Origin of the sequence: Chthonobacter albigriseus (assembly GCF_013839445.1) — a bacterium.
Lineage (GTDB): Bacteria > Pseudomonadota > Alphaproteobacteria > Rhizobiales > Pleomorphomonadaceae > Chthonobacter > Chthonobacter albigriseus.
This window is the reverse complement of the sequence record NZ_JACDIT010000001.1, coordinates 112,598-167,910: the sequence shown is the minus strand read 5'-3', so window position 1 is coordinate 167,910 and position 55,313 is coordinate 112,598. Positions and strand designations below refer to the sequence as shown.

Here is a 55,313-nt window from a genome sequence, read left to right as displayed (position 1 = left end):
AGCCCGCCGCTGGGCGAAGACCCTGCTTCTCGTGGTGCTCGGCTTCGTCCTGATCGTCAGCGTCTGGACGCCGCTCCAGTACGAGCGGATCGCCGCCCGCTGGTTCACCTGGCCGAACATTCTTTATCTCTCGCCGGTCCCGGTGCTGACGGCGCTCCTGGCCGCGGCAGTCTGGACGACGCTGGAGAAGGAGCGCCCCTTCGCGCCCTTCGCCGGCTCGGTCGGGCTGTTCGTCCTCTCCTTCTTTGGATTGGCCGTGTCCCAGTTCCCCTACCTCGTCCCGGATCAGCTGACCGTCTTCGACGCTGCGGCGGCGCCCGAGAGCCAGATGTTTCTGCTGGTCGGCACGCTCGCGCTGCTGCCGGTGATTCTGGGCTACACGATCTTTGTCTACTGGACCTTCCGCGGCCGGGTCCGGCCCGGGGAGGGCTATCACTGAGACGGGCTCGTGGCGGCTACTCGGCCGCTTCCGCCGGTTCGCCGAGGAGTTCGCGGACCGGCGCGAAGGAGCGCCGGTGAAGCGGGCAGGGGCCATGCGCCTTCAACAGGCGTTTGTGCTCCGGTGTGCCGTAACCCATGTGCCGCTCGAAGCCATAGGCGTCGAACCGGTTGGCGTAGGCGGCCATCATGCGATCCCGCGTCACCTTGGCGACGATCGAAGCGGCAGCGATCGCCGCGACGCAACCGTCCCCCTTGACGATCGCGGCACCCTGGAAGCCCCTTGCCCTGACCTCCGCCGGCACGTCCCGGCCATCGACAAGCACGCCGACCGGACGGACCGGCAGATGCACGAGCGCGCGCGTCATCGCCCACAAGGTGGCCGCGCGAATGTTCATGAGATCGATGCGCGCCGCGGACGCGCTGGCCACCGACACGTGGTGGTCGCGGCAGATGATGGCGAACAGTCGCTCACGGGTGGCCGCATCGAGTTCCTTGGAATCGGTGAGGCCGTCCGGCAGATCCGCGTCGGTGAGCACGACCGCCGCTGTGACGACAGGACCCGCCAGCGGTCCGCGGCCCGCCTCGTCGACGCCCGCCACGAGGCCCCGCCAGCGCCGGCCATAGGCCTCTTCGGCCCGCCGATCGCAACGACCGATCACCAGGTCGGGAAAGAGATCCTCGGAAAGCGAATCGGAAGCGTCCATGGCCTCCGAGCAATGCCAGCTTTCCCGGGCCCGGAAAACCCTGCGCCGTCGCCGGACTGACTATTGGGCGGCATCGGTAAGCAGGTCGCCGTCTTCCAGGTCGCTCTCGCCGTCGGCTGAATCCGCCTCCGTCTCGCCGAGCAGGCCAAGGTCCCCGATCAGGTCGGCCGTCGGCAAGGAGGGGAGCGTCTCCACCCGCCGGAGCTTGCGCTGGATCGCCCGTTCGCGGATGCCCGCCTGGTCGATCGTGTTCGTCGCTTCCTGGAGCTTCTTCTTCACCTTCTCCAGAACGGGGCCAAACTTGCCGAACTCCGTCTTCACCGCCCCGAGCACTTGCCAGACCTCGCTGGAACGCTCCTGGATCGCCAGCGTGCGGAAACCCATCTGCAGGCTCGAGAGAAGGGCTGTCAGCGTGGTCGGCCCGGCGATGACGATCCGGTGCTGCCGCTGCAACTCGTCGACCAGTCCGGCGCGCCGGATCACCTCGGCGAACAGCCCCTCCGTCGGCAGGAACAGGATCGCGAAATCGGTGGTGCGCGGCGGATGCACGTATTTCGTGGAGATGTCCCGCGCCTGCTGCCGGATCCGGGCTTCCAAGCCGCGCGAGGCAGCCTCCACGCCCGCGGGATCGCCGATCTCGGACGCCGCCTGCAGGCGCTCGAAGTCCTCCACGGGAAACTTCGCGTCGATCGGGAGCAACACCTCCATCCCGTCCCCGGAGCCCGGCAGACGGACCGCATACTCCACGCGCTCGGACCCGATGTCCGCGGTCACCACGTTGGCCGTGTACTGGTGGGGAGCCAGGATCTGCTCCAGGAGAGCGCCGAGTTGAACCTCGCCCCAGGTACCCCGCACCTTGACGTTGGTGAGCACGCGCTTGAGATCGCCCACGCCCGTCGCCAGGCTCTGCACTTCGCCCAAGCCCTTGTGCACGGCCTCCAGCCGTTCGCTGACGATCTGGAAGGACGCACCGAGCCGCTGCTCAAGCGTGCCCTGCAGCTTCTCGTCGACGGTCACGCGCATCTGGTCGAGCTTCTCGCCGTTCTCCTTGCGCAGGTTCGCGAGTTGGCCCTCGACGGTCTGCCGCAACGCCTCGCCTCGATCCGCGCCATCCGCCATCAGCTTGGTCAGACGGTCGCCGAAATCCTGCTGCTGCGCGCGATGCAGTTCCACCATCTGCCGGGTCTGCAACCGGATCACGTCGGCGAACCGCTCCAGGCTGCGGTTGACCACGTCGCCCTGGTCCGTCTGCTGTCGCGCCGTCTCCCCGGCCTGCCGCAGCAGCGCGTCGCCAAGGGCCGTCAGCCGCCCGCCAACCTCTTCGCGAAGCCGCCGCGCATTTTCCTCCGCTTCCTGACGCCCCCGCGCGAACTCGTCTCGCACCAGGCGGTCCAGCCGCTCCTGCGTTTCGGCCACCCGTGCCGCGCCCGACGCCGACCGCCCCGCGGCGACGAAGGCCAGAAAGGCGAACAGCGCCGCCATGCCGGCGAGCAGCACCGCGATCCACTGCGGGTCCTGAAGATAGGCCGTCACGCGAGGTCCCCTCGTTGCTGGACCGGCCGATCCGGGTCGCCGTCCAGTCCCGGCTCAGAACAGGTTGAGCTGCACACCCCCGTTCGCCGGCTTGGCGAACAGCTCCGTCGTCAGTTTGGCCTTGTTCCGGTTAAGGCCCAGTCGCTTGGCCGCCATTTCGAAGCGTCGGCCGATCTGCCAGGCGTAGGGCCCGGTCCCCCGCATCCGCTTGCCCCACTCCGCGTCGTAGTCCTTGCCGCCGCGCATCGACCTGAGCACGTTCATGACGTGCCGGTAGCGGTCGGGAAATTCCCGCAAGAGAAAGTCCCGGAAGAGCTCCGAAACCTCCAGCGGCAGCCGCAGCAGCACGTAGCCGGCTTCCCGCGCGCCGTGGGCAGCCGCGGCGTCGAGAATCCGTTCGATCTCGAAGTCCGTCACCGCCGGCACGATCGGCGCGGCCATCACGCCGGTCGGGATCCCCGCATCCGAAAGCGCCTTGATCGCTTCCAGCCGCCTGTGCGGCGCCGAAGCCCGCGGCTCCATCGCCCGGGCGATCTTGCGGTCCAGCGTCGTCACCGAGATCGCCACCTTCGCAAGACCCTTCTCCGCCATGGGCGCGAGGATGTCGATGTCGCGGGTCACCAGCGCCGATTTCGTGACGATCGCCACCGGGTGGTTCGTCTTGGCCAGAACCTCCAGGATCGATCGGGTGATCCGATATTCCTTCTCGATCGGCTGGTAGGGATCCGTGTTGGTGCCGATCGCGATCGTCCGGGGCTGATACGACGGTGCGCCGAGTTCCCGCTCCAGAAGCTCCGCGGCGTTCGGCTTGACGAACAGCCGGCTCTCGAAATCGAGCCCGGGGGAGAGGCCCATGTAGGCGTGTGTCGGGCGTGCGAAGCAGTAGACGCAGCCGTGCTCGCACCCCCGATACGGATTGATCGACCGGTCGAAGGAGATGTCGGGGCTTTCGTTGCGGGTGATGATCGTGCGCGCCCGCTCCGGCGTCACCGTCGTCTGGAACGGCGGCAACTCGTCCGAGGAGCCCCAGCCGTCGTCGAAGGCGACCTTCGCCTCCGCCTCGAACCGCCCGGACGGGTTTAGGCCGGCCCCGCGGCCGCGCCGGCGGTCCTTGGGAACCGCGTGATCGCCAAGCCCGTCCGCGTGAACGGTGGCGTCCACGGCGACAGCGGCTGGGGATGAGGCAACGGATCTCGCGTTCATGGTTTGATCTTAGCGCAACAAGAGAACAAGGCAAGAACGAACAACCGTCCTGCCGCGATCTCCCCAGACATTCGTCCTCGCGCTTTTGTCAATGATCCGCTAGAAAGCTGGGATGCTCACGGTCGTCATTGCCACGGAAAACGACGAGGAACGGCTGGCCTTCACGTTGGCGGCCCTCGTGCCGGCGGCCGCCGAAGGCTGCGTGCGCGAGGTGATCGTCGTCGACGCAGGTTCCACGGACGCAACATCGGCGATCGCGGACGCCACCGGATGCGTCTTCATCGAAGCCAAAGGCCCCGTGGGGGAGCGCCTTCGCCGCGGCGCGGAGGCCGCCACGCGAGGCGAATGGCTTCTCTTCCTGCCGCCGGGCGCGATCCTGGAAGCGCGCTGGGAGGCGGAAGCCGGCGCTTTCGTGGAACGGGCGGCTCGGTCGGGACGGGCGGACGCCTGCGCTGCCGTGTTCAGCTACGGCCTCGACGACATGGGCCTCCTCGCCAGGCTGAAGGAGGTATGGGTCGCGACCGCCACGTCCGTGACGGGGCTTCCCCATCCAGCCCAGGGACTTCTGATCTCGCGCGGCTTCTACCGCCGCATCGGCGGCTTCCGGCCGCTCGCCGCCCTGGAGGACGTGGACATCTATCGCCGCATCGGCCGGTTCCGGATCGTCCGCCTCCGCGCCCGCGCGACCGGCGGCGCGGACCGATGGCCTTCGCATGCCGCCAGCCGGACCCGCCGCGCCGTGTCGCGGCTTCTGGCGGCGTGCCGCGTGCCGCCGCGCTACCTGGTCCGCCTGCACGGCTGACGTCTCTCAGGTGCCGACCGTCCTGGCCGCGCCGCGTCGCAGGTGCTCGTCGAGTCGCGGCATGATCTCCACGAAGTTGCAGGGCATGTGCCGGTAGTCGAGCTGCGCGGCGAGGATGCCGTCCCATGCGTCCTTGCAGGCGCCCGGCGATCCCGGCAGCACGAACACGTAGGTCGCGTTGAGCACGCCACCCGTCGCGCGGGACTGGATCGTCGACGTCCCTATCTTGTCGTAGGAGATCCGGTGGAAGAGGGCGGAGAAGCCATCCATCCGCTTCTCGAAGATCGGCTCGAGCGCCTCCGGCGTCACGTCGCGGCCGGTGAAGCCGGTGCCGCCGGTGGTGATCACCACGTCGACCTCCGGATCGCGCGTCAGGCGGGTCACCACGTCGCGGATCCTGTCGATGTCGTCGGTGACGATCTCCCGCGCCTTCAGAACGTGCCCCGAGGCTTCAAGGCGCTCCACCAGCGTGCGGCCGGACTTGTCGTCGGCCAGCGACCGCGTATCGGACACCGTCACCACGGCGATTCCGACGGGCACGAACGGGCGGCTCTCGTCGATTCGGTTGAGGGACATGGGAACTCCTCGCAGGCGGCGCGCCGGCCGCTCCGTCTATATCGCCGCGGCGGTTACCGGCGGCAAGCGGCACAATCGAACAGGCCATCGTCTTCCAGGCTGCTGGAATGACGCTTTTGCCGATCTGATCGGTTCAGTTCGGCTTCCCACATCTCGCTTCCCAGGCCCGCGGTTGCTATGCAGGGACAAAATGGCGCACTCGGGGAGGAGAAGCCGTGAGCGAGAAGCGACTGGTCGGATCGGAGCTCGAAGAGGCGGCCCTCTTTTTCCACAAGGAGCCCAAGCCCGGAAAGCTTGAGATCCGTGCCACCAAACCGCTCGGCAACCAGCGCGACCTCGCGCTTGCCTATTCGCCGGGCGTCGCCGCGCCGTGCCTGGCGATCGCTGCCGATCCGGGCCTGGCGGCCGACTACACCAGCCGCCAGAACCTGGTGGCCGTGGTGTCCAACGGCACCGCCGTGCTCGGGCTCGGCAACATCGGGCCGCTCGCCTCCAAGCCGGTGATGGAGGGCAAGGCGGTCCTCTTCAAGAAGTTCGCAGACATCGACGTCTTCGACATCGAGATCGACGCCACCACGGTGGAACGGGTGGTGGACGTCGTCTCGGCCCTGGAGCCCACCTTCGGCGGAATCAATCTGGAGGACATCAAGGCGCCCGAGTGCTTCGAGATCGAGGCGCAGCTCCGCGCCCGCATGAAGATTCCGGTGTTCCACGATGACCAGCATGGAACCGCGATCATCGTGGCCGCGGCGGTGCTGAACGCCATGGAGCTGGCCGGAAAGGCGTTCGGCTCGATCAAGGTGGTGGCCTCCGGCGCGGGCGCCGCGGCGCTCGCCTGCCTGAACCTGCTGGTCTCGCTAGGCGTGAAGCGCGAGAACGTCTGGGTGACCGACCTGGAAGGCGTCGTCCACGTCGGCCGCGAGGCCCTGATGGACCGTTGGAAGGCAGTCTACGCGCAACCGACCGACGCCCGGCAACTCGCCGAGGTGATCGACGGCGCCGACGTCTTCCTCGGCCTTTCCGCCGCCGGCGTGCTGAAGCCGGAGATGGTCGCCCGGATGGGCGAGCGCCCGCTGATCCTGGCCCTTGCCAACCCCAACCCGGAGATCACGCCCGAGGAGGCGCTCGCCGTCCGTCCCGACGCGGTGATGTGCACCGGCCGGTCCGACTATCCCAACCAGGTCAACAACGTCCTCTGCTTCCCCTACATTTTCCGCGGGGCGCTCGACGTCGGCGCCACCACGATCAACGAGGAGATGAAGCACGCCGCGGTCCGCGCCATCGCGGCGCTCGCCAAGGAGGAGCCAAGCGATGTCGCCGCGCGCGCCTACGGCGGCGTCAGCGAGACCTTCGGCCCGCACTACCTGATCCCGTCGCCGTTCGACAACCGCCTCATCCTGCGCATCGCGCCGGCCGTTGCTCGTGCCGCCATGGAGAGCGGCGTCGCCGCCCGTCCGATCACGGACTTCGCGCAGTACCTCGACAAGCTGCATCGCTTCGTCTTCCGCTCCGGCCTCGTCATGAAGCCGATCATCGCGGCGGCGAAGGGCTCCGGCATGCGCGTCATCTACGCCGACGGCGAGGACGAGCGGGTGCTGCGGGCCGCCCAGGTGGTGCTGGAGGACGGACTTTGCGTTCCAATCCTGATCGGCCGCCCGTCGGTGATCGAGGCGCGGTGCCAGCGATTCGGCCTGAAGATCCGTCCCGGCAGGGACTTCGCGACCATCAATCCCGAGGACGATCCGCGCTATCGCGACTACGTGGACCTCTATTTCGACCTGGTCGGGCGCAAGGGCGTGACCCCCGACGCGGCGCGCACCGTGGTGCGCACCAACGCCACCGTCATCGCCGCCCTCGCCGTCATGCGCGGCGATGCGGACGCGCTCCTCACCGGCCTGGAAGGCCGGTTCGTCAAGCACCTCCGCGACATCCGCAACATCATCGGGCTCGCCGACGGCGTCACCGACTATTCCACGCTGTCCCTGCTCATCTCCAACCGTGGGGCGACCTTCCTCACCGACACCTACGTGACCGAGGAGCCGACGGCGCTGGAATTGGCGGAAATGACGAGACTCGCCGCCGAGCAGGTCCGCCGCTTCGGCATGACGCCGCGGGCGGCGCTGCTCTCGCACTCCAACTTCGGCTCGGCGGACTGCCCGACCTCGCTGCGCATGCGGGAGGCGCTGGCGATCCTTCGCCGCGAAGCGCCGGACCTGGAGGTCGACGGCGAGATGCACGGGGACGCGGCGCTCTCCCAGGCTGTTCGCGACCGGGTAATGCCCAAGTCGACGCTGACGGGCGAGGCGAACCTGCTGGTGTTCCCGACGCTGGATGCGGCGAACATCACGCTGGAGGTGATGAAGGTCACCAGCGAGGCGCTTCACGTCGGGCCCATCCTGCTCGGTGCGGCCCGTCCCGCGCACGTGCTGACGCCGAGCGTCACCAGCCGCGGCGTCGTCAACATGAGCGCCTTCGCCGCCGTTTGCGCGGCAGAGGGACGATGACGGAGAGGTGAACCGCTAGGCTCCGCCGAGTGCGGCCTTGATGGCCAGCATATCCCGCCATGCCAGCCGCTTTTCGCTCGGATTGCGGAGCAGGTAGGCGGGATGGAAGGTCGGCAGAGCATTGATCCGACGCCGCCCGGTGTCGAATTCCATCCACCGGCCGCGCAGCTTGCGGATGCCCGTTCGCGCCGCCTCGCCGCCCAACAACGCTTTCGCCGGCTGCCCGCCGAGGAACACCAGCACGTCCGGGTCCACCAGTTCGATCTGCCGCAGGATGAAGGGGCGGCAGATCGCCACCTCCTGGTCGCTCGGCTCGCGGTTCCCGGGTGGCCGCCAGAACACCACGTTGGCGATGTAGGCGTCCGCCTCGCGGGTCATGCCGAGGGCGGCCAGCATCTTGTCGAGCAGCTTGCCCGAGCGGCCGACGAAAGGCTTGCCCTCGATATCCTCGTCGCGCCCGGGCGCTTCTCCCACGAACATCAGCCGGGCGGCGGGGTTGCCGTCGCCGAACACCATGTTCTTGGCCGTCCGCTTGAGGTTGCATCCGTCGAAGCGGGCGAGGATCGCCTGCAGCGCTTCCAGCGTCTCCGCCGATCGCGCCGCCTCCCGCGCCGCCATCACCGCATCCGAGCCGGGCACGGTCATCCCGCTTTCGGCAAGCCCTCGGGAAGCCGGCGCGGGCGCAGCCGCAGCCCTGCCATCCCGCCCACCCGGAGGGAAGGCGAGCGAAGGGGGCACTGGACGTCCCGTCGAGGCCGCCGGATTGGCTTGGAGCTGTTTGCGCCTGTCCCGTTCCGTCGCGCTCTCCGCGAACCGGTCGACCGGCGCATCGTCGAGAACGGCATCCACACCCATGGCGGCATACCAGTCCAGCAGCGCTTCGAGCGCCGCAGCCGTGCTGAAGGAGGAGGGCAGGGACGGGTCCATGGCGCGTTATAGCCTGCAAGCCGCCATCATGGGAGAGCGATGAAGCCTGTCGCGGACGTCCGACGTGTCGGACGGGTACCCGGCATGACTGCGACTGATCGGCCGATGAGAAAAGATGACCTTTTGTCAGCCTTTGCGTTGCACACCTCGATCGCTAGAGTGCGCCCCGATCTGATTGCTCCACGCTGCGGAGCGTTTGCCGAACGCGCGTGGACCGCCGGAAGGAAATGAGCATGGACGCCGTGGATCTGCCGGAACGCGACGCGATGGAGTTCGACGTGGTGATCGTCGGGGCAGGGCCGGCGGGTCTTTCCGCCGCCATCCGCCTGAAGCAGATCGCCGCCGAGGAGGGCCGGGAGATCTCCGTGGTCGTCCTGGAGAAGGGCTCCGAGGTCGGCGCGCATATCCTCTCCGGAGCGGTGGTCGATCCGATCGGTCTCGACAAGCTGCTGCCCGACTGGCGGAGTGAGCCGGACACCCCATTCAAGACCCCGGTGACCGACGACCGCTTCTACCTGCTGGGGCCGGCGGCAGCCGTTCGCCTGCCCAACTTCGCCATGCCCAAGCTGATGGACAACCACGGCAACTTCATCGTCTCCCTCGGCAACGTCTGCCGCTGGCTGGCGCAGAAGGCCGAGGCTCTCGGTGTGGAGATCTATCCCGGCTTCGCCGCGTCCGAGGTGCTCTACGACGACGACGGCAAGGTGATCGGCGTCGCGACCGGCGACATGGGCGTCCACAAGGACGGTACGCCCGGGCCGAACTTCCAGCGCGGCATGGCCCTCTACGCCAAGTACACCCTGATCGGCGAAGGCGTCCGCGGCTCGCTGGCGAAGCAACTGATCGCGCGCTACCGCCTGGACGAAGGCCGCGAGCCGCCCAAGTTCGGCATCGGCCTGAAGGAGCTCTGGCAGATCGACCCGGCCAAGCACAAGCCGGGTCTCGTCCAGCACGCCTTCGGCTGGCCGCTCGGCTGGGGCACCGGCGGCGGGTCGTTCCTCTACCACCTCGAGGACAACCAGGTCGCCGTCGGCTTCGTCGTCCACCTCAACTACGACAACCCCTACTTGTCGCCTTTCGAGGAGTTCCAGCGGTTCAAGACGCATCCGGTGATCCGCGAAACGTTCGAAGGTGGCAAGCGGATCTCCTACGGCGCCCGGGCGATCACCGAGGGCGGCTGGCAGTCGGTGCCCAAGCTGGTCTTCCCCGGCGGCGCCCTGATCGGCTGTTCGGCGGGCTTCGTCAACGTGCCGCGCATCAAGGGCAGCCACAACGCGATGCTCTCCGGCATCCAGGCGGCCGACGCCGTCGGCGAGGCGCTGAAGGCCGAGCGCGCACACGACGAGCTCATAGCCTACGAGGCGGGCTGGCGCGCCTCCGAGATCGGCCAGGATCTCTTCAAGGTGCGCAACGTCAAGCCGCTGTGGTCCAAGCTGGGCACGCTGGTCGGCATCCCGCTCGGCGCGCTCGACATGTGGATGAACGAAAAGCTCGGCGTCTCCCTGTTCGGAACGTTGAAGCACGGCAAGCCGGACCACGTCGCCACGCATCCCGCCAAGACGCACAAGCCGATCGCCTATCCCAAGCCCGACGGCAAGATCTCCTTCGACCGCCTCTCCTCGGTGTTCCTGTCGAACACCAACCACGAGGAGGACCAGCCGTCGCACCTGAAGGTGAAGGATCCGAGCCTGCAGCGCATCTCCGAGCTCGGCACCTTCGCCGGCCCGTCCCAGCGCTACTGCCCGGCCGGCGTCTACGAGTGGGTGACCGAGAACACCGATGTGCCGAAGTTCGTGATCAACGCGCAGAACTGCGTCCACTGCAAGACGTGCGACATCAAGGATCCGAACCAGAACATCGTCTGGACCACCCCGGAAGGCTCCGGCGGCCCCAACTACCCGAACATGTGAGCGCAGGACTCAGCGGACAGCCAGATCGACCGTCACCGGCAGGTGGTCGGACCCGAGGTCGGGCCCGACGGCATGGCGCAGCGCCACCAGTTTCGGCGAAACCACGATGTGGTCCACCGCGGCGCCGACGAAGGTGGGCATGTCCAACTCGCGGAAATAGCGCGTCGCCGCCGGCCAGATCCAGCTGCTGGTGACCTGCAGCCCCGTCTTGTCCAGGAAGCCCCGGAAGAACGGCGACCAGATCGGCGTGTTCCAGTCGCCGCCGACCACGACCGTTTTGTCCGCGGGTTCGGCGGCCACGAGATCACCGATCGCGGTCAGGAACGCGTTCCGCTGCCGCCACCACGGCTCGATCCGCGGTGTCGGCGCGTGTAGGCCGTAGACCACAAGGGCGCCGCCCACCGCCTCCGCCCCCGGTCGGCCGGCCACCGACACCTCCATCCGGATCGCCTTCAGGCCGTCGATGCTGCCGTTGCTGAAGTCGTAGACGTTCTTCGGCGGTGCGGTGAACGGCAACCGGCTCAGCACCATGACGTCGCCGCTCCCGCCGAGGTCCGAATAGGGGTAAGCCTCCCAGGTCCGCAGCTTGGCCCAACTCGGGCGGACCTCCTGCAGGATGATCACGTCCGGCTGCACGCTCTCCACATAGGCCCGGAATTCGGCGGTGTCGGTGTTCGACAAAAGCACGTTGAACGTCATCACCCGCACCAGTGGGCGCGGCTCTCCGGAACCTGTGTTTCCGGGCGACGCCGTCACGATGGCCGATCCGATCAACCCGGCCACCAGGACGAGCGCGATTGTCGGCCTTTGCCGGATCGCCGCCAGCACGATCAGCACCAGCAGCGCTGCAGCGATCGGCGGCGTCGCGAAGGTCAGGAGGTCGACCTCCCAGACCGTCGGGGCCAGGGTCTCGATCGTGTAGGCTGTGGCGGCGGCAAGCGCGATCAGCAGGATGAGGATCATTCAGGCCCTGATTCGGAAGCGTCGGCCGGCAGGAACGCTCCGGCTTGGAAAAGGCGACCGCCTTCTCTTGAAGCACGATCCGGGCCGAAAAGAGATGACGCCGCGGGAGTTCTCCACGCAGATCATAGCCTCTGCTGCCGCTTCAACCATCCGTGAAGGCGCGCGGCGTTGACGCGGCCTCATATGCGCCCGACACTTTTCCAGCACGGGGAGGGCGCCTGCCGCCGCGTGAGTGTGTCGTCTGCGGCGACCGGCGTTCCAGACCTCGACGTGTTCGGGAGGAGCGCATGACTGCGGCGAAGGTTTCCACGCTTGTCGGCTTCCTGCTCTCTTGGATGGCGGCCGCGTTGCCGGCGGCTGCGCAGGACCAGGCCGTCGACCTGGAACTGGTCCTTGCCGTCGACGTCTCCGGCTCGATGGACACCGACGAACAGGCGCTGCAGCGATCCGGCTACATCGAGGCGCTGCGCTCCAAGGACGTGATGGACGCCATCCGCACCGGCCTGCACGGGCGGATCGCCGTCACCTACCTGGAATGGGCCGGCCCGGCCTCGCAGCGCGTCGTGGTGCCCTGGACCGTTCTCGACGGCCCTCTCGCCGCGGAAAGCTTCGCCGCCACCCTGGCCGCCGCACCGCTCGGCACCATGCGCGGCACGTCGATCTCCGGCGGTCTCGCCACCGCCGCGGCGCTCTTCTCCGGCAACGGCTTCAACGGCTACCGCCGCGTCATCGACATCTCCGGCGACGGCCCCAACAACATGGGCGATCCGGTCCTGGACACCCGCGACGCCGTGCTCTCGCTCGGCATCATCATCAACGGGCTTCCGATCATGCTGAAGCCGGGCGCTCGCGGCTACGGCACCATCGACGACCTCGACGACTACTACGCCAACTGCGTGATCGGCGGCGCCGGCGCTTTCCTGGTCCCGGTCAACGACCGCGCCCAGTGGGTCGAGGCGATCCGGCGCAAGATGATCCTGGAGATCGCCGACACCTCCGACGGAACCGCCTACCTCGCCGAACCGATAGCCGACACCGGCTACGACTGCCTCGTCGGGGAAAAGCAGCGGCGGATGTGGGTCGATCCGTAACGGATGGATCAGCCCTCGATCCGGGAGAAGTCCGCCACCTCGTGGCACGCGTCCCGGATGGCGGTGAGCAGCGCCAGGCGGTTGGCGCGCAGGCGCTCGTCCTCCGCGTTGACCATGACCGCGTCGAAGAACGCGTCGACCGGCACGCGGAGGGCGGCGAGCGCCTTCATGGCCGAGCCGAAGTCCTCGCGCACGATCGCGGCCGCGGCTTCGGTCCGCGCGGCCTGCACGGTGGCCCAGAGCGCGCCCTCGGTCGCCTCGGTGAAGAGATCGGCATCGACGCTCGCCGCGATCGTGGTGCCCTTCTTCTCCTCGGCCTTCAGGATGTTCGCCGCGCGCCGGTAGCCCGCGAGCAGGTTCCGCCCATCCTCCGACGACAGCAGCGCCCCCAGCGCCTCCACCCGCTTGACGATCAGCAGCAGGTCGTCCTGGTTCCCGAGCGCGAACACCGCATCGACGAGATCATGCCGCGCGCCTTGCTCGCGGAGCTGGACTTTCAAGCGGTCGGCGAAGAAGGAGAGGAGGTCAGTGCTGAGGTGCTGCCAGTTTGCACTGCTCGTAGTCAGTCTCTTATGTCCTCCATTAAGGATCCAAGCCGCCTTGATCACCGGAATAAAGGTCAGTTTTGCAGAATTCTCCAGCACCAGCCGGATCACACCCAGCGCAGCCCGCCGGAGGGCATACGGGTCCTTGCTGCCCGTTGGCTTCTCGTCGATGGCCCAAAAGCCCACCAGCGTGTCCAGCTTGTCGGCCAGCGCCACGGCGATGCTGACCGGCTCCGTCGGCACCCGGTCGCCCGGGCCTTGCGGCTTGTAGTGCTCCTCGATCGCGGCGGCGACGGCCGGATCCTCGCCGTGCCGGGTCGCGTAGTAGCGGCCCATCAGGCCCTGCAGCTCCGGGAACTCGCCCACCATGCCGGTGACGAGATCGGCCTTGGCGAGTTCCGCCGCCCGCTCGGCCTTGTCCGGATCGGCGCCGACCAGCGGCGCGATCTCCCGCGCCAGCGCCTTGATCCGCTCCACCCGCTCGCGCTGCGTGCCGAGCTTCTCGTGGAAGGTGATGCTGTCCAGCTTCGGCAGCCGGTCCTGAAGCTTCACCGCGAGATCCTGGTCCCAGAAGAACTTGGCGTCCGACAGCCGCGCCCGGATCACCCGCTCGTTGCCGGCGACGATGGTCTTGCCGCCGTCGCTCGCCACCATGTTGGAGGTGAGCAGGAAGCGGTTGGCGAGCTTGCCGGTGGCCGGGTCCTTCAGCACGAAGCATTTCTGGTTCGCGCGGATGGTGGCGCGGATCACCTCGTCCGGCACGTCGAGGAAGGCCTCGTCGAAACTGCCCATCAGCACCACCGGCCATTCCACCAGCCCGGCGACCTCGTTGAGCAGCCCCTCGTCCTCCACCAGCTCCAGCCCCGCGGCGAAGGCGAGGTCCTTGGCGTCGTGCAGGATGATGTCGCGCCGGCGCGCCGGGTCGAGCACCACCTTCGCCTTCTCGAGGCTCGCCAGGTAGTCCTCGAAGCGGCGGACGCGGATCGGTTCCGGCGCCAGGAACCGGTGCCCGTAGGTGGTGTTGCCCGAGCGGATGCCGTCCACCTCTAACTCCACCACCACCGGTTCCTCGGTCTCCGGCCCGAAAGTGCAGAGGATGGAGTGCAGCGGGCGCACCCAGCGCAGCGAACCGCTGCCCCACTTCATGCTCTTCGGCCAGGGGAAGCTGCGCACCACCTTGGGCACCAGATCCGCGATGATCTCCTCCGCGGCCCGGCCCGGACGCACCGTTTCCGCCACGTAGAAGCGGCCCTTCTTGGGATCCTCCACGATCTTCGCCTCGGCGACGGAGGAAAGGCCGGCGCTCTTCAGGAAGCCCTGGATCGCCCCGTCCGGCGCATCCACGCGCGGCCCCTTCTTCTCTTCACGCAGGTCCGGCGAGCGGGCCGTGACCCCGTGCACCGTCAGCGCCAGCCGCCGCGGCGTGGCGAACGCCTTCGCGCCTTCGTAGGTGAGGCCCGCGTCCACGAGACCGCCCGTGATCATCGCCTTCAAATCGTCGGAGGCTTTCGCCTGCATCCGGGCGGGGATCTCTTCGGAAAACAGTTCGATGAGAAGATCGGGCATCGGGGGAGGGCTCTCCGGGGGATTTCGACGTGTGATTAGTAGGTTCCACGCCCGTTGTCACCCCGCCGCAGGAGCCGCGCGCGCCAAACGAAAGGCCGGGCGGTTCGGGCCCGCCCGGCCTGTCGAAAACGCAAAGCTTTGAAAGCCGCGCGGTCGTCAGTTCGACGGCAACAGCACGCTGTCGATCACGTGGATCACGCCGTTGTCGGCCGCGATGTCAGCCGTCACCACGTTCGCCCCGTCGATCGTCACGCCGGACGCGCTCTTCTCCACGCGCAGGGTGCGGTCCCCGCCGGCCTTGATCGTGCGGACGTGGATCGCCCGGCCCGGCAGCATGTTGGATTCCAGGTTGCGGCCGACCACGTGATAGGAGAGCACGGCGACCAGCTGGTCCTTGTTCTCCGGCTTTAGCAGGTTCTCCACGGTACCGGCCGGCAGCTTGGCGAAGGCCTCGTCCGTCGGCGCGAACACCGTGAGCGGACCGGGGCTCGCCAGCGCGTCGGCAAGGCCGGCTGCTTGCGCGGCCGCAAGAAGAGTGTTGAACGTTCCGGCGGACTTTGCCGTCTCGACAATATTCGCCGCGGATGCGGTTCCGGCAGAAAAAGCAAAAGCGAGCGCGCTCGCAAGTATTGCCTTGCGCATGATCTGTCTCCCATGTTGTGTTCTGGAGGCGGCGCGGCTGAGCGCCATCTGCAAAACCACTTACGGGCAGTATAGACAGGTGGATCTGCGGATCACGGACTGATGGCGTGATCGTGATCTTAGGCTTGACCGGAAGTCGGTATCAGGCGCCGCCGGCGGCCGTCTTCAGCCAGGCTTCTCCGCAGGCCTTCGCCAACTCGCGGACGCGCAGGATATAGCTCTGCCGCTCCGTGACGGAAATCACGCCGCGCGCATCCAGCAGATTGAAGCGGTGGCTCGCCTTGATGCACTGGTCGTAGGCCGGCAGCACCATGCCGTGCCGGCCATTGCCCTTTCCTTCGCCCGCCGCGAGCAGCGCCCGGCACTCCTTCTCCGCGTCCTCGAAATGCCGCTTCAGCATCTCCGGGTCGGCGTATTCGAAGTTGTGGCGGGAGTATTCCTCCTCGGCCTGATGAAAGACGTCGCCGTAGGTGACCTTCTCCGCCCCGTCCCGGCCGTTGAAGTTCAACTCGTAGCCGTTGTCGACGCCCTGCAGGTACATCGCAAGGCGCTCCAGGCCGTAGGTCAGTTCCCCCGACACCGGCGAACACTCGATGCCGGCGACCTGCTGGAAATAGGTGAACTGGCTCACCTCCATCCCGTCGCACCAGCACTCCCAGCCGAGGCCCCAGGCACCCAGCGTCGGGCTTTCCCAATCGTCCTCCACGAAGCGGATGTCGTGCAGCTTGGGATCGATGCCGATGGCGTAGAGGCTCTCCAGGTAGAGCTCCTGAAGGTTCTCCGGCGATGGCTTCAGGATCACCTGGAACTGGTAGTAGTGCTGGAAGCGGTTGGGGTTCTCGCCGTAGCGCCCGTCAGTCGGCCGGCGCGACGGCTGGACGTAGGCCGCGTTCCAGGACTTCGGCCCGAGCGACCGCAAGGTCGTCGCCGGATGGAAGGTGCCGGCACCCACTTCCATGTCGTAGGGCTGCAGGATCACGCATCCGCGTTCCGCCCAGAACCGCTGCAAGGTCAGGATCAGCCCCTGGAAGGAGCGGCGCGGGTCGTTCGGATCGAGCGCGGAGGCGGTCATGGACGGTCCGTGGAATTCGCGGGGGGAAAGGCGCGCGCAACGTAGGCACGCCGCCGGGACCGGTCAAGCGGGGGAGGGGCGGAATCAAAAAGGCCGGCCACAAGCCGACCTTTCCGCTCCTTGCCCGAGACGGTTCGCGCTTCGCGACAGCTCGAGGACGATTACTCGTCGTCGATTTCGCGCATCTGATAAACGCCCGTCCGCGGGTTCTTCTCCAGCGGAATGACGACGCGCTTCGGTTCCCGGTTGGCTTCTTCGAGCATATGCCCGATCCGCGCCATCTCGCGCTTCACGAAGCGACCGGCGACGTAGAGGCCTGCACCGGCCAGGGCCAAGGCGACGAGTGGCGGCATGTCCCAACTCCTCTATCCAGGGGGCTATCTCAACACTGCTTGGCGACGATGGCAAGAGTCGGGATAAACCTTAGGCGTTCAAAGCCCATAACGTGCATAAAGCGCACGAATTTCAACCGCTGAAAGGGCTTCCTCTGCTGATACGAGCGGCCCGAGCCCCCCGATCATCTCGTCGATGCCGAAACTGCGGCGGCGCAGGAATCCGCGCTCCCGCGAGACCAGCCTGAGCTTCGTCTTGTCTCCGAATCGGGCCTTGAGATCGGATCGGACATCGCCGGTCCGGTCGACGAGCCCCAGCGCCCGGCCGGCCTCGCCGGTCCAGAACAGTCCGGAAAACAGGTCCTCGCTGGCCGAAAGATTGGCGCCGCGACGTTCGGTCACGAGGTCGATGAACATGCGGTGGATGTCGCGCTGCAGGCTTTTGAGGTGATCGACGTCCTCCGCGTTCTCCGGCTGGAACGGATCGAGCGTCACCTTGCGCGTACCGGACGTGTAGACGCGACGGTCGATGCCGTGCCGTTCGATGAACCGGTCCAGGCCGAAGCTGGCCGACACCACGCCGATCGAGCCGACGATCGAAGCGGGGTCCGCCACGATCTCGTCGGCCGCACAGGCGATCATGTAGCCGCCGGACGCCGCGACGTCCTCGACATAGGCGATCACCGGCTTTTCCTTCTCCGCCGCCAACTGCCGGATCCGTTTGAAGATCAGGTGCGACTGGACGGGAGATCCACCGGGAGAGTTGATCACCAGCGCCACGGCCGGCGCTTTCTTCATCGAGAACGCGCGCTCCAGCGTGTGCGAGACGGCGGCCAGGGACAGGCCCGGCCGAAAAGGGGTGCCTATCCCGATCGCGCCCGAGAGACGCACAACAGGGACCACGGGCCCCTCGTCGCGGAAGCGGGCGGGGAGCAGCGACTTCAGTCGGTCAAGCACGAAGCATCTCCGGCGGGAAGGTGAGCGAGGCAAGGTGCATATGGCGATGGAAACCCAGCACGGCAACGGTTGTGGCTTCGGCTCATGATAGAGCCAGCGGAGATCCACGGAGAACGGCATCCGCTTCTGCGGTCCAGGCGCCATCGGCCTCGTGCAGGACGAGTCCCGGCAGGATGCGAAGCGGTGCCCGCCCTTGGGGTCGTCCGGTCACCAGAACCCGGCTTGCCGCTTCGCCGGTACGGGGATGAACCGGCAACACGGTAAGCGAGCCGAATCGGGTGCCGATCGCCCCGAACAGGCGCGGCAACTCGTCGGCGCGAAAGATGATCGCCACAAGTCCCTGCGGATGAACGAGAAACGCGGCCGTCTTCAACCATCGCTCCAGGTCGTCCGGATCGATCACATGCGCGACCGCCCGACGCTGGGCGGGCGAGGCACGCACTCGGTCGGCGGGATGATAGGGCGGGTTCATCATGGCGACCGCCGCGCAATGCTGGACCAGCCCGGCCTCCTCCAGGGACTCCGGACGAGTGACGTCGACAACCGCGACGCTCACATCGCCGCCTACCGCCGCGCGATTTTCCGCAGCGTTGCGCCTGGCCAGTTCCGCCGTCTCCGGATCGATCTCCACCAGCACCAGGCGCGCGGTCGGGGACCGCGTCTTGGCGGCGAGCCCCGCCACCCCCACGCCTGCTCCGAGATCGACCAGGGTGCCACTCACGCCGCTCGGGATCGCCGCCGCCAGGAGAACCGCGTCGAGGCCGGCGCGGTGCGCGCCGCGGGCCGGTTGCAGGATGGTGAGCCGACGATCCAGGAACCCGTCCGTTGTGATCGCTGCGGCAGGGGGCGTGTCCGTCATGATCCCTGGACCGGCCTCAGTTCGTCGCCGAGTCCCGCATCGGCGAGGATCTTGCGCGCTTCCTCGGCGTCGTCGCTGTCCACCAGGATACGTCGGGGGAAGATGCCGATCGATCCGTCCACGGCACTGACCGCCTGGTCCGCCACCAGCGTATGGATGTTCGCGTCGCGCATCAGCGCTTCCACGAAGGAGATGAGGACGAGATCGTTGGTCCGGATGAGCTCTTCCATGCCGCCTCGCTGCAGGCCCCCGGCGTCATCATAGGCCGGCGGCCGCTAAGGTCGAGCCCCGTCGGGACGTTGTCCCATTTGGCGATCAGCGCGCGCTTGCTCCGGCCGGGCTGCCTCCCTATGCTCTCGCGCGGATGGATCGGGGGCGGTCCTGATGGAGACGGGCGCGTGGGTGTGGTCGCATCGATGGAACGGCAGGTGGAGACCCGGACCGGCGCGGAGCCGTCGATAGCTCGTCTGCTGTCGCTCGTGGCGGCGGACATGGGGCGCGTCAACGACCTGATCATGGCGATGGCCGGCTCCAACGCCGACATGATTCCCGAGATCGCCCATCACCTCATCGACTCCGGCGGCAAGCGGCTGCGTCCGATGCTGACACTCGCCGCCGCGCGGGCCTTCGGCTACGAGGGTGACGGGCACGTCAAGCTCGCCGCCTGCGTGGAATTCATGCACACCGCGACGCTCCTTCACGACGACGTCGTGGACGAGAGCGAGATGCGGCGCGGCAAACTGGCCGCCCGTATGCTCTGGGGCAACCAGGCGAGTGTGCTGGTCGGCGACTACCTGCTCGGCCAGGCCTTCCGCACCATGGTCGACGTCGGCTCGCTCGACGCCCTTCGCGTGCTCTCCAACGCCGCGGCCGTGATCGCCGAGGGCGAGGTGATGCAGCTGGCGGCGGCCAAGAACCTGGCGACCGGGGAGGACTCCTACCTCCGCGTCATCAATGCCAAGACCGCCGCGCTGTTCTCCGCGGCCTGTGAAGTGGGCCCGATCGTGGCAGGGCAGGGCGAGGCCATGCGCCACGCGCTCGCCGCCTACGGCACCAGCCTCGGCCTCGCCTTCCAGCTCGTCGACGACGCGCTCGACTACGGCGGGTCTTCGATGACCCTCGGCAAGCGGGTCGGGGACGATTTCCGCGAAGGCAAGGTGACACTGCCCGTGGTCCTAGCCGCCCGCGCCGGCGACGAAGCGGAGCGGGCCTTCTGGTCGCGCACCATCGAGAAGGGCGAGATCGGCGACGGCGACCTGGAGCGGGCCATCGGCCTGCTGCGGACGCATGGAGCCATCGCGGAGACGGTCGCCCGCGCCCGCGCCTACGGCAACGAAGCGGTCGCCGCGCTGGCGCCGATGCCGGCCGGTCCCCATCGCGATGCTCTGGTCGAGGTCGTGGAGTTCTGCGTCAGCCGCGTCAGCTGAACGCTCAGGCGAGCGGAGCGGACCGGATCCACCAGTCCGGCCGCTCGGCAGCCAACCTTCGGCCCGCATCACGGGCCGCCTCGGCGTGCTCGAACAGCGCGAAGCAGGTCGCCCCGGATCCCGACATCCGTGCCAGCAGTCGCCCCTCCAGACCGTGCAGATCCTGAAGCAGCCGCGCCACCAGCGGCTCGACGGCGATCGCCGCCGGCTCCAGGTCATTCCGGCTGTCACGGAGATGCGCGATCAGGTCCGAACGGCCGCTGCCAACGGGCTCGCGCATCGCGGGGTTGTCGCGCCGGGCGAGGGCGCGGAACACCGAGGGGGTCGGCACGGGCACCCTCGGGTTGACGATCAGGATGCCGAGGTCGCCGGCGATCTCCACCGGTTCCACCGCTTCGCCGATGCCTCTCGCCCGCAGCGGCCGCGAATGCAGGCACATCGGCACGTCCGCGCCGAGGGTGAGCGCCAGCGCTTCCACGCGGGGATCGGCAACGTCGATGTCCCAGAGGCGCGCGAGCATCCGGATCGTGGCCGCCGCGTCCGCGGAACCGCCGCCCAGTCCCGCCGCGACGGGGAGATGCTTCTCCAGCCGGATCGTTACGCCGAAAGCGCGCGGACCGGCGATCTCCGCCATGCCGCGCGCAGCCCTCATCACCAGGTTAGCCTCGTGTGCGGTGTCCGCCAGATCCGCCGCACCCGGTCCGTCGACCACCAGGGCCAGCTCGTCTGCGGCGGAGACGGAGAGCACGTCACCGATTGCCGGAAACACCACCAGCGTGTCGAGCAGGTGATAGCCGTCCTCGCGCCGCCCGGTCACGTGCAGCGCGAGGTTGACCTTCGCGCGGGCGAGTTCCGGTTCGAGCATGGTTGTGCGGCCGGACCCGTCAGTTCTTGGTGGTGTCGACCTGCGCCGGTCCGGCATCGGCCGAGGCGGGCTGGTCGGGCGGCGGCATACCGTCCTGCAGCTTCTTCAGGATCTTGGCGAGCTCTTCGGGTTCCGGATTGCGGTCGCGCGCGTGGCTCCACTGGAAGCGGGCCTCCAGTTTGCGGCCCACCTGGAAATAGGCGTCGCCCAGGTGATCGTTGATCACCGGATCTTCCGGCTTCAGGTCCACCGCCCGTTCCAGCTGCTTCACGGCGTCCTCGTAGCGTCCGAGCTTGAAGTAGACCCAGCCGAGACTGTCCACGATGTAGCCGTCTTCCGGCTCCAGCTCGACGGCCTTCTCGATCATCTTCAGCGCCTCGTCGAGCTTCTCGCCGCGGTCGACCAGCGAATAGCCGAGATAGTTCAGCACCAGGGGCTGATCGGGTGCGAGCCGCAAGGCCGTCCGGAAATCAGCTTCCGACTCCGGCCAACGCTTCGTCCGCTCCAGGGCGATGCCCCGGTAGTAGAACAGCGACCAGTGCTGCGGTTCCGGCGTCTTCAGCGTATTGATGCCGGCCGTGTAGACCTTGGCGGCCTCGTCGAAGATCTTCCGCACGCGAAGCACGTTGCCGAGGGCCGTCACCGCGTCGAGGTCCGACGGGTCCTCCTCCACCAGCTTGGCCAGATGCTTGCGGGCATCGTCCACCTTGTCGAGGGCGTTGTAGTCGAATCCGATCTGGATCTCGGCGTTGCGCTTCAGCGGCGACTCGTCCGGCACACCGTTGAGGACCTCGATGGCCCGCTCGTACTGCTTGGTCCGCTCGAAGATCTCGGCCAGCGACAGCCTGGCGAGATCGGCGGTCGGATCGAGGTGAAGCGCCAACTGCAGATAGACGGCAGCAAGTTCGCCGGTGTCGTCCCGACCGATCGCGGCGCCAAGTCCGGCGAGGATTTCCGCCGCGCCCGCCTTCGGCGAGCTCACCAGGGCGGCGGGCTCAGGCTTTGCGATCTCCTCGGCCACCGCCGTCAGCAGCGGGTGTCCTGGCGCCCGCGCCAATCCCACGGACAGGATCTTCTTGGCTTCGTCCACATTGCCGGCCCGGGCAAGCGCCCGGATGAAAGCATCGGTGACACGGACGTTGCCGGCGTCGATCGCGAACGCCGCTCCAAGCCGCTTGACCGCCTCGCTGTGGTCGCCGGCGAGATCGGCGATCAGCCCCCCGTGGTAGGAGCGGAAGAAGGAGTACCAGTCCTCGCCCGAAAGCTTGTCGAGCCGGGCCAGCGCCTTCTTGGTGTCGCCCGCGCCGGCCTCCGCCCACGCCGACATCACCTCCACGGTAAGTCCGGCGAGCGGACCCACGTTAGCCGGCTTCAAACGCTCGATCGCCACCGCCCAGTTGCCCTTCTCCAGGGCGTCTGCACCGAGCGCGAGGCTGGCGAGCCGGTTGTCGCGATCGGCCGAAACCAGCCGCTCGCCGAATTCCATTCCGGTTTCCATGTCGCCGGAAGCGAGCGTCAACGCGAAAGTCCGCTCCAGCAGGAACGGATCGTCCGGATCGTCCGCCAGCGCTTCGGCGAAGTAGCGAGCCGAAGCGTCGAGGTCCGACTGCTGTCCGGCGAAGCGCGCGGCAAGATAGTTGCCCGAGAGCGTCTCGGCTGCCGGGTCCGCCATCGTCAGATCCACCCGCGCGGCGCCGGTGGCGAACAGCAGCATCACAGCGCTTGCGGCCAGGGCTGCGGCTTTCGCGGAACGGCGACGACGGTCGGTCCGGTTGGAGGAGGACTTCTGCATCGTGCGGCTCCGGTTCAGGCGAATGGGCTTTGTCGCAAATCAGTGGAGGAAGATGAGGGCAAAGCTGCGGCAGGGCAAGTCGAAGGCGGAGTATTCCGGACCGCCGGCCGCGGTTCACCACGGGCTCTCCCGCGGGCAAGGCGTCCTGCGCTCCATTATTCGCAATTGGTGAACATTCCCTCCGCTATAAGCGGATCATCGCTCGTCTGGAATGCCCCGATCCATGGATTCGCTCTTCCTCATCCTCTTGCTGCTGGTCCTGGCTCTGGTGATCGGCTCCATCCTGGGGTGGGTGGCGTTCCTGCGTACGAGCGAACTCCGCCTGGAAATCCGGAGCCTGTCCGGTGAGGTGGCCCAGTTGCGCAGCGCCATTGGCGGCGACCGACCGGCGACGGCCGCGTCCGCCGCTGCGGTGGACACGGGGGAGCCTATTGCCCCGGCTCCGGAGGAAACCCCAGTCCCCCCGGCCTCGTCCGCGACCGAACAGTCTGCGCAGCGCCCCGGCAAGCCGTTCATATCCGGGCCCTATGGCGTCCAGCCGGAGGCCCCACCGACGCCGTCCACCGATGCGGCGCGGCAGCCCCCGCCGCCGCTGCCCGCCGCACCCGAGGCCCCGCGGCACCGCGACCTGGAGGAAGCGATCGGCACCCGCTGGACCGTATGGGTCGGTGGTCTGGCGCTCGCGCTCGGCGGCATCTTCCTTGTCCGCTATTCCATCGAAAGCGGCCTGCTGGGTCCGACTGCGCGCACCCTCCTCGGCCTGTTGTTCGCTGCCGCCTTGATGGCCTCCGGTGAATGGCTGCGCCGCCGCGAAGCGGTCGAGCCTGCGCCGGACCTGCGACGCGCCTATATTCCCGGCATCCTTACGGCCGCCGGCACCGTCACGGCCTTCGGGTCGGTCTACGCGGCCTATGCGCTCTACGGCCTGATCGGCTCCTTCGTCGCGATCCTCGCGCTCTCCGCGGTCGCGCTGGGCACGCTCGCCCTTGCCATCGTCCACGGCCCCGGCCTCGCCGGCCTCGGCCTTGCGACCAGCTACGCCTCGCCCCTTCTGATCCCGACCGACACGCCGAACTTCGCCGCACTGGTGGTCTACCTGACCGTCGTCTCGGTCGCGTCTCTGCGCATTGCCTGGCTGAAAGGCTGGCGCTGGCTCGCCATCGCCGCGACGATCGGCAACATGCTTTGGGCGCTGCTGATGGCGGCGACGTCGAGCTATCCCGGCTTCGACGAGCCTGTCGTCGCGCTCCACATCGCTCTGTCGCTGGTCTCGGCGGTGATCACCTTCGCCGCTGGAATCCACCCGCGCGACCCCGGCCGCGTCGCCCCGTTGGACAAGGTCGGCACGGCGCTGCTGGTCGCGTTCACCGTCCCCGTCGTCGCGCACCTGCTGTTCTTCGGCATCGACACGTTCGGCCTTGCCCTTGTTCTCGGCCTCGCAGCGACCATCATGGTGGTCGCCTACGAGTGGCCCGCCTTCCGCCTCGGACCGCTCTTCGTGCCGCCGATCGTCTGGTTCGGCTACCTCGCCCTGCTGGTCCCGGAAGCCACCGTCGATCCCACCATCCTCAACAGCCCCGTCCTGCCGCCGGTCGTGCCCTCGCCGGTGCTGTTCAGCGGTGGCGCGATCACCGTGCTCTTCACCGGCCTCGGCCTGTTCGGCGTTCTCGGCTCGGCATCGCGGATCCAGCAGGCGATCGCCTCCGTGCTCGTCGCGCTCGGCATCTTCGTTCTCGCCTACCTCCGCGTGACCGAGTTCACCATCAGCTTCTCGTTCGGTGTCGCGGCCTTGGCGCTCGCCTTCTTCTTCGCCGCCGTGGTCGAGGCGCTGATCCGGCGTCTGCCGCCCGACGAATACGGGGTCGATCCCGCCATCGCCACCTTCGCGGTGGGCAGCGTGGCCGCGCTCGCCTTCGGCCTCGCCGCCATGCTGGAGAAGGGCTTCCTCACCGTCGCGCTCGCCGCCGTGGTCCCGGCTATCGCCTGGGTCGAGGCCGGTCGGCCCGTTCGCGGCCTCCGCCCGATCGCCGTCGCAGTCGCCCTGCTGGTCGCGGCACGCTTCGTCTGGGATCCCGCGGTCGTCGGCACCGACCTCGGCGCGACACCGGTCTTCAATTGGCTGCTCTACGGATATGGCGGCCCGGCACTTGCCTTCGGCTTCGCCGCCTGGCGCTTCGCCGCCACCAGGCAGGACCGGTTCGTGCCGATCTTCGAGGCGCTCGCCGTCATCTTCACCACGCTCACCGTGGTGATGCTGATCCACCACGCCATGAACGGCGGAAACATCTATGCCCCGGTCTCCGGTCTCGCCGAACAGAGCCTCGTCACCATGTCGCTGCTTGCCGTGTCGCTCGGCCTGCAGTGGCTCGCGGTCCGGCGGCCCTCCACTGTGTTCTCCAAGGGCACGCTGGTGCTCGGCGGGCTCGGCCTCGTGATGGCCGGCGCCGGGTTGCTCTTCGTGCACAACCCCGTCTTCACCGGCGAGCCGATCGACGGCGGCGCCTTCGACGGCACGTTGCTGCTTGGCTATCTGCTGCCGTCGATCATGGCCTTTGCAGTTGCCCTTCTCGCCCGCCGCCGTCCCGACCGGCCCGGTTGGTACGTCGCGCTCGCCGCCTGGCTCGGCGGCGCGCTCGCCTTCGTCTGGGTCACGCTCGCCGTCCGTGCCGCCTTCCACCAGGGCGATCTCTCGGGCCCGCCGCTGGACGAGGCCGAGCTCTATGCCTATTCGGCGATCTGGCTACTCTGCGGCCTTGTCGTGCTCGGAACCGGCATCGTGACGCGGTCGCGCGCCGTCCGGCTGGTGTCGGCGGTCATCGTGGTCGGCGTCGTCGCCAAGGTGTTCCTCGTCGACACGGCTGGCCTGACGGGAGCCCTTCGCGCGCTTTCCTTCATCGGTCTCGGGGCCGTTCTCGTGCTGGTCGGCCTGGGCTACCAGAAGGTGCTTCGCCGCACCGCATGAGGCCGGCGTCAGCCGACCTCGATCACCACCCGTCCCCGGATCCTGCCGTCTGCGATGGCCCGCCCGCGGTCGATCGCCTCGTCGAGCGGCACCGTGTGCGTCATCGCCGCCAGCTTGCCGCGATCGATCTCGGCGGCAAGCCGCGTCCAGGCGATCTCCCGTTTGGCGCGCGGCACCGAAACCGAGTTGATGCCCAGGAGCGAGACCCCGCGCAGGATGAAGGGCGCCACGCTGGAGGGAAGCTCCATGCCGCCCGCGTTGCCACAGGCCGCGATCGCCCCGTCCGCCTTCGTCATCGAAAGCACGTTGGCGAGCGTGGTGGACCCGACGTTGTCGACGCCCGTGGCCCAGCGCTCCTTAGCGAGCGGCTTTGCTGGGCCCGAAAGCTCCGAGCGCTCCACGATCTCCGCTGCACCGAGACTTTTGAGGTAGTCCGCCTCCTCCGGTCGGCCGGTGGTGGCCACCACCTGATAGCCCGCGCGCGCGAACAGCATCACGGCCACCGAACCGACACCGCCCGCGGCCCCGGTGATCACCGCCGGACCGTCCGCCGGGGAAAGGCCGTGCTTCTCGATCGCCATCAGCGAAAGCATGGCGGTGTACCCGGCCGTCCCGAGCGCCATCGCGTCCGCGCCGGTGAGACCGTCCGGAAGGCGGATCAGCCAGTCGCTCTTCACCCGGGCGTAGCGCGACCAGCCCCCGAGGTGCACCTCGCCGACGCCCCAGCCGTTCAGGATCACCTTGTCGCCGACCGCGAAGTCCGGGCTCCGGCTCTCCACCACCTCGCCGGTGAAGTCGACGCCCGGCACCATCGGCCAGCGCCGGACGACGGGCAGCTTTCCCGTCACCGCCAGCCCGTCCTTGTAGTTCACCGAGGAGTGGGTGACCCGAACCGTAACGTCGCCCTCCATCAGGTCGGTTTCCGTGAGGCGGGCCAGCGAGACCGACTGCTTCTTGTCCGCGTCCCGATCCACCACGACGGCGGGGAAGTCTCCTGCGATCACGCCCATCGGTTCGTCCTCCTGTTCGTGCCCCCGTTTACCACGTTGGCCCGGCCCGCCCGCAACCCGGCAGATCGACGGAGCGCGTTTTGACGACCTTTCCGCCCTTCGCGCTCGTGTCGCTCTGCGGATTAACCGATCGGCAAGGTTAATGGGCCACCCTGTCGGCTCGCTTGGAACCTTGGGGTACGCGCCGGGGGTGCGCGTGTCATGTCGGTCGGAGGACGTGGGTCAGTCATGCGTCAACGTCATCGGATCGTCGGCAAGGTTCCGGCCCGCGCAACGAACGTGGTAGCCTCGTCGCTTCTGCGCCGCACCGCCACGGTGGCCGTGCTGGCCGCCGGCGGTCTCGTCGCGATGCCTGCCGACATCGGGCAGCAGGACGTCGCCGGCCTCATCCTGCGAAGTTTCGACCCCGCGACCCGATGGACCGTCACGCTGTCTGCCGGACCCGGGGGGTCGTCTGCGATTGCCGCCGCACCGCTGATGGAAGTCGCGGGCGCTTCCACGACACTCTCCGTCGGTGCCAACGGAGAACGGATCGTGGTGGAGGGCGTCGACCCCTCCGGATCCGCCGACGCCGCCGACCTGACGCCCGACGAGGATCGGATCGACCGCACCTGGAAGGGCGATCTGCCCGGCACCTTCACCACGCCCGCCACCCAGCGCGGCTTCTCGGCCGGTTCGCTGCTCCAGGAGAGCAGCCGTCTGTTGCCGCCGGACGAGAGGGCCATGCCGCAGGTGGCCTTCGCCGCCTCCGGAGCGCCTCTGTCCGCGCTGGCGGTCGCCCGGTTCATCAGCCCGCGCGCGCCGCAGACCGCGGTGGCGGCGCTTGAACCGGTTCCGATTCCCGTCCCGCGCAAGAACGCGACCGCTCTGGTCGCCGCCAACTATCTGGTCCGTCCTGTCGTGCCCGCGTCGTCCAACAAGGCTGCCGACGCCATGCTCGCCGCCTACGCTCCGGACGCCTCGATCGTCGACCAGAGCATGTTCGACGGCCTCTTCGCCACGCCGAAGGAGCGCCCGCCCGTCCCGCGGCTGGCGCTCGGTCCCGGCGATCACTGGTGGGGCGGCCTCCCGCTGCCATCCACCGCCTACACTGAACCGGAGCAGCGCTGTCTGGCGGAAGCGATCTACTTCGAGGCGAGAGGCGAAAGCGAGAAAGGCCAGCTCGCCGTCGCCCAGGTGGTGCTGAACCGCGTCAGGAACCCCGCTTATCCCGACAGCATCTGCAAGGTCGTGTACCAGAACGAGGGCAAGCGCGACGCCTGCCAGTTCTCCTATGCCTGCGACGGCATCAAGGATGTGGTGCGCCCCGGTTCCGCCTGGACGCGCGCCAGAAAGGTCGCCCGGGACGCGACCTTCGGCGGCGCCTACCTCGCCGAATTGGGGACGGCCACGCACTACCACGCGACCTACGTCCGGCCGAACTGGGCCAGCGTTTTCAAGAAGCAGGAGAAGATCGGCCGGCACGTCTTCTACCAGACCCGCTACGGCGGCTGGAGCTGACCGGCGGCGATAGACGGCTGCCGGACTGACGATTTCCTCCCTTGCACGGCCACCGAACCGGCGCGAAGACTGGGGGAAATCGTCGGAGAATTCAGATGTCCGCCCCCTCCGTTCTCGTCGTCGGCGCCGGTGTCACCGGCCTTGCCGCCGCTCACGCGCTCGTCGGACGCGGGTTCGACGTCACGGTCCTCGACCGCGGCCCGATCCCCAACCCGATCGCCTCGTCCTTCGATCGGCACCGCCTCATCCGTCACCACTATCCCGACATTCCGCTCTATGCGCGCCGTGTCGACGAGGCCTTCGCCGCGTGGGACGATCTGTGGGATGAGTTGGGGGAGACCCACTACATCGAGACTGGCGTGATCGCCGTCTCGCTGGAACCCGGAGACTGGACCGACCGTGCTCGCCGCGCGATGGACGAGGTCGGCTCTGCCTACGAGATGCTCGACGCCGCCGCCTTTGCCGCCCGTTTTCCGCATTTCGCGATGCCCGACATGGCCTATTGCCTGCTGACGCGTCGCGGCGGTGCTCTGCTGGCCGACCGCATCCTTGCCGGCTACATCCGCCTGCTGCGCGAGGAAGGGGCGACGCTCGTCCCCAACGCCTGGGCCGAAGCGGTCGATCCTGCAAAGGGCCGGGTGGTCGCCCGGGACGGCCGCGTTTTCGAAGCGGACCAGGTCCTCCTCGCTCCTGGCGTCTACGCGCCCCACATTTTCCAGGACTTCGTCGACGTGACGCTGGAGCCGCGCCGCTCCGTCCTTCTCTACGCCGAGCCTCCGGCGCGGTGGGCCGGCCACTGGTCCAACAGCCCGGCTTGGGTGGACCTCGGCAGCAAGGACGAGATCTGGGGCATCCCGCCGCTCCCGGGCATTCCCATGAAACTGGGTGTCGGCAACGCGGCGCCGGAGGGCGACCCCAGCGGCCCGCGCTTCTTCCACGAGCACGAGGTGCGCGGCATCCTCGACGTCTATCGAACGCGGGTCCGCGACATCGACGATTTCAAGGTGGTCGAGGGGCACTGTAACTGGTGGACCATGGCCCCGCAGGAGCGCTTCGTCTTCCGCAACGTGGAGCGTGCTTGGTTCTTGTCCGCCTGCTCCGGCCACGGCTTCAAGTTCGGCGCACTCACCGGCCGCGACGTCGCCGCGGCGATCTCCGGCGACGAACCGGCGCAGACGGTGCAGGAACGGCTCGCCGGGTTCGACCGACTGCCTGATGCCGCCTGAGGCTGTCGAATCCGCCAACGATCCATCTGTTCCGGTGATCCGACCGATGGAGACAATTCATTGTTCAGGTTTGCGATCGCCGCCTAGACTGGCCGCGTGATCCGCGTCGGGACGCGGATTCGGAGAGTGCCATGGCAACCGTTTCCACACGCCCGGCCGCTGCCGCGGTACCGGCGTCCGTCATTCTGGTCTGCGGTTGTCTCATCGCGATCCTGACCTTCGGTCCCCGGTCCACCATGGGCTTCATGCTCACGCCCATGACCAGCGCCAATGGCTGGAGCCGCGAGACTTTCGCGCTCGCCATCGCGCTGCAAAATCTACTCTGGGGGCTAGGCCAGCCGTTTGCCGGCATGATCGCGGACCGGTTCGGCACCTGGCGGGTGCTCTCCTCGGGCGCCGCCCTCTATGCGCTCGCACTCGTCCTGATGGCCCGCACCACCGATCCGACGACGCTGCAGTTCACTGCGGGTGTCCTGATGGGTCTCGGCATTGCCGGCTCGGCCTTCTTCATGGTGCTTGCCGCCTTCGCCCGCCTGCTGCCCCCGGAGTACCGGTCCACCGCCTACGGCCTCGGCACGGCGGCCGGCTCCATGGGCCAACTCCTGTTTGCTCCCATTGGCCTCGGGGTGATCGACGCCTGGGGCTACCAGAACGCGCTCTATTTCCTGGCGGCCTGTCTGGTCGTGGTTCCGTTGCTCGCGATCCCGTTGAAGGGCAAGCCGGCGCCGGGCGGCGGCGTCGGCGGCCGCGATCAGACCATTGCCGAAGCCGTCGGCGAGGCTTTCGCCCATCGCTCCTACCTGCTCCTGGTGTCAGGGTTTTTCGTCTGCGGCTTTCACGTCGCCTTCATCACCACGCACCTGCCGCCCTACATCGTCGACAAGGGGCTCGACGTGTCCTGGGGAGCCTGGGCGATCGGCCTGATCGGCGCCTTCAACATCCTCGGCTCCTTGTCCGCCGGACAACTCGCTGGAAGGTACCCCAAGCGCTACATCCTCTCGGCGATCTACTTCGGGCGGGCGATATCCTACGGCCTGTTCTGGCTGCTGCCGACGACCCCGACCACCGTGTTGCTGTTCGCCGCCGCGGCCGGTCTGCTCTGGCTGTCGACGGTGCCACCCACGCAGGGTCTCGTCGGGGTGATGTTCGGAACGCGCTACATCGCGATGCTCTCCGGCATCGTCTTCTTCTCGCACCAGGTCGGCGCGTTCCTTGGGGTCTGGCTCGGCGGGCGGCTGTTCGACGCAACCGGCAGCTACGACGGGGTGTGGATCCTCGGGATCTTCCTCGGCATATTCGCCGGACTCGTCCATCTTCCGATCAGTGAGAAGCCCGTCACGCGCTTAGCGCAGCAGTCCTGAGCGCGCGATCCTGGTCGCTGAAATAGGGCAGCCCCAGCCCCATCAGGTCGTGCAGGACGCAATCGAGCTCCTCGTAGTCGAACGGCTTGACCAGCGTGTGCAGCATCCCGCTCCCGGTGAGGGCCTCGCGATCCGCTGACACAAGCACGATCCGGCTTCCCGGCATGTGCGCCCTGAAGATCCGCGACGCCGAGATCCCGTCCAGCGAACCCATGTTGACGTCGATCATCACGATGTCCGGCCGCTCTCGAACAAAGATCTCGAACCCAGTGATCGGGTCTTCCGCTTCGGTCACGTCGAAGCGGAACAGGCTGCGCCCGACGATCTTGCGTATCAGCCGCCGCGCGGTGCCGGAATCGTCGATCAGAAGCATACGTCGCCTCTGTGATGCCTGCGCATAGCAGTCCAGGATCCGCATCACGTCTTCGGTCCGAACCGGCTTGGTCAGGAAGTCGTAGGCTTTCAGCGCCTTCGCCAATTCGACATGGTCGGGCGTGCAGTAGCCGCTCACGACGGTGACAAAGGTCCGGCTGCCGCTCGCTCTCGCCGCGGCGATCGCCTCGAGACCCGAGATGTCGGGAAACACGAGGTCGACGAAAGCGATGTCATAGGAGTTGGTGGCCAATTCCTCGAGGCACCGCTGCCCGGTGCTGACCTGAACGATGTCGATCGGCAGAAAGAACTGCGCCACTGCCGCTTCAAGCGCTCGCGCTGCGATCATGCTGTCGTCGGCGATCAGAATCCGCCAACGCGTCTCGCGAAATTCGATATCGAACACGACCCGACCCCCAGTTTGTCGTGTCGGCGACCATAGTAATGAAATATTGCAAACATCTTTATAGGACTGATAATTACACGAAATCGTCGCAGATTTTCCGGATGGCGGAGAAAGGGCCGGCCGTTCTGGCCAGGGTGCCGTCGATGTCGGCTCGGGCAAGGCCGCGGAGCCCGAACTGCACCTTCACGGCGTCAACAACCCAATGGCGAAACCGGCTTGCGCTCCGTTCGGCCTCGCGCGGAGGGACGGCACACCATGCCCGGTGCGCCTCTATGGCGGCGACCAGTTCGTCGAGGCCTTCGCCCGTCGTCGAAGACAGCGCCAGGACCGGCGGCACCCAGGCGTCCGACCCGCGCACGGACAGCGACAACGCGCCGGCGACGTCGGCGACCGCGCGGCGGGCAGGGGCCCCCATGTCAGCCTTCGTGACCACCACCACGTCGGGGATTTCCATCACGCCGGCTTTCATGAACTGCAAACTGTCGCCGGAGCCGGGCTGGATACAGAGCACGACCGTGTCGGCAACGGTCGCCACGTCCGCTTCCGACTGGCCGATACCGACGCTCTCCACGATCACCCGGTCGTAGACGGCCTGCATCAGCGCGACGGCGGCCACCGCGTGATCGGAGAGCCCGCCCAGGCGATCGCGCGCGGCCATGGAACGGACGAAGATTCCGCGATCCTCCGGATCGGTCTTCAACCGTGTCCGGTCGCCGAGGAGAGCGCCCCGTGTCGCGCGCGACGACGGGTCCACCGCCACGACGCCAAGCGTTTCACCGCGCCCTCGGATCATTTTCAGAAGGGCGTTCGTCAGCGTCGACTTGCCGACGCCGGGTGGACCGGTGAGCCCGAGCACGTGGCCGCCGGGCTCGGCTACGCAGGCATCGAGCAGGCCCGCCATGCGCAGCGTGCCGCCATCGGTCTCGATGGCGGCCAGCGCCCGCGCCACGGCCGGCTTGCCGCCAGCGCGGATGGCCGAAAGGTCGAGCCCGGGCGAAACGTCCATCTTTCTCAAGCCTTCCTCGACTTCAACGCCGACTGCGCCGCGGCAAGCCGCGCGATCGGCACCCGGAACGGCGAGCAGGATACATAATCGAGCCCCACCGTTTCACAGAAGCCGATCGACGCAGGGTCGCCGCCATGCTCGCCGCAGATCCCCAGCTTGATGTCGGCCCGCGTCCGACGGCCGCGGTCCGCCGCGATCTGTACGAGTTCGCCGACGCCCTCCGTGTCGAGGCTGACGAACGGGTCGTGCGCCAGCAGCCCCTTGTTGACGTAGGTGCCGAGGAACGAGGCCGCGTCATCGCGGCTGATGCCAAAGGTGGTCTGGGTCAGGTCGTTGGTGCCGAACGAGAAGAACTCCGCGGCCTCCGCGATTTCCGCCGCCCGGAGCGCCGCGCGCGGCAGTTCGATCATCGTGCCCACCTGGTAGGCGATGTCGAGCCCGCTCTCCTTGGTCACCGCGGCCGCGATCCGGTCCACGATATCCTTGACGTAGTCGAGTTCGGCCTTCGTCGCGACCAGCGGCACCATGATCTCCGGAATGACCGGCGCGCCGGTGGTCTTGGCGGCCGCGATCGCCGCCTCGAAGATCGCCCGCGCCTGCATTTCGGCGATCTCCGGATAGGAGATGGCCAGCCGGCAGCCGCGATGCCCGAGCATCGGGTTGAACTCGGCGAGCGCGTTCACGCGGTCCTTGAGCTTTTCCGGCGTGACGCCGACGGCCGCGGCGATCTCGTCGAGTTCGCCCTCCGTCTTCGGCAGGAACTCGTGCAGCGGCGGGTCCAGCAGCCGGATCGTCACCGGCAGGCCGTGCATGATCTCGAACAGCTCGACGAAGTCCTGCCGCTGCATCGGTAGGATCTTGGCGAGCGCCTTGCGCCGCCCTTCGCTGGTGTCGGCAAGGATCATCTCGCGCACCGCGGTGATCCGCCCGGCATCGAAGAACATGTGCTCCGTCCGGCAGAGCCCGATCCCCTCCGCCCCGAACGCCCGCGCAGCCCGGGCGTCGGCCGGCGTCTCCGCGTTGGTGCGCACGCGCATGCGGCGGATCTCGTCCGCCCAGCCCATCAGCTTGGCGAAGTTACCCGACAGCTCCGGCTGGCGCATCGGCACCTCGCCGGCGATCACCTGGCCGGTGCCGCCGTCGATCGTGATGATGTCGCCAGCGCGGAACGTCCGCCCGAGCGCTGTCAGGACGCCGCGACCGGCGTCGACCTTCAGGCTGCCGGCTCCGGAAACGCAGGGCTTGCCCATCCCGCGCGCAACCACGGCCGCATGGCTGGTCATGCCGCCGCGGGTGGTGAGGATGCCCTCGGCCGCATGCATGCCGTGGATGTCCTCCGGGCTCGTCTCGACGCGGACCAGGATGCACCTGGCCCCGCGCTGCTTGACGGCCTCGGCCTCGTCGGAGGTGAACACGATCTCGCCCGACGCTGCGCCCGGCGAGGCCGGCAGGCCGGAACCGATGATGTCGCGATGCGCGCCGGGATCGATCGTCGGGTGCAGCAACTGGTCCAGCGACGACGGATCGATCCGGCCGACCGCCTCATCCCGCGTGATGAGGCCTTCGTCGGCCATCTCCACGGCGATCCTGAGTGCCGCTTCCGCCGTCCGCTTGCCCGATCGGGCCTGCAGCATCCAGAGCTTGCCGCGCTCGATCGTGAACTCCAGGTCCTGCATGTCGCGGTAGTGCTTCTCCAGCGTCCCGCAGATCGCCACGAACTCGTGGAAGGCGTCAGGCATCACCCGTTCCAGTGACGGCCGATCCGATCGGGCCGCGATGCGGGCGGCCTCGGTGATGTCCTGCGGCGTGCGGATGCCCGCGACGACGTCCTCGCCCTGCGCGTTCACCAGGAACTCGCCATAGAGCAGCTTCTCGCCGGTGGAGGGATTGCGGGTGAAGGCAACGCCGGTGGCGCTGGTCTCCCCCATGTTGCCGAACACCATCGCCTGCACGGTCACCGCCGTGCCCCACGACGCGGGAATGTCGTGCAGGCGGCGGTAGGTGATCGCACGCGCGTTCATCCAGCTGCCGAAGACGGCGCCGATCGCGCCCCAGAGCTGTGCGGTCGGATCCTGCGGGAAGGCCTCGCCCGTCTCCTCGGCCACCAAGGCCTTGTAGCCCTCCACCACGACACGCCAGTCGGCGGCCGTCAGGTCCGTGTCGAGCACGTAGCCCTCGCGGTCCTTGTGATCGTCCAGGATCTCCTCGAAGGCGTGGTGATCGACGCCGAGCACCACATCCCCGTACATCTGGATAAAGCGCCGATAGCTGTCCCAGGCGAACCGGTCGTCCCCGGCTTCGCGGGCGAGCGCGTTCACGGTGCTGTCGTTGAGGCCGAGGTTGAGCACCGTGTCCATCATGCCGGGCATCGACGCCCGCGCGCCCGACCGCACCGACACCAGCAGCGGCCGCTCAGCGTCGCCGAACACCCGTCCGGTCTTCCGGCCGACGGACCTGAGCGCCTCGTCGACCTCGAGCGAAAGCTCGACCGGATAGGTCCGCTCGTGGGCGTAGAACCAGGTGCAGACTTCCGTCGTGATAGTGAAGCCCGGCGGAACCGGCAGGCCGAGGTTGGCCATCTCGGCCAGGTTCGCGCCCTTGCCGCCGAGCAGTTCCTTCATGGCGGCGGAACCCTCGGCGCGTCCGTCGCCGAACGTGTAGACCCATTTCATTGGTAAGCCCATTTCCCGATCGCTGGCCTGATGCGGCGCCAGGGTGGCCCCGGGCGGTCCGAAAGTCGATAGGCCGTAGGAACGATCGAAAAAGGGACAGGGGCCGCGGGAAAGCATCCCGCGGCCGCCAGGTCAAACCTGGGCCAGCCCGCCGTCGACCGACAACTCGATCCCGTTCACGTAGCTGGCGGCCGGCGAGGCCAGGAACAGGGCGCCAGCGGCGATCTCCGCCGGCTGTCCCATGCGCCCGGCGGGCGCGTTGGCGGCGAGCATCGCCTCGAAGGCGTCGATGCCGGACTGGTCCAACTTCAGCCCGTTCTGCATGATGGGCGTCAGCGTCGCGCCGGGGCTGAGGGCGTTCACCCGGATCCGCCGCGGCTTGAGGTCGTTGGCCAGGCTGCGGGCGAACGAACGGACCGCGGCCTTCGAGGCGTTGTAGACGCTGAGGTTCGGCATACCCTTGTTGCCGACGATCGAAGCGTTGAGCACCACCGAGCCGCCGTCGTTCAAAAGCGGCAGCAGCGACTGCACAGTGAAGAACACGCCCTTCACGTTGATGTCGAACGTCCGGTCGAAGAAGCTCTCGTCGCTTTCGGCAAACGGCCGGGACTCGGCGATTCCGGCGTTCGCGAACAGCACGTCGATCCGGTCGCCGTTCGCCTCGATGGCCGAAACCAGGGCACGCCGGCCGGCTTCGGTGCCCACATCCGCAACCACCGGAACCGCCCGGTTGCCGAGCCGCCCCGCGGCGGCCTGCAGGGTATCGGCTGTTCGGCCGGTGATATAGACGCGGACCGCGCCTTCGGCGACGAAGGCTTCCGCTGCCGAAAAGCCGATACCGGTCGATCCACCGGTGACGACGACGACGGAGTTGGTAAAGCGCATGGGTCAGATCTCCAGTTCCGTACTTCCAAATGACGGTAGTTCGAAAATACGGAACTATTGGAGCATGTCAACGCCTGTGCTATGAAGAGGCATGGCCTTCTTCGTTCATCCCGCGCGTGACGACATCTCCCTGGTCGGCGTCCTCAACGCTCTCGGCGATCCCGCACGGCTCGCAATCGTCAAGAATCTGGCGGAAAAGCCGGACGGCATGAGCTGCGGCGGCGCCGCCCCCTGCGATGGCATGGCCCGCTCCACGCTCTCCAATCACTATCGCGTGCTGCGCGAGTCCGGCCTGATCTTCCAGGTGAAGAAGGGGGTGGAGAACATCAACACCCTGCGCCGCGACGATCTGGAAGCCCGTTTTCCCGGTTTGCTCACCCAGATCCTCAAAGTCGCGGACTGATCGGCGAAACGGAGCCGGCAGGCGAGGGCTCAGGCCGTCCCGCTGCGCGCCGCGACGGGATCCGCATCCAGATCCAGCCGGAACGGCGTGCCTTCGAACGCGTCCGCGCCTCGGCCGATCGCATCGATCGCCTGAGTCATCCGCCCCCCGCGGCCGAGGATCTCGTCCGCGATCGAAACGATGCGCCGGTTCGGTGTCGCCGACGGCGCGAGCCGGCGGAGCGTCTGCGCCAGTTCCTCTTCGTCCCGCTCCGGGTTGAGCGCGCAGACGGCCGAATAGGCCGCGGCGGTGGACCGGGATATGCCCGCGAAGCAGTGGATCACCAGGGGTGCGGAACGGTCCCAGCTCTCCAGCCACTCGAACAGCGTCGAGACGTGCTGATGGCCCGGAGGCGTCATTCCCGGCAGCACATCGAGGATGTCGTTCATCGCCAGGAACAGGTGGTCGTCATGGCGCACGCTCGCCGGCAGCCGCATCGGCGTTCCGAAGTTCACCAGGGAAACGACGCGCTTGGCACCCGTCCGGGTGACGGTCTCTTCCAGGCGGGCGAGTGAGCAGACGTGGATCATGGGGCACCGGCGGAAATCAATCGTGTCCGATTATGGACCAGCCGGGCGGCCGCTGTCTCGCGCCAACGCCGCTGCACTGCGGCATGGCCTACCGGCAGAATGGCTCGATCTCACCGAAACGGGCCAGGAACGCCGCCTGCGCATCTTCCGTCGGAAGGGGCGTGAGGCCGATCCTCGGACCGGCCGGCGTCTGCCGTCCGATGCCTTTGGGCAGCCCGAAGAACTTCCGCGCCTCCGGATCGGCGAACCCGGCGAGTTCCACCGCCTCGAAGTAGGCCGCCACCGTGTCCGCCTTCTTCGTCAACGACTTCAGCCGCGCATCGGTCACGGCCGGAAGTCCGAAACGCTGGTGGATCGCTCCTGCGAGCCGCTCCTCCACCACCTTGTAAGCGCCGCCCATCACCGCCTTGAACGGCGAGATCATGTCGCCGATCACATACTCCGGTGCATCGTGCAGCAGCACGGCCAGCCGCTCGCGCGGTTTCAGGTCCGGCTCCATCAGACCGGCGATTTCCTCCACCAGCAGCGAGTGCTGAGCCACCGAGAACGCGTGCGCCCCGACCGTCTGGCCGTTCCACCGTGCCACCCGGGCCAGACCGTGCGCGATGTCGGCGATTTCCACGTCGAGCGGCGAAGGGTCGAGGAGGTCCAGCCGCCGGCCGCTCAGCATCCGCTGCCACGCACGTGCCGCGCCGGATTTGTCGAGGCTGGCCCGGCTCATTCCGAAGCCTCGCCTCCGGCCGGCCAGCCGTAATGCGCCCAGGCGGGGAGGGTGACGGAAACCGCCTCGCCCCCGGCGGTGATCGGCTCCCCACCGTCCAGCGCGGCCTTCAGCCGGTCGAGCCGCGCGATCGCCAAGCCCTTGCCGCCCGCGGTCGACCCGAGCATCCCGGCCGGCTTGCCGCCCGCCAGGATTTCCGCTCCCGGCAAGGGGAGGCTACCGGAGAGCGCCGCAATCGCCACAGGCCGTCGGCGCGCTGTACCCCGATGCTGCATGCGGCTGACGACCTCCTGGCCCACGTAGCAGCCCTTGGAGAAATCGACGCCGGACAACTGGTCCATCGCGACATCGTGTGGAAAAGCGTCCGCGAACGGATAGTCGGCTCCCGCCTCGGGCACGGCGAGCCCGATCCGATGGGCCTGGAATTCGGCTTCGTCGACGATTGCAAAGCCCGGCGCCGCCTCCGCAGGCCCAACCGCAAGCTTCGCGACATAGCCACGGTAGCCGAGCCCGCGCGGGTCCTTGACCAGGCGGCCGGGTAATTTCGGCGGCTCGTCAGCGTCGAAGAAGGCCAGCACCGCTAGTTTGTCGCTCACATCCGCGATCGCCACCTTCGCTCGGAGCTTGTAGAGCGTCAGGCGCTTGACGAAGTCTGACGCGGCCGTCGCCGGCAGGTCGATCAGGAAACCGCCGTTGTTCCGCACCAGCAGGAAGTCCGTCAGGATCTTGCCCTGGGGCGTGAGAAGAGCGCCGAATGCCGCCTCCTCGTCCTGCGCGGCATCGGTATCCACCGTGACGAGCCGGTCGAGGAGGGCGGCCGCGTCGTCGCCGGACACGTCCACCACCGCCCGCGAGGCGAGTTCGGCAACTCGGGGACCGGCCATCGGCGCTGCTCCTTCTCGGGACGGGGACGTTACAGTCTAACTATCCACGCCCGCGTTCGGCTGCAACCCGCTCGCCACCGTCGCGGCGGCGGACGAATGGCCGCCCTCTCGCCTGCGGCCGGCGGCCTCGCTATAAACCCTCCGCGCACCCTTGGAGACCGCCGATGCCCGCCACCTATGACCTCGTCCTGAAGAACGGAACCGTGGTGAACCAGGATGGCAAAGGCGTCCGCGACGTCGCCATCCGGGATGGCCGAATCGCCGCGCTCGGCTCCATCGATCCGGCCAGCGCCGGTGAAGTTGTCGACGCCACCGGCCTCCACATCCTGCCGGGCGTGATCGACACCCAGGTGCACTTCCGCGAGCCCGGCGCCACCCACAAGGAGGATCTGGAATCAGGTTCGCGGGCGGCGGTCATGGGCGGCGTCACGGCCGTCTTCGAGATGCCCAACACCAACCCGCTGACCACCAGCGCCGAACGCCTCGCCGACAAGGTTTCGGCCGGAACGGCGCGCATGCACTGCGACTTCGCCTTCTGGGTCGGCGGCACGCGTGCGAATGTCGACGACATCCCCGACCTTGAGCGCCTTCCGGGCGCCGCCGGCATCAAGGTGTTCATGGGGTCGTCCACCGGCGACCTGCTGGTCGAGGACGACGAGGGCGTCGCCGCCATCCTCTCCAAGACCCGCCGCCGAGCCGCGTTCCACTCCGAGGACGAGTTCCGCCTTCGCGAACGCAAGGGCGAACGCATCCCGGGCGACCCCGCGTCCCACCCCGTCTGGCGCGACGCCACCGCCGCCCTCCAGTGCACCGAGCGCCTCGTCGCGATCGCCCGCCGCACCGGCGCCCGCATCCACGTCCTTCATATCTCCACCGCCGACGAGATGCGCTTCCTGCAGCACCACAAGGACGTCGCGTCCTGCGAGGTGACGCCGCATCACCTCACGCTTGCCGACGACGCCTACGGTCGCCTCGGCACGCTGGTGCAGATGAACCCGCCGGTCCGCTCCGCCGCGCACCGCGCCGGCATCTGGTGGGGGCTCGAACAGGGCATCGCCGACATCCTAGGCTCCGACCATGCACCGCACACGCTGGAGGAGAAGGCCAAGCCCTATCCCGACAGCCCGTCCGGGATGACCGGCGTGCAGACCCTCGTCCCCATCATGCTGGACCACGTCGCCGCCGGACGGCTGTCGCTTGCCCGCTTCGTGGACCTCAGCAGCGCCGGGCCCGCCCGCCTGTTCGGCATTGCCCGCAAGGGCCGGATCGCCGTCGGCTACGACGCCGACCTCACGATCGTCGACCTGAAGCGCCGCGAAACCATCACCAACACGTGGATCGCCTCCAGATCGCAGTGGACGCCCTACGACGGCAAGACCGTCACCGGCTGGCCGGTCGGCACCATCGTCCGCGGCAGCCGCGTGATGTGGGAAGGCGACCTCCTCACCCCCTCCACCGGCCGCCCCGTCCTCTTCGGCGAGGCGCTGCCGAGGGCCTAGCACGTCGACCAGCCGGCGCACCCCAGAAGAGCTATCGATCCGTTAAAACAACCGACCCTGCGCCGGTTCAGCCTCCTCGTCGCCCGTCACGCCGTCCTCCCCCACCAGCGGTTCGCTGATCGGCTCCTGCACGTCCTTGTCGTCGTTGCGCACCGCGTTGACCCGCGTGCTCACCGGGATCGCTTCGAAGAGCGTCTCCGGTGCCGGCCGCAACAATTCCGCAACGTGGCGCGGCTCGGCGCCGGCCGTGTCGAGCCAGCGGTCCCAGTCCGCCTCGTCGATCACCAAGGGCATCCGGTCGTGGATCTGCGCGACCAGCCGGTTCGCGCCCGTCGTCAGGATGGCGGCCGTGTCGATCTCGCTTCCGTCGGCCCCGAGCCAGCTTTCCCAGAGCCCGGCGAAGGCGACGACGCCACCGTCCCGCGGGCGGATGAAGAAGGGCTGTTTGGTCGTTCCCACCCGGCGCCACTCGTAGAAGCCGCTCGCCGGCACCAGGCAGCGCCGGTGTCGCATCGCTCCACGGAAAGCCGGTTTCTCCGCGGCAGTCTCCGATCGGGCGTTGAGCAGGAGCGTGAAGCTGTCCGGGTCCTTGACCCAGGATGGAATCAGCCCCCAGCGCACCAGCTGGAAGTGGCATTCGCCGTGTTCGCCGCGCACGATCGCGATCGGCTGCGTCGGCGCGATGTTGTAGCGCGGTGGGAAGTTCGGGGTCTCCACGTACCGGAACAGCCGCTTCAGTTCCTCCGGCGTCATCGTCAGCGTGTAACGTCCGCACATGTGCCTGTACCCGCGTCGAAAACTGATTGTCCGCGCGGCACTGTAAGCTATTTGGCAACCTCGCCGCAGCTAGGATGAGGCAACAGTCCGATGAGAAGGGGCGACTTCGTGGACGGGACGGCAGTGCTGGAGGCGGACGGACGGTCTGACGACGAGCTGTCGCCGGCGCGCCTTGCTGCCGCCAACATCCATCCCGATACCCGGCTGGCGACGGACTATCTCAATCATTTCAATGAAGTCGTCATGCTCATCGACATGCTGCCGATGATGCCCGACTGCGCCACCGACGTGGTCGCCTGGCAGCCGCGGTCCTACGTCGATCACTTCCGTCTGTCCCACTTCAAGGAACGCGATCTGGCGATCCGCGCCTACCAGGCCGTCGCCCCGGATCGGCGCGCAGCCTTCGAGGCCACCGTCGCGGAAGTGGAACGCGCCCTCGGCGACGTCCAGCAGATGATCGTCCATGCGCCGCTCGACGCCGCACCCATCCAGGCCGTGCAGGACCTGACGGAGATGCGCGTCAAGCCGCTGCTCTCGCACGCCATGGGCCTCATCAACGGTGCGCCCGTCGCGGCCGCCGTCTACGAGGACGAATCCGCCGACACCCAGTCCGCCATCGACGCGCTCTTCGAATGACCCCCGCCATCGGGCCCAGGCTGGCGGTCAGCGCCGGCGTGTGGCGGCAGGGCAGGGTGCTCCTCATCCGCCGGCTCAACCCGCCGCTGTCCGATCTCTGGACCTTTCCCGGCGGTCACGTGGAGCCCGGAGAGACGATGGCCGAGGCGCTCCGCCGCGAGGTGCTGGAGGAGACCGGGCTTGCCGTCGAGCCGGTTGGCGAACCTTTCCTCCACGAGATCCTCCGCCGCGACCCTGCCGGTGCGCTCCTCAGCCACCACGTACTCCTGGTCTTCGCCGCCAGACCCGTCGACGATAGCCCCGCCGTGGCCGCGACGGATGCCGCGGCCGCCGCTTTCGTCGCGCCCGCGGACCTTCACACTCTTGCGACGACGCCGCGTCTGGCGCATTTCGTGGCGGTGACAGCCGCCCGCTTCGGCCTGATCCTGCCACCGGACCCGGAATGACCCGCCACCTCTCCACCCTCACAGCTGTCCTGTTCCTGGCCGCAGCCCAGCCCGCCGTTGCGCAGGACCAACCACCGTTCGCACCCGACCTGCTGAGGTTCTCCGAGATCCTCGGCGCCGTCTCCTACCTGGACACCCTCTGCGGCGCGCCCGAATCGGGAGCGTGGCGCCGGCAGATGCAGGCGCTGCTGGACGCTCAGGAAATGTCGCCCGACGATCGCCGGAAATACGTGGACGTCTACAATCGCGGTCACCGCACCTTTGCCACCGTCCACAGGAACTGCACCGACCAGACCCGCTCCGTGCTCCGTGGCTACATGGCGGAAGGCGAGGCGATCGCCACCCGATTGGAGCAGCGTTTCGGGCGGGCCCCCGGCTGATTTCCGCCATCCGCCCAGCCGGCTTGGTTAACCCGGCGTTAACCGAAAATCGAAACTTGGATTAACGCTGATTAACGGACGGCATTGCGCCGGCAGGATCCGGTGCTACTGTTGCTGCGACGCAAGAAGAGAACGTCGCCGCTCGCACGGCGGCAGCGACAGCGGGTGGGCTTGAGATGCGCGACGAACTGCATGAACCGGTTGAGCCGGCACAGGCCGACTCGGCCAAGCGAAAGGCGATGCAGCATCTTGAGCGCGCTTTTGACGACGCCGAGGCCGAAGGCGTTCCCACCGACGCGCTCGCCCATGCCGCCCTCTTCGCAGCCCTGACCACGCTCGTCGACTGCTTCGGCGAGGACTGCGTCGCGCGCCTGGTGTCCGAACTCCCCGACCGGATCAACGCCGGCGGCTATACCCTGTCGCGCACGATTCAATAGCCTGCGGGATCGCTCGCGCCATCGGACGGTATTTTCGCATTGACCCGAATCGGCTTGGCGCTGCCACAGTTCAGCGCCAATCTGAACGCCTGTCGGCCGGTCGCTGGACGAAATGGAACCTCTGATCCGAACCCTCTCGCTCGTCGGCTGCGTCGTCGTGGCTGCGCTCCAGGCCCCGCTCATCGCCCGGGCGGAGGAGAAGCCGCTGTCCGTCCCCACGCAGCGTGTCATGCCGCCCGGAAGCGCGCTCGATCGAACCGGCCCGCCCACGTTCACCGTTCCGAACGAGGGATCTCCGTTCACCGTGGAGCCGGAGGACAACCCGGACCAGTCCGAGGACGTCGGTCAAGAACCGTCCGACCCGGACGCCCCGCTGCCGGAGATCCACTACGGCGAGGCGGACCTGCCGCCGGCGGTCGCGCGGATGCGCGGCCTGATCGTCGACGCCGCGAAAACGGGCGACGTGAAGGCGCTCGCCGATCTGATCGCCGCCGCGCCCGTTCCGCCGGTCCTCACCTCGATCGACGGGGGCGAGCCCGCCGACATCCTGATCGCCCAATCGAGCGATCCGGAGGGTCGCGAGATCCTCGCCATCCTGCTCGACGTCCTCGATGCGGGTTGGGTCCGCGTCGGCTCGGGCAGCGACGAACGCTTCGTCTGGCCCTATTTCGCCCAGATCCCGCCGGACCGTCTGAGCGCCCCCCAGATGGTCGAACTCTTTCGCATCATCACCGCAGTGGACTTCGAAGAGATGCGCGCGGCGGGAGCCTACGTCTTTTACCGGGTGGAGATCGGCGCCGACGGAGCCTGGAAGCTGTTCCAGGCTGGCGAATAGGCTCCATCCCGACGTCCTCGGATCGACCTCAGATCACCCGGCCGGGGTTCAGGATCCCGTTCGGATCCAGCGCGGCCTTGACCCGCCGCATCAGGTCGAGCTCCACCGGCGACTTGGTGGCCGCGATCAGGTCGCGCTTCAGCCGACCCACGCCGTGTTCCGCCGCCACCGATCCGCCGAACCGGGCGACCACCGCGTGCACAACGTCGTTCATGCGGTCCCATTCGGCCAGGAATGCAGCCTTGTCTGCGCCCAAGGGCTGGCTGACATTGAAATGGATGTTGCCGTCGCCCATGTGCCCGAACGGCACCGGCCTGCACCCCGGAAACGCCGCTTCCACCGCAGCAATGGCCTCCTCCAGGAAAGCCGGCACGTCCGCCACTCCCACGGACACGTCGTGCTTGATCGAGCCGCCCTCGTGCTTCTGCACCTCCGACATGCCGTGCCGAAGCGCCCAGAATGCCTCCGCCTGGCCGATGCTCTCCGCCAGAACCGCGTCGTCGATCTCGCCGGCCTCCAGCGCAGCGGCAAGGGTCGTCTCCATGGCAGCGCGCGCCGCCCCGTCGCGCGCACCGGATGAGATCTCCAGGAGAACGCTCCAGGCGTGCTCACCCGCGAACGGGCTGCGGGCACCCGGCAGGTGCCTCACCGCGAACTGCAGCCCCCGGCCGATCATCAGCTCGAACCCGGTCAGCCCGGCCCCTGCGGCGGCCTGCGCCCGCCCGAGCAGGCGCAGGGCCCCTGCCGCCGATGCCATGCCGGCCATCGCCACCGCCACCTCTGCCGGCCGCGGCTTCAGCTTCAGCACCGCTCCGGTGATGACGCCGAGCGTCCCCTCCGAGCCGATGAAGAGCTGCTTCAGGTCATAGCCCGCGTTGTCCTTGCGAAGGCCTCTCAGCCCATTCCAGACCCTGCCGTCGGCAAGCACGACTTCGAGCCCAAGCACCAAGTCGCGCGTGTTCCCGTAGGAGAGCACCGCCGTACCGCCAGCATTGGTGGCGATGTTGCCGCCGATCCGGCACGAGCCCTGCGAGGCGAGCGTCAGCGGGAACAGCCGCCCCGCGGCCTCGGCCGCCTTTTGGACCGCGTCGAGCGTCGCGCCGGCGTCCACCGTGATCGTGTTTCCCGCGGGATCGACGGCGCGCACCCGGTTCAGCCGCTCCAGCGACAGCACCAGCTCGCCACTGCCGGGTACCGGTATCTGTCCGCCCACCAGCCCGGTGTTGCCGCCCTGCGGCACGATCGCCGTCCCGGTCTCGTCCGCCAGCCGCAGGATCGCCGAAACCTCCTCGACCGACCCTGGGCGCAGGACGGCGGGCGTTTCCCCGCGATAGAGGTCGCGCCATTCGGTGAGGTAGGGGGCCTGGTCGAGGGGGTCGAGCAAGGCGTGCCGCGCCCCGACGATGGCCGAAAAACGCTGGATGAGGTCGGGCGTAGGCGCGATGGTCATCCCCGAAACCTATGCCGCCGCCGCACCGCCGTCGAGCGGTCGGATCGAGCCGGGAGATCCCTCCGGCCGGCCTCCGGCGGCAGACCGCATACGAACTTGGTCTCCCTGTGAACTTTCCGCCACATCGCGCAAAATGCCGCCGTTGCCGGCCGTCTTGCGGCAATTGCGCCGCTATTCAGCGGGCATCGGGCTGCACAGCGTGCATAAGCGCCTGCCGCTGCGGCGGGCTGTCGCGGAGCCGGCTTGCCAATATCGCAAAGCCTGTGCCATACGGAGCCGGCATTTTGATGGGCTGTGCCGTACGGTTGGCATGGAGAAGATGATGGCTGGAACGAACGGGTTGTTGGCGGGCAAGCGCGGCCTGATCATGGGCGTGGCGAACAACCGGTCGATCGCCTGGGGCATCTCCAAGGCTGCGAGCGCGGCCGGGGCCGAACTCGCCTTCACCTATCAGGGCGATGCGCTCCGCAAGCGTGTGGAACCGCTGGCGCAGGAACTCGGCGGCATCGTCGCCGGGCACTGCGATGTCACGGACCCCGCTTCCCTCGACGCCGTCTTCGCCGATCTGGAGGCCCGTTGGGGCACCATCGACTTCGTCGTCCACGCGATCGCCTTCTCCGACAAGGACGAGCTGACCGGCCGCTACGTCGACACGACCGCCGACAACTTCTCCAAGACGATGCTGATCTCGGCCTATTCGTTCACGGCCGTCGCGCAGCGCGCCGAGAAGCTCATGACCAAGGGCGGCTCGCTGCTGACGCTGACCTACTACGGCGCAGAGAAGGTCATGCCCCACTACAACGTGATGGGCGTGGCCAAGGCAGCCCTCGAGGCGAGCGTGAAGTACCTCGCCGTCGATCTCGGGTCCAAAGGCATCCGCGTCAATGCCATCTCCGCCGGACCGATCAAGACGCTCGCGGCCTCCGGCATCGGCGACTTCCGCTACATTCTGAAGTGGAACGAGTACAACGCGCCCCTGAAGCGCACGGTGACCATCGAGGAAGTGGGCGACAGCGCCCTCTATCTCCTCTCCGACCTCGGACGGGCCGTCACCGGCGAGGTCCATCATGTCGACAGCGGCTACCACGTCGTCGGCATGAAGGCCGTGGACGCCCCGGACATCAGCGTCGTCAAGGACTGAACTCGGGCGCACTTTTTGGGGCGGTAACGCACCCTTAAGCTTTTCCGGCGTGTCATGACGTCATGACGACGATCGGCAAGTCCCTGACCGGCTATCAGCAGATCACGCAGTGGCGCGCGCGCCAGCGCGAACTCAACCAGTCGTCGCTGGAAACCCAGAACGCTCTCTTCGGCAACATTCTTGGCGCCGGGACCAGCCAGGTTTCAGGTCTGATGGACATCACGGTCCAACGGGTTCAGACGCGCCTCAAGGCTGAACAGAACGCCAAGATCGCCGCCATGCAGAAGCAGATCGCCGACTTGAAGCTCTGACGTTCGGCGTACGGACATCCAGAAGCGCCATTGCCGCTTGCCGGGGCAGGGCGATCGCACTATCCCCTTCACGATGCTAGCGCGCGCTCCCTCCCACGAGATCATCGTCATCCGCCACGGCCAGACCGACTGGAACGCCGGCGCCATCCTGCAGGGCCGTGAGGATATTCCCCTCAACGACACCGGCCGCACGCAGGCCCGGCGCAACGGAGAAGCGCTTCGCTCCCGCTTCGACCGACTCGGCCTCGATCCCGACGGCTACGACTGGATCGCCTCGCCGCTGTCCCGCGCGGCCGAAACCATGCAACTCGTCCGCGAAGCCGCCCGTCTCGACCCGCTCGCCTTCCGCACCGACGATCGCCTGATGGAGCTCGACTTCGGCCGCTGGTCCGGTCTCAACCTGAAAGAGATCCAGCAGTCCGACCCGGCCGGCTATGCCGCGCGCCAGAAGGACCGCTGGAACATTCCGCCCACCGGGGGCGAGAGCGCCGTCCAGGCGATCGACCGGTTGGGCCCGCTGGTCTCCGCTCTCGACCGGCCGACGGTTCTCGTCACCCATGGCGGGGTGAACCGCGTCCTCAAGGTCATGCTCGGTGCGCTGACCATCGCCGAGGCGCTCGAATTCCACACCCCGCAGGACCGCTTCTATGTCTGGTCGGCCGGCAAAGTGGAATGGGTGTGACCCCGCGGTTTGACGTCGTCCGTGCCAACCCATAAAGACGGGTCGGTACAATCCGGACCCGGTCTGAAGACGCTCCATGTCGCACAACACCTTCGGCCATCTTTTCCGCGTCACCACCTGGGGCGAGAGCCACGGGCCCGCCCTCGGCTGCGTGGTCGACGGATGCCCGCCCGGGCTGCCGCTGACGGCGGCTGACATCCAGGCCTTTCTCGACAAGCGCAAGCCCGGCCAGTCGCGTTTCGTCACCCAGCGCCGCGAGCCCGACGAGGTGGAGATCCTGTCCGGCGTCTTCGAGGACGACCGAACCGGCGGGCCGGTCACCACGGGCACGCCGATATCGCTGATGATCCGCAATGTCGACCAGCGTTCGAAGGACTACGGCGACATCCGCGATCGCTACAGACCCGGACATGCCGACTACGTATACGACCTGAAGTACGGAATACGCGACTACACCGGCGGCGGAAGATCGTCGGCCCGCGAGACCGCAGCGCGGGTCGCAGCGGGCGCCATCGCCCGCAAGATCCTGCCCGGTGTCACCATCCGAGGCGCCCTCGTCCAGATCGGCAAGGAGCGGATCGACCGGTCCAAGTGGGACTGGGACGAGGTCGGCCGCAATCCGTTTTTCTGTCCGGATCCAACAGCTTGCGACCGGTTCGAGACCTATCTCGACAGCATCCGCAAAGCTGGGTCGTCGGTCGGCGCCGTGATCGAGATCGTTGCCGAGGGGGTTCCGGCCGGCTGGGGCGCACCCATCTACGGCAAGCTCGACCAGGACATCGCCTCTGCCTTCATGAGCATCAACGCAGTCAAAGGCGTCGAGATTGGCGCCGGCATGGCCGCTGCCGAACTCACCGGTGAAGAAAACGCCGACGAGATGAGGATGGGCAACGACGGCACCGTGCAGTTCGGCTCGAACAATGCTGGCGGTGTTCTGGGCGGAATTTCGTCCGGCCAGCCGATTGTCGCCCGATTTGCTGTGAAGCCGACCTCTTCTATTTTGAACGAGCGGCGGTCGATCGATGCCTCCGGCGGTGAAGTTGACATCCTCACCAAGGGCCGCCACGACCCCTGCGTCGGTATCCGCGCCGTTCCGGTCGGGGAGGCCATGATGGCGATCGTCCTCGCCGATCATTTCCTGCGCCACCGCGCCCAGACCGGCCGGGCTGCCGGAGTGCCGTTTCCACTGCGCTGACGGTCGCTTAGATGGGCAGCTTCGTGGTCCGTTTCACCGCACGGAGCGTCAGCGTGCTCTGCACCCGCACCACGCCCGGCAGTGGTGTGAGGATTTCCGTGTGGATCCGCTCAAGGTCCGTCGTGTCGCGATAGACGATCCGCAGCAGGTAGTCCGACTGCCCGGCGAGCAGATAGCACTCCGTGATCTCCGGCACCGTCCGCACCGCCGCCTCGAACTTGTCGAGCGACGCCCGCCCTTGGCTGTCGAGCGTCACGAACACGTAGGCCGTGCCCGGCAGCCCCGCCAGCCGCGGGTCGAGCAGCGCCACTGTCTTGGCGATCAGGCCGCTCTCCTGCAGCATCTTAGTCCGCCTGAGACAGGCCGATGGCGACATGTGGATGCGCTCGGCCAGCTCCGCGTTGGTCAGGCTGCCGTCCTCCTGGAGCGCCACCAGGATCGTACGATCCACCGGATCCAGCTTCATCGTCTGCACTTTCTGCGAAAGAGACGCGAGATGGTAGCAGAAACTGCGGCGAAGTGGAGATCCCGGCCGATCCTTCGGCAGGAAATTTCACGCGATCGATGAGATCCTTGAAGCGCGTTGTTTCCCGGAAGGGGAGAGAACCGCCGCTCGGAGGCCGGCATCCCCCGCCTTGGCCTCGCGGCATCACGGAGGAGGGTTTCGAGATGCGCGTTGGCGTTCCCAAGGAGATCAAGGACCACGAGGACCGCGTCGGCCTGGTGCCGTCGTCCGTTCGCGAACTGGTCGCCCACGGCCATGAAGTTCTGGTCGAGACCAATGCCGGCCGCGGCGTCGGAGTCTCCGACGACATCTACACGGCCGCCGGCGCGCGCATCGTGTCCACCGCGGACGAGGTGTTCGCCACCGCCGACATGATCGTCAAGGTGAAGGAGCCGCAGGCCGTCGAGCGCAAGAAGCTCCGCGAAGGCCAGATCCTCTTCACCTACCTGCACCTGGCTCCGGATCCGGAGCAGACCAAGGACTTGATGGCCTCCGGCGCGACCTGCATCGCCTACGAGACCGTAACGGCCGCCAACGGCTCGCTGCCGCTGCTCGCGCCGATGTCCGAAGTCGCCGGTCGCATGGCGCCGCAGGTCGGCGCACATAGCCTTGAGAACGCGCAGGGCGGCATGGGCGTGCTGCTCGGCGGCGTCCCGGGCGTCCTGCCGGCCGAGGTCGTGATCCTCGGCGGCGGCGTTGCCGGCACCAACGCCGCGCAGGTCGCCATCGGCCTCGGCGCCGACGTCACCGTCATCGACCGGTCGCTCGATGTGCTCCGCCGCCTGGTGGCCACCTTCGGCTCGCGCATCAAGACCGCGCATTCCAACGCGGACAATATCGCCAAGCTGGTGACCCGCTCCGACCTGGTGATCTCCACCGTGCTCGTCCCCGGTGCTGCGGCTCCGAAGCTGATCACCCGCGAACTGATCGCCGGCATGAAGAAGGGCTCGGTTCTCGTCGACGTCGCCATCGACCAGGGCGGCGCTTCGGAAACCTCCAAGGCGACCACCCACTCCAACCCGACCTATGTGGTCGACGGCGTCGTCCACTACTGCGTCGCCAACATGCCGGGCGGCGTGGCCCGCACCTCGGCCTTCGCGCTCAACAACGCGACCTTGCCCTTCACGCTCGCCCTTGCCGACAAGGGCTGGAAGAAGGCGCTCGCCGATGACGCCCACCTCGCCAACGGCCTCAACGTCCACGCTGGCCGCATCACCTACAAGGCCGTCGCCGACGCCCTGGGCTACGACTACATGGAAACGGTCCGCGCGCTCGCCGCGTAAGGTCAGCTCCAGACCGCGCGTCCCCCGCGCGAAACGATCGGAAAGGCGAGCCTCGGCTCGCCTTTTTCGTTCAAAAGTAGTCAGCGCCGCAGCACGGCTACCACTTCCACGTGGCTCGACCAGAGGAACTGGTCGATCGGCGTGACGCTCTCGATACGGTACCCGCCGTCGACCAGGATCCGCAGATCGCGGGCGAGCGTCGCCGGGTTGCAGCTGACCGCCACCACCGTCCGGACCTTGGAGCGTGCGATCCACTGGCACTGCTCGGCGGCACCGGCGCGCGGCGGGTCGAACACCACCGCGTCGAAACCCTCGAGTTCCTTTTCCACCATCGGCCGCCGCGTCAGGTCGCGCCGTTCCGCCATGATACGGTTGCGGCCCTTGGCGAAGCGGAACCCGCGTTCCAGGGAATTCACCGCCCCCGCATCGCCTTCCGCTGCGGTCACGGTGGCGGTCCGGGCGAGCCGGTAGGCGAAGGTGCCGACCCCCGCATAGAGATCCGCGACCTTGCGGGCCTTGCCGACGGCAGCCACGACCAGATCGCCCATCGCGGCTTCGGCCGCCGCGGATGCCTGCAGGAAGCCCCCCGGGGGCGGCACCACAGCGATCTCGTCGATCATCACCACCGGTGGGCGTCGCTCCACGATCGCTTCGCCGCGGGCGGACAGCCGCGCCAGGTCGAACTGCCCGGCGATGTCGATCAGCTTCATCCGCAGCCTGTCCACGTCGGCCGCCACGATCCCGTTGAGCGCGACGTCCAGGCCGGCCGTCGTCGCGGTGACCGTCAGGTCGAGCGGCTGCTTGCGTGGGCTGACGGCGGCCGTCAGAGCTTCAAGCGCCGGCTTGCCCGCCAGGATCTCCGGCACCACCACGAAGCAGACCTCGATCGGCACCACTTGGTGGCTGGCGCGCTCGTGGAAACCGACTATAGGCCGCTTGCCCGCCATGATGCCCGCCATCGTCGCGCGTCGACGCGCGTTGGGCGGCACGATCACGGGCATCTCCACCGGCGGCGCGAGGCCGCGATCCGCCAACGCGTCCACCACCAGCTGGCGCTTGAACGCGGCATAGGGTCCGGCGCCAAGGTGCTGCAGCACGCAGCCGCCGCAAACGCCGAATTGCGGGCAGGGCGGCGCAACCCGGTCCGGGCTCGCCTCGATGATCCCGCCGAGAACGGCACGATCGCCGCTGACCTCGGCCTCGATCCGTTCCCCTGGCAGCGTGTAGGGTACGAACACCGGGCGGCCTTGGAAGCTGGCCACGCCGTCGCCGCGATGGCCCAAGCGCTCGATCAGAAGGTCAGCCACGGCGCGCTCCCAACAGGTATTCCTGATTTCCGTCCCCGCCGGTGATCGGCGAAGGCAGCAGGCCGACGGTCCGCCAGCCCTCGCGGCCGTCCAGCCAGTCCCGCACCCGTTCGGCCGCCGCCAACCCGGTCTGCGGGTCGACCAGCCCGCCCTTGCCGATGGCCTCCCGTCCCGCCTCGAACTGCGGCTTCACCAGGAACACCCCCACAGCGTCGGCCGCCGCAAGGTCGAGGGCGGGCGGAAGCGCCAATGTCAGGGAGATGAACGACACGTCCGATACGATCACCTCCGGCGGGTGGGCCAGATGGTTCGCCGCCAGCTCCCGAGCGTTCAGGCCCTCGATCGACGCCACCCGCGGATCGGCGGCGACCTTGGGGCTGATCTGTCCATGCCCGACGTCGATTGCCGTCACATGCCGTGCGCCGCGTTCCAGCAGCACCTGGGTGAACCCACCGGTGGAGGCACCGATGTCGAGGGCTGCGCGATCTGCCACGTCGAAGCCGAAGGCGTCGAGCCCGGCGACCAGCTTCAGCGCCGCCCTGGACACCCAGCGCGCGGCGGGGTCGTCGATCGCCAGTTGCGCGTCGTCGGCGACAAGATCACCCGGCTTGGTGACCGCGCGCCCGTTCACGGTCACGGTACCGCGCTGAACCGCGTCCCGGGCGCGGGCGCGCGTTTCTGAAAGGCCCCGTTGAACGAGGAGGAGGTCGAGGCGTAGGCGCGGCATGGTTCGTCACGGCTCGGGTTCGCCGCTGTGCATTGCAGATCGGACCGTCAGCGGCAAGGCCTGCCGCTTAGGCGACGTCGGTGATGATGGCCGGTGTCGTCCGGTCCGGGCCGGCGTTGGCGCGCTGCGCTGTCGCGGCGGATTTCGGCTCCGGCGTGATCGCCCCGCCGACCGGCGCGGTGGAGTAGACGTCGAACTCCTCCTTCTCCGTGTTGGAGGCCGGGCCGCGCAGCCACACCCGAAGCGCGATGAAGACGATCAGCAGCCCCTGCACGATCGCCATGAACAGGAACAGCCACTCCGGCCCGTGGGAGGCCATCAGCGCCGACGCCAGCACCGGTCCGATCACCGACCCGAGCCCGTTCGCCAGCAGCACCCCGGCCGCCATCTCCACGTAGGCGTTCTTGTCGGCGCGATCGTAGGCGTGCGCGGCTGCCACCGAATAGCCGGTGAGCGTGGTCATCCCGAACGCTAGGCTCATCGCCATCAGCCCGTAGTTTCCGAGCGGCAGCATGGCGAGGAAGACCGACACCGTGGCCGCCGCGGCCATCACGCCGGCCAGCACGGTCCGCCGATCGAAGCGGTCCGAGAGCCGGCCGATCGGCCACTGCATGGCCGCGCCGCCGACCACCGCGACGCTCATGAATATGGCCGCACCCTGCGAATCCAGGCCGCGGCCGGTGGCATACACCGTCCCCAGCGACCAGAAGGCGCCGTTGGCGACCCCGATCAGCAGCGCGCCGATGATGCCCACCGGCGCTGTCAGGAACAGCCGGATCGGCCGGAACTGGACGATCGCGATGGGCGCCGGCTGATCCGAACGCGTCATGGAAACCGGCAGCACCGCCGCCGAGACCAGGATGGAAGCCACGGCGAACAGCGTGAAGTCATGGATCGACGCCGTGGTGACCAGCATCTGCCCGACGGTGATCGTCGCGAAGTTGACGATGATGTAGGCGCTCATGATGAAGCCGCGGTTCTGGTTGGTCGCGCGGTCGTTCAGCCAGCTTTCAACGATCAGGTAGATCCCGGCGAGCGAGAAGCCGGTGACGGCGCGTAGCAGGATCCATGCGGCCGGATGGATCGACAGCGGATGCACCAGGACGGTTGCCGAAGCGATGCTGACGAGGGCAGTGAACGCCCTGATGTGGCCTGCCCGGCGGATCAGGTACGGTCCCACCAGGCAGCCGACCACGAAGCCGAGGTAGTAGCCCGACCCCATCAGACCGATCTCGATCGCGGAGAATCCCTCCGCCGCCGCCCGAAGCGGGGCCAGCGTCGTCTGCAGGCCGTTGCCGGCAAGCAGGAAGGCGATACCGAACAGAAGAGCGGCGACGGGCGCCAGGGTCTTGGCCACGATGAAACGTCCGAAGCGTTCGCGAAGCAGGAATGCCAAGCATCTCCTGCCGAAACGCGCCGATATTGTGTCACGGCCGGATGAAGGCCCGATTGACGGTCGGGGCCGTCGCGATCAGCCTGCCAGTGTGGCGCGAATGTCCTGCAGAGACCGGATCTGCCGCCCGTCCCGGAAGTTGGACGGATCGAGCCAGGCCTCGAACGCCGCCTTCGCTTTCGGCCACTCGTCGTCGAGGATCGAGAACCACGCGGTATCCCGGCTGCGGCCTTTCACGATCGACGCCTGACGGAACAGGCCCTCGAACGTGAAACCGAGCCGTTCGGCGGCCGTCTTGGATCCGGCGTTGAGGTTGTTGCACTTCCACTCGTAGCGTCGGTAGCCGAGTTCGTCGAACACCCGGCGCATCATCAGGTACATCGCCTCCGTCGCCATCGGCGTCTTCTGCAGGAGCGGCGACCAGGTAATCCAGCCCACCTCGACCACGCCCACCGGCGGATCGATCCGGAGATAGCTCGCGGTGCCGATTGCCTTGCCCGTCGCCTGGTCGATCACCGCATGATGCAGGGGATCCTCGCTCGCCTCCGCCTTCTCGGCCCAGTCCCTGTAGCTCTCCAGCGTGGGAAACGGACCGGTCGCCATGTAGGTCCACATACGCCCGGCTTCGTCGAGGCTGTTGGCGGCATGGAGATCCGCCGCATGGGCGTCGGCGGACAAGGGCACCACGGAGCACGTCCGCCCCACCATCGGCGTTCGGGGCGGCCGGGGACGCGCGGTCCAGCCTTCCACGACGGGGCCGATGGGGTCGCCGAGGGGTGTCAGGTCGGTCATGGTCGTGGTGCTTTCCTTCAGGCCCGTCCGGCTTCACTCAGCGTCGCGCGCCCGAGCGCCTGGAACACGGTGGTGACGATGCCCCTGGCGTCGAGGCCGGCGCGGGCATAGAGCGCATCCGGCTTGTCATGGTCGAGGTAGACGTCCGGCAGCACCAGCGGACGCACCTTCAGGCCGCGATCCAGCGCCCCGCGTGTCGCCAGCAACTGCAGCACATGACTGCCGAACCCGCCGACCGAGCCTTCCTCCACCGTCACCAGCACCTCGTGCTCACGCGCAAGCCGCAGCACCAGATCCTGGTCGAGCGGCTTGGCGAAGCGCGCGTCGGCCACCGTGGTGGAAAGACCGAAGCCGTCCAGCTCCTCGGCCGCCTTTAGCGCTTCCGCCAGTCGTCCGCCGAAGGAGAGGATGGCGATCGTCGAGCCTTCCTTCACGACCCGGCCCTTGCCGATTTCCAGCACGGAGCCGCGCAGCGGCATGTCGACGCCGCGTCCCTCGCCGCGCGGGTAGCGGAACGCGATCGGACCCTCGTCGTAGACCGCGGCCGTCGATACCATGTGCGCCAGCTCGGCCTCGTCGCCGGCCGCCATCACCACCATGTCCGGCAGGCAGGCGAGATAGGCGATGTCGAAGGCACCCGCGTGGGTCGCCCCGTCCGCGCCGACGAGACCCGCCCGGTCGATCGGAAATCGCACCGGCAGCCCCTGGATCGCGACGTCGTGGATCACCTGGTCGTAGGCGCGCTGAAGAAAGGTCGAATAGAGCGCACAGAAGGGCTTCAGCCCCTCGCAGGCGAGCCCCGCCGCGAAGGTCACCGCATGCTGCTCGG

53 protein-coding genes (2 of these 53 running past the window's edge) are annotated in these 55,313 nt (G+C 67.9%); 22 read left to right on the top strand and 31 right to left on the bottom strand.

Going from position 1 to position 55,313, the window contains the following annotated elements; translation table 11 throughout:
- On the top strand, positions 1–439 hold the 3' portion of the coding sequence (cydB, locus tag HZ321_RS00765) for a cytochrome d ubiquinol oxidase subunit II (protein WP_181699242.1). It extends 566 nt beyond the left edge of the window; the window shows 439 of its 1,005 coding nt (coding positions 567–1,005); its start codon lies beyond the left edge, outside the window; it ends in the stop codon at positions 437–439.
- 16 nt (positions 440–455) lie between these two features.
- Here cydB and HZ321_RS00760 read toward each other — a convergent pair whose 3' ends face one another.
- Genes HZ321_RS00760 through HZ321_RS00750 form a run of 3 tightly spaced genes read right to left on the bottom strand, consistent with a single transcriptional unit; the run spans position 456 to position 3,881 of the window.
- Entirely contained in the window at positions 456–1,145 is a 690-nt protein-coding gene (locus HZ321_RS00760) for a ribonuclease HII (RefSeq protein ID WP_181699240.1), read from the bottom strand.
- Positions 1,146–1,205: 60 nt separating this feature from the next.
- Positions 1,206–2,678 (bottom strand): DNA recombination protein RmuC, encoded by a 1,473-nt coding sequence (locus tag HZ321_RS00755; RefSeq protein ID WP_342343791.1) that lies wholly within the window; start codon positions 2,676–2,678, stop codon positions 1,206–1,208.
- A gap of 54 nt (positions 2,679–2,732) precedes the next feature.
- On the bottom strand, positions 2,733–3,881 hold the full coding sequence (locus tag HZ321_RS00750; protein ID WP_181699238.1) for a PA0069 family radical SAM protein: 1,149 nt from the start codon (positions 3,879–3,881) through the stop codon (positions 2,733–2,735).
- 112 nt (positions 3,882–3,993) lie between these two features.
- On the opposite strand from HZ321_RS00750, the gene HZ321_RS00745 reads away from it, so the two are divergent.
- Entirely contained in the window at positions 3,994–4,683 is a 690-nt protein-coding gene (locus HZ321_RS00745; RefSeq protein WP_181699236.1) for a glycosyltransferase, read from the top strand.
- Positions 4,684–4,689: 6 nt separating this feature from the next.
- On the opposite strand, the gene moaB is transcribed toward HZ321_RS00745, so the two are convergent.
- Positions 4,690–5,259 (bottom strand): molybdenum cofactor biosynthesis protein B, encoded by a 570-nt coding sequence (moaB, locus tag HZ321_RS00740; RefSeq protein ID WP_181699234.1) that lies wholly within the window; start codon positions 5,257–5,259, stop codon positions 4,690–4,692.
- 215 nt (positions 5,260–5,474) lie between these two features.
- Here moaB and HZ321_RS00735 point away from each other — a divergent pair, with 215 nt between their 5' ends.
- Positions 5,475–7,763 carry a phosphate acyltransferase gene (locus HZ321_RS00735; RefSeq protein WP_181699232.1) on the top strand — a complete coding sequence of 763 codons (2,289 nt, stop codon included), beginning with the start codon at positions 5,475–5,477 and terminating at the stop codon, positions 7,761–7,763.
- Between the two features lie 15 nt (positions 7,764–7,778).
- Here the strand turns inward: HZ321_RS00735 and HZ321_RS00730 are convergent, their stop codons facing one another.
- Positions 7,779–8,690: a uracil-DNA glycosylase gene (locus HZ321_RS00730; protein ID WP_181699231.1), complete on the bottom strand. Its 912-nt coding sequence runs from the start codon at positions 8,688–8,690 to the stop codon at positions 7,779–7,781.
- Positions 8,691–8,923: 233 nt separating this feature from the next.
- Between HZ321_RS00730 and HZ321_RS00725 the strand changes: the two genes are divergently transcribed.
- Complete coding sequence (locus HZ321_RS00725; RefSeq protein WP_206682709.1) at positions 8,924–10,600, top strand: electron transfer flavoprotein-ubiquinone oxidoreductase; 1,677 nt, start codon at positions 8,924–8,926, stop codon at positions 10,598–10,600.
- 9 nt (positions 10,601–10,609) lie between these two features.
- Here HZ321_RS00725 and HZ321_RS00720 read toward each other — a convergent pair whose 3' ends face one another.
- Positions 10,610–11,563, bottom strand: a complete 954-nt coding sequence (locus HZ321_RS00720) for an endonuclease/exonuclease/phosphatase family protein (RefSeq protein ID WP_181699227.1) — start codon at positions 11,561–11,563, stop codon at positions 10,610–10,612.
- A gap of 287 nt (positions 11,564–11,850) precedes the next feature.
- Between HZ321_RS00720 and HZ321_RS00715 the strand changes: the two genes are divergently transcribed.
- On the top strand, positions 11,851–12,654 hold the full coding sequence (locus tag HZ321_RS00715; RefSeq protein ID WP_181699225.1) for a DUF1194 domain-containing protein: 804 nt from the start codon (positions 11,851–11,853) through the stop codon (positions 12,652–12,654).
- 8 nt (positions 12,655–12,662) lie between these two features.
- Here HZ321_RS00715 and glyS read toward each other — a convergent pair whose 3' ends face one another.
- The 7 genes from glyS to HZ321_RS00680 all read right to left on the bottom strand — a co-directional run bounded on the left by glyS (position 12,663) and on the right by HZ321_RS00680 (position 18,857).
- On the bottom strand, positions 12,663–14,765 hold the full coding sequence (glyS, locus tag HZ321_RS00710) for a glycine--tRNA ligase subunit beta (protein WP_181699223.1): 2,103 nt from the start codon (positions 14,763–14,765) through the stop codon (positions 12,663–12,665).
- Between the two features lie 156 nt (positions 14,766–14,921).
- Positions 14,922–15,407 (bottom strand): fasciclin domain-containing protein, encoded by a 486-nt coding sequence (locus HZ321_RS00705; RefSeq protein WP_181699221.1) that lies wholly within the window; start codon positions 15,405–15,407, stop codon positions 14,922–14,924.
- Positions 15,408–15,549: 142 nt separating this feature from the next.
- Positions 15,550–16,479, bottom strand: a complete 930-nt coding sequence (locus HZ321_RS00700) for a glycine--tRNA ligase subunit alpha (RefSeq protein WP_181699219.1) — start codon at positions 16,477–16,479, stop codon at positions 15,550–15,552.
- Between the two features lie 161 nt (positions 16,480–16,640).
- Positions 16,641–16,832: a hypothetical protein gene (locus HZ321_RS00695; protein WP_181699217.1), complete on the bottom strand. Its 192-nt coding sequence runs from the start codon at positions 16,830–16,832 to the stop codon at positions 16,641–16,643.
- A gap of 78 nt (positions 16,833–16,910) precedes the next feature.
- Complete coding sequence (locus tag HZ321_RS00690) at positions 16,911–17,768, bottom strand: S49 family peptidase (protein WP_342343790.1); 858 nt, start codon at positions 17,766–17,768, stop codon at positions 16,911–16,913.
- Positions 17,769–17,850: 82 nt separating this feature from the next.
- On the bottom strand, positions 17,851–18,627 hold the full coding sequence (locus HZ321_RS00685) for a tRNA1(Val) (adenine(37)-N6)-methyltransferase (RefSeq protein WP_181699215.1): 777 nt from the start codon (positions 18,625–18,627) through the stop codon (positions 17,851–17,853).
- Positions 18,624–18,857, bottom strand: coding sequence for a putative signal transducing protein (locus HZ321_RS00680; RefSeq protein ID WP_181699213.1), 234 nt, complete (start codon positions 18,855–18,857; stop codon positions 18,624–18,626). Before HZ321_RS00680 ends, HZ321_RS00685 begins: the two co-directional genes overlap by 4 nt.
- 168 nt (positions 18,858–19,025) lie before the next feature.
- Here HZ321_RS00680 and HZ321_RS00675 point away from each other — a divergent pair, with 168 nt between their 5' ends.
- Positions 19,026–20,054, top strand: coding sequence for a polyprenyl synthetase family protein (locus tag HZ321_RS00675; RefSeq protein WP_181699212.1), 1,029 nt, complete (start codon positions 19,026–19,028; stop codon positions 20,052–20,054).
- A 4-nt stretch (positions 20,055–20,058) separates the two neighbouring features.
- Here the strand turns inward: HZ321_RS00675 and HZ321_RS00670 are convergent, their stop codons facing one another.
- Both HZ321_RS00670 and HZ321_RS00665 read right to left on the bottom strand, forming a co-directional pair.
- Positions 20,059–20,919, bottom strand: a complete 861-nt coding sequence (locus HZ321_RS00670; RefSeq protein WP_181699210.1) for a 4-(cytidine 5'-diphospho)-2-C-methyl-D-erythritol kinase — start codon at positions 20,917–20,919, stop codon at positions 20,059–20,061.
- Positions 20,920–20,938: 19 nt separating this feature from the next.
- Positions 20,939–22,711, bottom strand: a complete 1,773-nt coding sequence (locus HZ321_RS00665) for a tetratricopeptide repeat protein (RefSeq protein WP_181699209.1) — start codon at positions 22,709–22,711, stop codon at positions 20,939–20,941.
- A 223-nt stretch (positions 22,712–22,934) separates the two neighbouring features.
- Here HZ321_RS00665 and HZ321_RS00660 point away from each other — a divergent pair, with 223 nt between their 5' ends.
- A complete protein-coding gene (locus tag HZ321_RS00660; protein WP_181699206.1) occupies positions 22,935–25,673 on the top strand; it encodes a DUF2339 domain-containing protein in 2,739 nt (912 codons plus the stop codon).
- 8 nt (positions 25,674–25,681) lie between these two features.
- Here HZ321_RS00660 and acuI read toward each other — a convergent pair whose 3' ends face one another.
- Positions 25,682–26,674: an acrylyl-CoA reductase (NADPH) gene (acuI, locus tag HZ321_RS00655; protein WP_181701680.1), complete on the bottom strand. Its 993-nt coding sequence runs from the start codon at positions 26,672–26,674 to the stop codon at positions 25,682–25,684.
- 237 nt (positions 26,675–26,911) lie between these two features.
- Between acuI and HZ321_RS00650 the strand changes: the two genes are divergently transcribed.
- The 3 genes from HZ321_RS00650 to HZ321_RS00640 all read left to right on the top strand — a co-directional run bounded on the left by HZ321_RS00650 (position 26,912) and on the right by HZ321_RS00640 (position 30,770).
- On the top strand, positions 26,912–28,183 hold the full coding sequence (locus HZ321_RS00650) for a cell wall hydrolase (protein ID WP_206682708.1): 1,272 nt from the start codon (positions 26,912–26,914) through the stop codon (positions 28,181–28,183).
- Positions 28,184–28,278: 95 nt separating this feature from the next.
- Entirely contained in the window at positions 28,279–29,409 is a 1,131-nt protein-coding gene (locus tag HZ321_RS00645; protein ID WP_181699204.1) for an NAD(P)/FAD-dependent oxidoreductase, read from the top strand.
- 131 nt (positions 29,410–29,540) lie between these two features.
- Positions 29,541–30,770 (top strand): MFS transporter, encoded by a 1,230-nt coding sequence (locus HZ321_RS00640; RefSeq protein WP_181699202.1) that lies wholly within the window; start codon positions 29,541–29,543, stop codon positions 30,768–30,770.
- Here the strand turns inward: HZ321_RS00640 and HZ321_RS00635 are convergent.
- The 4 genes from HZ321_RS00635 to HZ321_RS00620 form a co-directional block, all read right to left on the bottom strand.
- Positions 30,745–31,707 (bottom strand): response regulator, encoded by a 963-nt coding sequence (locus HZ321_RS00635; protein WP_181699200.1) that lies wholly within the window; start codon positions 31,705–31,707, stop codon positions 30,745–30,747. The two genes, HZ321_RS00640 and HZ321_RS00635, sit on opposite strands and share 26 nt — an antisense overlap.
- On the bottom strand, positions 31,622–32,554 hold the full coding sequence (locus HZ321_RS00630; protein WP_181699198.1) for an ArgK/MeaB family GTPase: 933 nt from the start codon (positions 32,552–32,554) through the stop codon (positions 31,622–31,624). Before HZ321_RS00630 ends, HZ321_RS00635 begins: the two co-directional genes overlap by 86 nt.
- Before the next feature lie 5 nt (positions 32,555–32,559).
- Complete coding sequence (gene ppdK, locus HZ321_RS00625; protein WP_181699196.1) at positions 32,560–35,226, bottom strand: pyruvate, phosphate dikinase; 2,667 nt, start codon at positions 35,224–35,226, stop codon at positions 32,560–32,562.
- Between the two features lie 132 nt (positions 35,227–35,358).
- Positions 35,359–36,111, bottom strand: a complete 753-nt coding sequence (locus HZ321_RS00620; protein ID WP_181699194.1) for an SDR family oxidoreductase — start codon at positions 36,109–36,111, stop codon at positions 35,359–35,361.
- A gap of 91 nt (positions 36,112–36,202) precedes the next feature.
- On the opposite strand from HZ321_RS00620, the gene HZ321_RS00615 reads away from it, so the two are divergent.
- On the top strand, positions 36,203–36,514 hold the full coding sequence (locus HZ321_RS00615; RefSeq protein WP_181699192.1) for an ArsR/SmtB family transcription factor: 312 nt from the start codon (positions 36,203–36,205) through the stop codon (positions 36,512–36,514).
- A 29-nt stretch (positions 36,515–36,543) separates the two neighbouring features.
- Here the strand turns inward: HZ321_RS00615 and HZ321_RS00610 are convergent, their stop codons facing one another.
- The 3 genes from HZ321_RS00610 to ygfZ form a co-directional block, all read right to left on the bottom strand.
- Positions 36,544–37,083, bottom strand: a complete 540-nt coding sequence (locus tag HZ321_RS00610; RefSeq protein WP_181699191.1) for a tyrosine phosphatase family protein — start codon at positions 37,081–37,083, stop codon at positions 36,544–36,546.
- Positions 37,084–37,171: 88 nt separating this feature from the next.
- Complete coding sequence (locus HZ321_RS00605; RefSeq protein ID WP_181699189.1) at positions 37,172–37,804, bottom strand: YfbR-like 5'-deoxynucleotidase; 633 nt, start codon at positions 37,802–37,804, stop codon at positions 37,172–37,174.
- Entirely contained in the window at positions 37,801–38,688 is an 888-nt protein-coding gene (gene ygfZ / locus HZ321_RS00600; protein WP_181699187.1) for a CAF17-like 4Fe-4S cluster assembly/insertion protein YgfZ, read from the bottom strand. The genes HZ321_RS00605 and ygfZ overlap by 4 nt, the downstream gene beginning before the upstream one ends.
- Positions 38,689–38,852: 164 nt before the next feature.
- Between ygfZ and HZ321_RS00595 the strand changes: the two genes are divergently transcribed.
- Positions 38,853–40,187 carry a dihydroorotase gene (locus tag HZ321_RS00595; protein WP_181699186.1) on the top strand — a complete coding sequence of 445 codons (1,335 nt, stop codon included), beginning with the start codon at positions 38,853–38,855 and terminating at the stop codon, positions 40,185–40,187.
- Positions 40,188–40,229: 42 nt separating this feature from the next.
- On the opposite strand, the gene HZ321_RS00590 is transcribed toward HZ321_RS00595, so the two are convergent.
- Positions 40,230–40,964, bottom strand: a complete 735-nt coding sequence (locus HZ321_RS00590) for an SOS response-associated peptidase (protein ID WP_181699184.1) — start codon at positions 40,962–40,964, stop codon at positions 40,230–40,232.
- A 90-nt stretch (positions 40,965–41,054) separates the two neighbouring features.
- On the opposite strand from HZ321_RS00590, the gene HZ321_RS00585 reads away from it, so the two are divergent.
- From HZ321_RS00585 to HZ321_RS00565, 5 genes are all read left to right on the top strand, one after another.
- The gene (locus tag HZ321_RS00585) at positions 41,055–41,600 is read left to right on the top strand and encodes a hypothetical protein (protein ID WP_181699182.1); all 546 of its coding nucleotides are present in this window, start codon (positions 41,055–41,057) and stop codon (positions 41,598–41,600) included.
- The gene (locus tag HZ321_RS00580) at positions 41,597–42,046 is read left to right on the top strand and encodes an NUDIX hydrolase (protein ID WP_181699180.1); all 450 of its coding nucleotides are present in this window, start codon (positions 41,597–41,599) and stop codon (positions 42,044–42,046) included. Before HZ321_RS00585 ends, HZ321_RS00580 begins: the two co-directional genes overlap by 4 nt.
- Entirely contained in the window at positions 42,043–42,426 is a 384-nt protein-coding gene (locus tag HZ321_RS00575; protein ID WP_181699179.1) for a TIGR02301 family protein, read from the top strand. The genes HZ321_RS00580 and HZ321_RS00575 overlap by 4 nt, the downstream gene beginning before the upstream one ends.
- Positions 42,427–42,602: 176 nt before the next feature.
- A complete protein-coding gene (locus tag HZ321_RS00570; protein WP_181699177.1) occupies positions 42,603–42,863 on the top strand; it encodes a hypothetical protein in 261 nt (86 codons plus the stop codon).
- 112 nt (positions 42,864–42,975) lie between these two features.
- Positions 42,976–43,698: a hypothetical protein gene (locus tag HZ321_RS00565; protein ID WP_181699176.1), complete on the top strand. Its 723-nt coding sequence runs from the start codon at positions 42,976–42,978 to the stop codon at positions 43,696–43,698.
- Between the two features lie 28 nt (positions 43,699–43,726).
- Here the strand turns inward: HZ321_RS00565 and HZ321_RS00560 are convergent, their stop codons facing one another.
- Entirely contained in the window at positions 43,727–45,148 is a 1,422-nt protein-coding gene (locus tag HZ321_RS00560) for an FAD-binding oxidoreductase (RefSeq protein ID WP_181699174.1), read from the bottom strand.
- Positions 45,149–45,470: 322 nt separating this feature from the next.
- Here HZ321_RS00560 and fabI point away from each other — a divergent pair, with 322 nt between their 5' ends.
- From fabI to aroC, 4 genes are all read left to right on the top strand, one after another.
- Entirely contained in the window at positions 45,471–46,289 is an 819-nt protein-coding gene (gene fabI / locus HZ321_RS00555; RefSeq protein ID WP_181699173.1) for an enoyl-ACP reductase FabI, read from the top strand.
- Between the two features lie 62 nt (positions 46,290–46,351).
- Positions 46,352–46,600, top strand: coding sequence for a hypothetical protein (locus tag HZ321_RS00550; protein WP_181699171.1), 249 nt, complete (start codon positions 46,352–46,354; stop codon positions 46,598–46,600).
- Between the two features lie 73 nt (positions 46,601–46,673).
- Positions 46,674–47,282: a histidine phosphatase family protein gene (locus HZ321_RS00545; protein ID WP_181699169.1), complete on the top strand. Its 609-nt coding sequence runs from the start codon at positions 46,674–46,676 to the stop codon at positions 47,280–47,282.
- Positions 47,283–47,358: 76 nt separating this feature from the next.
- On the top strand, positions 47,359–48,477 hold the full coding sequence (aroC, locus tag HZ321_RS00540; protein ID WP_181699167.1) for a chorismate synthase: 1,119 nt from the start codon (positions 47,359–47,361) through the stop codon (positions 48,475–48,477).
- A gap of 7 nt (positions 48,478–48,484) precedes the next feature.
- Here the strand turns inward: aroC and HZ321_RS00535 are convergent, their stop codons facing one another.
- A complete protein-coding gene (locus tag HZ321_RS00535; RefSeq protein WP_181699165.1) occupies positions 48,485–48,943 on the bottom strand; it encodes an Lrp/AsnC family transcriptional regulator in 459 nt (152 codons plus the stop codon).
- Positions 48,944–49,146: 203 nt separating this feature from the next.
- On the opposite strand from HZ321_RS00535, the gene ald reads away from it, so the two are divergent.
- A complete protein-coding gene (ald, locus tag HZ321_RS00530; RefSeq protein ID WP_181699162.1) occupies positions 49,147–50,265 on the top strand; it encodes an alanine dehydrogenase in 1,119 nt (372 codons plus the stop codon).
- 80 nt (positions 50,266–50,345) lie between these two features.
- Here the strand turns inward: ald and HZ321_RS00525 are convergent, their stop codons facing one another.
- The 5 genes from HZ321_RS00525 to dxs form a co-directional block, all read right to left on the bottom strand.
- Positions 50,346–51,572, bottom strand: a complete 1,227-nt coding sequence (locus HZ321_RS00525; protein WP_181699160.1) for a TRAM domain-containing protein — start codon at positions 51,570–51,572, stop codon at positions 50,346–50,348.
- Positions 51,565–52,299: a TlyA family RNA methyltransferase gene (locus tag HZ321_RS00520; protein ID WP_181699159.1), complete on the bottom strand. Its 735-nt coding sequence runs from the start codon at positions 52,297–52,299 to the stop codon at positions 51,565–51,567. The genes HZ321_RS00525 and HZ321_RS00520 overlap by 8 nt, the downstream gene beginning before the upstream one ends.
- Positions 52,300–52,366: 67 nt before the next feature.
- On the bottom strand, positions 52,367–53,695 hold the full coding sequence (locus HZ321_RS00515; protein WP_181699157.1) for an MFS transporter: 1,329 nt from the start codon (positions 53,693–53,695) through the stop codon (positions 52,367–52,369).
- A gap of 75 nt (positions 53,696–53,770) precedes the next feature.
- A complete protein-coding gene (locus tag HZ321_RS00510; protein WP_181699155.1) occupies positions 53,771–54,484 on the bottom strand; it encodes a GNAT family N-acetyltransferase in 714 nt (237 codons plus the stop codon).
- A gap of 17 nt (positions 54,485–54,501) precedes the next feature.
- Positions 54,502–55,313: the 3' end of a 1-deoxy-D-xylulose-5-phosphate synthase gene (gene dxs, locus HZ321_RS00505; RefSeq protein WP_181699153.1), read on the bottom strand. The gene runs 1,105 nt beyond the window's last position; only the last 812 of its 1,917 coding nucleotides appear in the window; the start codon falls outside the window, past its right edge; the stop codon is at positions 54,502–54,504.

Excerpts from the sequence above, each read along its gene's own strand:
- HZ321_RS00605 (WP_181699189.1), bottom strand. The coding sequence starts at position 37,804 with ATGAGCCGGGCCAGCCTCGACAAATCCGGCGCGGCACGTGCGTGGCAG.
- HZ321_RS00575 (WP_181699179.1), top strand. The coding sequence starts at position 42,043 with ATGACCCGCCACCTCTCCACCCTCACAGCTGTCCTGTTCCTGGCCGCA.
- HZ321_RS00545 (WP_181699169.1), top strand. The coding sequence starts at position 46,674 with ATGCTAGCGCGCGCTCCCTCCCACGAGATCATCGTCATCCGCCACGGC.
- HZ321_RS00715 (WP_181699225.1), top strand. The coding sequence starts at position 11,851 with ATGACTGCGGCGAAGGTTTCCACGCTTGTCGGCTTCCTGCTCTCTTGG.
- HZ321_RS00630 (WP_181699198.1), bottom strand. The coding sequence starts at position 32,554 with ATGGACGTTTCGCCCGGGCTCGACCTTTCGGCCATCCGCGCTGGCGGC.
- HZ321_RS00595 (WP_181699186.1), top strand. The coding sequence starts at position 38,853 with ATGCCCGCCACCTATGACCTCGTCCTGAAGAACGGAACCGTGGTGAAC.
- fabI (WP_181699173.1), top strand. The coding sequence starts at position 45,471 with ATGGCTGGAACGAACGGGTTGTTGGCGGGCAAGCGCGGCCTGATCATG.
- HZ321_RS00645 (WP_181699204.1), top strand. The coding sequence starts at position 28,279 with ATGTCCGCCCCCTCCGTTCTCGTCGTCGGCGCCGGTGTCACCGGCCTT.
- ppdK (WP_181699196.1), bottom strand. The coding sequence starts at position 35,226 with ATGAAATGGGTCTACACGTTCGGCGACGGACGCGCCGAGGGTTCCGCC.
- HZ321_RS00760 (WP_181699240.1), bottom strand. The coding sequence starts at position 1,145 with ATGGACGCTTCCGATTCGCTTTCCGAGGATCTCTTTCCCGACCTGGTG.
- HZ321_RS00585 (WP_181699182.1), top strand. The coding sequence starts at position 41,055 with ATGAGAAGGGGCGACTTCGTGGACGGGACGGCAGTGCTGGAGGCGGAC.
- HZ321_RS00680 (WP_181699213.1), bottom strand. The coding sequence starts at position 18,857 with ATGGAAGAGCTCATCCGGACCAACGATCTCGTCCTCATCTCCTTCGTG.
- HZ321_RS00560 (WP_181699174.1), bottom strand. The coding sequence starts at position 45,148 with ATGACCATCGCGCCTACGCCCGACCTCATCCAGCGTTTTTCGGCCATC.
- HZ321_RS00615 (WP_181699192.1), top strand. The coding sequence starts at position 36,203 with ATGGCCTTCTTCGTTCATCCCGCGCGTGACGACATCTCCCTGGTCGGC.
- HZ321_RS00725 (WP_206682709.1), top strand. The coding sequence starts at position 8,924 with ATGGACGCCGTGGATCTGCCGGAACGCGACGCGATGGAGTTCGACGTG.
- HZ321_RS00700 (WP_181699219.1), bottom strand. The coding sequence starts at position 16,479 with ATGACCGCCTCCGCGCTCGATCCGAACGACCCGCGCCGCTCCTTCCAG.
- HZ321_RS00610 (WP_181699191.1), bottom strand. The coding sequence starts at position 37,083 with ATGATCCACGTCTGCTCACTCGCCCGCCTGGAAGAGACCGTCACCCGG.
- HZ321_RS00750 (WP_181699238.1), bottom strand. The coding sequence starts at position 3,881 with ATGAACGCGAGATCCGTTGCCTCATCCCCAGCCGCTGTCGCCGTGGAC.
- HZ321_RS00570 (WP_181699177.1), top strand. The coding sequence starts at position 42,603 with ATGCGCGACGAACTGCATGAACCGGTTGAGCCGGCACAGGCCGACTCG.
- HZ321_RS00520 (WP_181699159.1), bottom strand. The coding sequence starts at position 52,299 with ATGCCGCGCCTACGCCTCGACCTCCTCCTCGTTCAACGGGGCCTTTCA.
- HZ321_RS00705 (WP_181699221.1), bottom strand. The coding sequence starts at position 15,407 with ATGCGCAAGGCAATACTTGCGAGCGCGCTCGCTTTTGCTTTTTCTGCC.
- HZ321_RS00650 (WP_206682708.1), top strand. The coding sequence starts at position 26,912 with ATGCGTCAACGTCATCGGATCGTCGGCAAGGTTCCGGCCCGCGCAACG.
- HZ321_RS00730 (WP_181699231.1), bottom strand. The coding sequence starts at position 8,690 with ATGGACCCGTCCCTGCCCTCCTCCTTCAGCACGGCTGCGGCGCTCGAA.
- HZ321_RS00640 (WP_181699202.1), top strand. The coding sequence starts at position 29,541 with ATGGCAACCGTTTCCACACGCCCGGCCGCTGCCGCGGTACCGGCGTCC.
- HZ321_RS00620 (WP_181699194.1), bottom strand. The coding sequence starts at position 36,111 with ATGCGCTTTACCAACTCCGTCGTCGTCGTCACCGGTGGATCGACCGGT.
- HZ321_RS00590 (WP_181699184.1), bottom strand. The coding sequence starts at position 40,964 with ATGTGCGGACGTTACACGCTGACGATGACGCCGGAGGAACTGAAGCGG.
- HZ321_RS00720 (WP_181699227.1), bottom strand. The coding sequence starts at position 11,563 with ATGATCCTCATCCTGCTGATCGCGCTTGCCGCCGCCACAGCCTACACG.
- HZ321_RS00565 (WP_181699176.1), top strand. The coding sequence starts at position 42,976 with ATGGAACCTCTGATCCGAACCCTCTCGCTCGTCGGCTGCGTCGTCGTG.
- HZ321_RS00550 (WP_181699171.1), top strand. The coding sequence starts at position 46,352 with ATGACGACGATCGGCAAGTCCCTGACCGGCTATCAGCAGATCACGCAG.
- HZ321_RS00695 (WP_181699217.1), bottom strand. The coding sequence starts at position 16,832 with ATGCCGCCACTCGTCGCCTTGGCCCTGGCCGGTGCAGGCCTCTACGTC.
- aroC (WP_181699167.1), top strand. The coding sequence starts at position 47,359 with ATGTCGCACAACACCTTCGGCCATCTTTTCCGCGTCACCACCTGGGGC.
- HZ321_RS00510 (WP_181699155.1), bottom strand. The coding sequence starts at position 54,484 with ATGACCGACCTGACACCCCTCGGCGACCCCATCGGCCCCGTCGTGGAA.
- HZ321_RS00665 (WP_181699209.1), bottom strand. The coding sequence starts at position 22,711 with ATGCAGAAGTCCTCCTCCAACCGGACCGACCGTCGTCGCCGTTCCGCG.
- glyS (WP_181699223.1), bottom strand. The coding sequence starts at position 14,765 with ATGCCCGATCTTCTCATCGAACTGTTTTCCGAAGAGATCCCCGCCCGG.
- moaB (WP_181699234.1), bottom strand. The coding sequence starts at position 5,259 with ATGTCCCTCAACCGAATCGACGAGAGCCGCCCGTTCGTGCCCGTCGGA.
- ygfZ (WP_181699187.1), bottom strand. The coding sequence starts at position 38,688 with ATGGCCGGTCCCCGAGTTGCCGAACTCGCCTCGCGGGCGGTGGTGGAC.
- HZ321_RS00580 (WP_181699180.1), top strand. The coding sequence starts at position 41,597 with ATGACCCCCGCCATCGGGCCCAGGCTGGCGGTCAGCGCCGGCGTGTGG.
- HZ321_RS00685 (WP_181699215.1), bottom strand. The coding sequence starts at position 18,627 with ATGACGGACACGCCCCCTGCCGCAGCGATCACAACGGACGGGTTCCTG.
- HZ321_RS00535 (WP_181699165.1), bottom strand. The coding sequence starts at position 48,943 with ATGAAGCTGGATCCGGTGGATCGTACGATCCTGGTGGCGCTCCAGGAG.
- HZ321_RS00660 (WP_181699206.1), top strand. The coding sequence starts at position 22,935 with ATGGATTCGCTCTTCCTCATCCTCTTGCTGCTGGTCCTGGCTCTGGTG.
- ald (WP_181699162.1), top strand. The coding sequence starts at position 49,147 with ATGCGCGTTGGCGTTCCCAAGGAGATCAAGGACCACGAGGACCGCGTC.
- HZ321_RS00745 (WP_181699236.1), top strand. The coding sequence starts at position 3,994 with ATGCTCACGGTCGTCATTGCCACGGAAAACGACGAGGAACGGCTGGCC.
- HZ321_RS00670 (WP_181699210.1), bottom strand. The coding sequence starts at position 20,919 with ATGCTCGAACCGGAACTCGCCCGCGCGAAGGTCAACCTCGCGCTGCAC.